The 57,671-nt window shown below is 45.4% G+C and carries 55 protein-coding genes and 8 tRNA genes (2 of these 63 cut by a window edge); 10 read left to right on the forward strand and 53 right to left on the reverse strand.

Features of this window, described 5'->3' with window-relative positions; all coding sequences use genetic code 11:
• The 6 genes from K0036_RS14580 to K0036_RS14605 all read right to left on the reverse strand — a co-directional run.
• A protein-coding gene (locus tag K0036_RS14580) for an aldehyde ferredoxin oxidoreductase family protein (RefSeq protein ID WP_220430056.1) crosses the window boundary here: on the reverse strand, positions 1-1,095 show its 5' portion. The gene continues 792 nt to the left of window position 1, outside the view; the window shows 1,095 of its 1,887 coding nt (coding positions 1-1,095); it begins with the start codon at positions 1,093-1,095; the stop codon falls past the left edge of the window.
• Positions 1,092-1,517 (reverse strand): 4Fe-4S binding protein, encoded by a 426-nt coding sequence (locus K0036_RS14585; protein ID WP_173694011.1) that lies wholly within the window; start codon positions 1,515-1,517, stop codon positions 1,092-1,094. Before K0036_RS14585 ends, K0036_RS14580 begins: the two co-directional genes overlap by 4 nt.
• A gap of 17 nt (positions 1,518-1,534) precedes the next feature.
• Positions 1,535-2,722, reverse strand: coding sequence for an iron-containing alcohol dehydrogenase (locus K0036_RS14590; RefSeq protein WP_025642555.1), 1,188 nt, complete (start codon positions 2,720-2,722; stop codon positions 1,535-1,537).
• Between the two features lie 15 nt (positions 2,723-2,737).
• A complete protein-coding gene (locus K0036_RS14595) occupies positions 2,738-3,247 on the reverse strand; it encodes a hypothetical protein (protein ID WP_220430057.1) in 510 nt (169 codons plus the stop codon).
• A gap of 147 nt (positions 3,248-3,394) precedes the next feature.
• Positions 3,395-3,468: transfer RNA gene (locus tag K0036_RS14600), tRNA-Arg, on the reverse strand.
• A 155-nt stretch (positions 3,469-3,623) separates the two neighbouring features.
• Positions 3,624-3,833, reverse strand: coding sequence for a cold-shock protein (locus K0036_RS14605; RefSeq protein WP_025642550.1), 210 nt, complete (start codon positions 3,831-3,833; stop codon positions 3,624-3,626).
• A 286-nt stretch (positions 3,834-4,119) separates the two neighbouring features.
• Between K0036_RS14605 and K0036_RS14610 the strand changes: the two genes are divergently transcribed.
• The 5 genes from K0036_RS14610 to K0036_RS14630 all read left to right on the forward strand — a co-directional run bounded on the left by K0036_RS14610 (position 4,120) and on the right by K0036_RS14630 (position 7,502).
• Entirely contained in the window at positions 4,120-5,004 is an 885-nt protein-coding gene (locus K0036_RS14610) for a pyridoxamine kinase (RefSeq protein ID WP_025642549.1), read from the forward strand.
• A 6-nt stretch (positions 5,005-5,010) separates the two neighbouring features.
• Positions 5,011-5,541, forward strand: coding sequence for a TIGR04002 family protein (locus K0036_RS14615; RefSeq protein ID WP_173694012.1), 531 nt, complete (start codon positions 5,011-5,013; stop codon positions 5,539-5,541).
• Positions 5,542-5,565: 24 nt separating this feature from the next.
• A complete protein-coding gene (locus K0036_RS14620) occupies positions 5,566-6,162 on the forward strand; it encodes a TIGR04100 family radical SAM protein (protein ID WP_220430058.1) in 597 nt (198 codons plus the stop codon).
• A 29-nt stretch (positions 6,163-6,191) separates the two neighbouring features.
• The gene (locus K0036_RS14625; RefSeq protein WP_173694014.1) at positions 6,192-7,082 is read left to right on the forward strand and encodes an RluA family pseudouridine synthase; all 891 of its coding nucleotides are present in this window, start codon (positions 6,192-6,194) and stop codon (positions 7,080-7,082) included.
• A 334-nt stretch (positions 7,083-7,416) separates the two neighbouring features.
• Positions 7,417-7,502: transfer RNA gene (locus tag K0036_RS14630), tRNA-Ser, on the forward strand.
• Between the two features lie 275 nt (positions 7,503-7,777).
• On the opposite strand, the gene larE is transcribed toward K0036_RS14630, so the two are convergent.
• From larE to K0036_RS19165, 3 genes are read right to left on the reverse strand one after another with little or no spacing between them, the layout of a single operon-like run.
• Positions 7,778-8,599, reverse strand: a complete 822-nt coding sequence (gene larE, locus K0036_RS14635) for an ATP-dependent sacrificial sulfur transferase LarE (RefSeq protein WP_220430059.1) — start codon at positions 8,597-8,599, stop codon at positions 7,778-7,780.
• A complete protein-coding gene (larB, locus tag K0036_RS14640) occupies positions 8,596-9,363 on the reverse strand; it encodes a nickel pincer cofactor biosynthesis protein LarB (RefSeq protein WP_025642541.1) in 768 nt (255 codons plus the stop codon). Before larB ends, larE begins: the two co-directional genes overlap by 4 nt.
• A 20-nt stretch (positions 9,364-9,383) precedes the next feature.
• Positions 9,384-9,593: a hypothetical protein gene (locus K0036_RS19165; RefSeq protein ID WP_259283315.1), complete on the reverse strand. Its 210-nt coding sequence runs from the start codon at positions 9,591-9,593 to the stop codon at positions 9,384-9,386.
• A gap of 223 nt (positions 9,594-9,816) precedes the next feature.
• On the opposite strand from K0036_RS19165, the gene K0036_RS14650 reads away from it, so the two are divergent.
• Positions 9,817-10,047, forward strand: coding sequence for a helix-turn-helix domain-containing protein (locus tag K0036_RS14650; RefSeq protein ID WP_044955251.1), 231 nt, complete (start codon positions 9,817-9,819; stop codon positions 10,045-10,047).
• Positions 10,048-10,138: 91 nt separating this feature from the next.
• Here K0036_RS14650 and K0036_RS14655 read toward each other — a convergent pair whose 3' ends face one another.
• The 9 genes from K0036_RS14655 to K0036_RS14695 form a co-directional block, all read right to left on the reverse strand.
• The gene (locus tag K0036_RS14655; protein WP_220430061.1) at positions 10,139-10,705 is read right to left on the reverse strand and encodes a 50S ribosomal protein L25/general stress protein Ctc; all 567 of its coding nucleotides are present in this window, start codon (positions 10,703-10,705) and stop codon (positions 10,139-10,141) included.
• 319 nt (positions 10,706-11,024) lie between these two features.
• Positions 11,025-13,238, reverse strand: coding sequence for an ABC transporter permease (locus tag K0036_RS14660; protein ID WP_220430062.1), 2,214 nt, complete (start codon positions 13,236-13,238; stop codon positions 11,025-11,027).
• Positions 13,239-13,243: 5 nt separating this feature from the next.
• Positions 13,244-13,924, reverse strand: coding sequence for an ABC transporter ATP-binding protein (locus K0036_RS14665; protein WP_025642526.1), 681 nt, complete (start codon positions 13,922-13,924; stop codon positions 13,244-13,246).
• Between the two features lie 69 nt (positions 13,925-13,993).
• Positions 13,994-15,178, reverse strand: coding sequence for a sensor histidine kinase (locus tag K0036_RS14670; RefSeq protein WP_220430063.1), 1,185 nt, complete (start codon positions 15,176-15,178; stop codon positions 13,994-13,996).
• Positions 15,175-15,846: a response regulator transcription factor gene (locus K0036_RS14675; RefSeq protein ID WP_220430064.1), complete on the reverse strand. Its 672-nt coding sequence runs from the start codon at positions 15,844-15,846 to the stop codon at positions 15,175-15,177. Before K0036_RS14675 ends, K0036_RS14670 begins: the two co-directional genes overlap by 4 nt.
• Before the next feature lie 83 nt (positions 15,847-15,929).
• Complete coding sequence (locus K0036_RS14680; RefSeq protein WP_259283316.1) at positions 15,930-18,326, reverse strand: ABC transporter permease; 2,397 nt, start codon at positions 18,324-18,326, stop codon at positions 15,930-15,932.
• Positions 18,327-18,349: 23 nt separating this feature from the next.
• Positions 18,350-19,030, reverse strand: coding sequence for an ABC transporter ATP-binding protein (locus tag K0036_RS14685; protein WP_220430066.1), 681 nt, complete (start codon positions 19,028-19,030; stop codon positions 18,350-18,352).
• 165 nt (positions 19,031-19,195) lie between these two features.
• Positions 19,196-20,488: a sensor histidine kinase gene (locus K0036_RS14690; protein WP_220430067.1), complete on the reverse strand. Its 1,293-nt coding sequence runs from the start codon at positions 20,486-20,488 to the stop codon at positions 19,196-19,198.
• Complete coding sequence (locus K0036_RS14695; RefSeq protein WP_220430068.1) at positions 20,485-21,198, reverse strand: LytR/AlgR family response regulator transcription factor; 714 nt, start codon at positions 21,196-21,198, stop codon at positions 20,485-20,487. The genes K0036_RS14690 and K0036_RS14695 overlap by 4 nt, the downstream gene beginning before the upstream one ends.
• Before the next feature lie 249 nt (positions 21,199-21,447).
• Between K0036_RS14695 and K0036_RS14700 the strand changes: the two genes are divergently transcribed.
• Positions 21,448-21,900: an urea carboxylase-associated family protein gene (locus K0036_RS14700; RefSeq protein ID WP_330627158.1), complete on the forward strand. Its 453-nt coding sequence runs from the start codon at positions 21,448-21,450 to the stop codon at positions 21,898-21,900.
• A 62-nt stretch (positions 21,901-21,962) separates the two neighbouring features.
• On the opposite strand, the gene K0036_RS14705 is transcribed toward K0036_RS14700, so the two are convergent.
• The 7 genes from K0036_RS14705 to K0036_RS14735 all read right to left on the reverse strand — a co-directional run bounded on the left by K0036_RS14705 (position 21,963) and on the right by K0036_RS14735 (position 23,356).
• Positions 21,963-22,049, reverse strand: a tRNA-Leu gene (locus K0036_RS14705).
• A gap of 3 nt (positions 22,050-22,052) precedes the next feature.
• A tRNA-Val gene (locus K0036_RS14710) sits at positions 22,053-22,125 on the reverse strand.
• A 108-nt stretch (positions 22,126-22,233) separates the two neighbouring features.
• Positions 22,234-22,307, reverse strand: a tRNA-Asp gene (locus tag K0036_RS14715).
• Between the two features lie 6 nt (positions 22,308-22,313).
• A tRNA-Ile gene (locus K0036_RS14720) sits at positions 22,314-22,387 on the reverse strand.
• Between the two features lie 28 nt (positions 22,388-22,415).
• Positions 22,416-22,488, reverse strand: a tRNA-Thr gene (locus K0036_RS14725).
• A gap of 10 nt (positions 22,489-22,498) precedes the next feature.
• Positions 22,499-22,570: transfer RNA gene (locus tag K0036_RS14730), tRNA-Glu, on the reverse strand.
• Between the two features lie 111 nt (positions 22,571-22,681).
• A complete protein-coding gene (locus tag K0036_RS14735) occupies positions 22,682-23,356 on the reverse strand; it encodes a hypothetical protein (RefSeq protein WP_220430069.1) in 675 nt (224 codons plus the stop codon).
• 148 nt (positions 23,357-23,504) lie between these two features.
• On the opposite strand from K0036_RS14735, the gene K0036_RS14740 reads away from it, so the two are divergent.
• Positions 23,505-24,368, forward strand: a complete 864-nt coding sequence (locus K0036_RS14740; RefSeq protein ID WP_025642510.1) for a MurR/RpiR family transcriptional regulator — start codon at positions 23,505-23,507, stop codon at positions 24,366-24,368.
• Between the two features lie 66 nt (positions 24,369-24,434).
• Here the strand turns inward: K0036_RS14740 and K0036_RS14745 are convergent, their stop codons facing one another.
• The 9 genes from K0036_RS14745 to K0036_RS14785 all read right to left on the reverse strand — a co-directional run bounded on the left by K0036_RS14745 (position 24,435) and on the right by K0036_RS14785 (position 34,678).
• Positions 24,435-25,655, reverse strand: coding sequence for a dicarboxylate/amino acid:cation symporter (locus K0036_RS14745; protein WP_220430070.1), 1,221 nt, complete (start codon positions 25,653-25,655; stop codon positions 24,435-24,437).
• A 12-nt stretch (positions 25,656-25,667) separates the two neighbouring features.
• On the reverse strand, positions 25,668-26,954 hold the full coding sequence (locus tag K0036_RS14750) for an aminotransferase class V-fold PLP-dependent enzyme (RefSeq protein ID WP_220430071.1): 1,287 nt from the start codon (positions 26,952-26,954) through the stop codon (positions 25,668-25,670).
• 183 nt (positions 26,955-27,137) lie between these two features.
• Positions 27,138-28,310, reverse strand: coding sequence for an iron-containing alcohol dehydrogenase (locus tag K0036_RS14755; RefSeq protein ID WP_220430072.1), 1,173 nt, complete (start codon positions 28,308-28,310; stop codon positions 27,138-27,140).
• A 40-nt stretch (positions 28,311-28,350) separates the two neighbouring features.
• Positions 28,351-30,342, reverse strand: coding sequence for an FAD-dependent oxidoreductase (locus tag K0036_RS14760; protein ID WP_025642502.1), 1,992 nt, complete (start codon positions 30,340-30,342; stop codon positions 28,351-28,353).
• Between the two features lie 15 nt (positions 30,343-30,357).
• Positions 30,358-31,506 carry an iron-containing alcohol dehydrogenase gene (locus K0036_RS14765; RefSeq protein ID WP_025642501.1) on the reverse strand — a complete coding sequence of 383 codons (1,149 nt, stop codon included), beginning with the start codon at positions 31,504-31,506 and terminating at the stop codon, positions 30,358-30,360.
• Between the two features lie 14 nt (positions 31,507-31,520).
• Positions 31,521-32,762 carry an MFS transporter gene (locus K0036_RS14770; protein ID WP_220430073.1) on the reverse strand — a complete coding sequence of 414 codons (1,242 nt, stop codon included), beginning with the start codon at positions 32,760-32,762 and terminating at the stop codon, positions 31,521-31,523.
• Positions 32,763-33,020: 258 nt separating this feature from the next.
• On the reverse strand, positions 33,021-33,923 hold the full coding sequence (locus K0036_RS14775; protein ID WP_220430074.1) for a LysR family transcriptional regulator: 903 nt from the start codon (positions 33,921-33,923) through the stop codon (positions 33,021-33,023).
• A gap of 31 nt (positions 33,924-33,954) precedes the next feature.
• On the reverse strand, positions 33,955-34,332 hold the full coding sequence (locus tag K0036_RS14780; RefSeq protein ID WP_029467197.1) for a DUF5391 family protein: 378 nt from the start codon (positions 34,330-34,332) through the stop codon (positions 33,955-33,957).
• A gap of 199 nt (positions 34,333-34,531) precedes the next feature.
• Positions 34,532-34,678 (reverse strand): hypothetical protein, encoded by a 147-nt coding sequence (locus K0036_RS14785; protein ID WP_227035844.1) that lies wholly within the window; start codon positions 34,676-34,678, stop codon positions 34,532-34,534.
• Between the two features lie 70 nt (positions 34,679-34,748).
• Between K0036_RS14785 and K0036_RS14790 the strand changes: the two genes are divergently transcribed.
• The gene (locus tag K0036_RS14790; RefSeq protein ID WP_334300876.1) at positions 34,749-34,937 is read left to right on the forward strand and encodes a LysR substrate-binding domain-containing protein; all 189 of its coding nucleotides are present in this window, start codon (positions 34,749-34,751) and stop codon (positions 34,935-34,937) included.
• A 12-nt stretch (positions 34,938-34,949) separates the two neighbouring features.
• On the opposite strand, the gene K0036_RS14795 is transcribed toward K0036_RS14790, so the two are convergent.
• The 19 genes from K0036_RS14795 to K0036_RS14890 form a co-directional block, all read right to left on the reverse strand.
• A complete protein-coding gene (locus K0036_RS14795; protein WP_025642493.1) occupies positions 34,950-35,966 on the reverse strand; it encodes a permease in 1,017 nt (338 codons plus the stop codon).
• Positions 35,967-36,061: 95 nt separating this feature from the next.
• Entirely contained in the window at positions 36,062-36,358 is a 297-nt protein-coding gene (locus K0036_RS14800; protein WP_220430075.1) for an ArsR/SmtB family transcription factor, read from the reverse strand.
• A gap of 145 nt (positions 36,359-36,503) precedes the next feature.
• The gene (locus tag K0036_RS19170) at positions 36,504-37,871 is read right to left on the reverse strand and encodes an ABC transporter permease (RefSeq protein WP_259283317.1); all 1,368 of its coding nucleotides are present in this window, start codon (positions 37,869-37,871) and stop codon (positions 36,504-36,506) included.
• A 4-nt stretch (positions 37,872-37,875) separates the two neighbouring features.
• Positions 37,876-39,372, reverse strand: coding sequence for an ABC transporter permease (locus K0036_RS14815; RefSeq protein WP_220430076.1), 1,497 nt, complete (start codon positions 39,370-39,372; stop codon positions 37,876-37,878).
• A gap of 226 nt (positions 39,373-39,598) precedes the next feature.
• Positions 39,599-39,790: a hypothetical protein gene (locus tag K0036_RS14820; RefSeq protein ID WP_025642485.1), complete on the reverse strand. Its 192-nt coding sequence runs from the start codon at positions 39,788-39,790 to the stop codon at positions 39,599-39,601.
• A 53-nt stretch (positions 39,791-39,843) separates the two neighbouring features.
• Complete coding sequence (locus tag K0036_RS14825; protein ID WP_220430077.1) at positions 39,844-40,107, reverse strand: hypothetical protein; 264 nt, start codon at positions 40,105-40,107, stop codon at positions 39,844-39,846.
• 16 nt (positions 40,108-40,123) lie between these two features.
• Complete coding sequence (locus K0036_RS14830; protein WP_220430078.1) at positions 40,124-41,191, reverse strand: hypothetical protein; 1,068 nt, start codon at positions 41,189-41,191, stop codon at positions 40,124-40,126.
• Positions 41,188-42,615 carry a Cys-rich peptide radical SAM maturase CcpM gene (gene ccpM / locus K0036_RS14835; protein ID WP_220430079.1) on the reverse strand — a complete coding sequence of 476 codons (1,428 nt, stop codon included), beginning with the start codon at positions 42,613-42,615 and terminating at the stop codon, positions 41,188-41,190. The genes K0036_RS14830 and ccpM overlap by 4 nt, the downstream gene beginning before the upstream one ends.
• A gap of 230 nt (positions 42,616-42,845) precedes the next feature.
• Positions 42,846-43,475 (reverse strand): ABC transporter ATP-binding protein, encoded by a 630-nt coding sequence (locus tag K0036_RS14840; RefSeq protein ID WP_220430080.1) that lies wholly within the window; start codon positions 43,473-43,475, stop codon positions 42,846-42,848.
• A gap of 12 nt (positions 43,476-43,487) precedes the next feature.
• Positions 43,488-44,789 carry an ABC transporter permease gene (locus K0036_RS14845; protein WP_220430081.1) on the reverse strand — a complete coding sequence of 434 codons (1,302 nt, stop codon included), beginning with the start codon at positions 44,787-44,789 and terminating at the stop codon, positions 43,488-43,490.
• A complete protein-coding gene (locus tag K0036_RS14850) occupies positions 44,740-46,398 on the reverse strand; it encodes an ABC transporter ATP-binding protein (RefSeq protein WP_220430082.1) in 1,659 nt (552 codons plus the stop codon). Before K0036_RS14850 ends, K0036_RS14845 begins: the two co-directional genes overlap by 50 nt.
• Before the next feature lie 27 nt (positions 46,399-46,425).
• The gene (locus tag K0036_RS14855) at positions 46,426-47,517 is read right to left on the reverse strand and encodes a hypothetical protein (RefSeq protein ID WP_220430083.1); all 1,092 of its coding nucleotides are present in this window, start codon (positions 47,515-47,517) and stop codon (positions 46,426-46,428) included.
• Between the two features lie 36 nt (positions 47,518-47,553).
• Complete coding sequence (locus tag K0036_RS14860; protein ID WP_220430084.1) at positions 47,554-48,906, reverse strand: ABC transporter permease; 1,353 nt, start codon at positions 48,904-48,906, stop codon at positions 47,554-47,556.
• 190 nt (positions 48,907-49,096) lie between these two features.
• Positions 49,097-50,449: an ABC transporter permease gene (locus K0036_RS14865; RefSeq protein ID WP_220430085.1), complete on the reverse strand. Its 1,353-nt coding sequence runs from the start codon at positions 50,447-50,449 to the stop codon at positions 49,097-49,099.
• Positions 50,450-50,818: 369 nt separating this feature from the next.
• Positions 50,819-51,382, reverse strand: coding sequence for an accessory gene regulator ArgB-like protein (locus K0036_RS14870; protein ID WP_220430086.1), 564 nt, complete (start codon positions 51,380-51,382; stop codon positions 50,819-50,821).
• Complete coding sequence (locus K0036_RS14875) at positions 51,375-51,527, reverse strand: cyclic lactone autoinducer peptide (protein ID WP_081702182.1); 153 nt, start codon at positions 51,525-51,527, stop codon at positions 51,375-51,377. The genes K0036_RS14870 and K0036_RS14875 overlap by 8 nt, the downstream gene beginning before the upstream one ends.
• A gap of 250 nt (positions 51,528-51,777) precedes the next feature.
• Positions 51,778-53,058 (reverse strand): sensor histidine kinase, encoded by a 1,281-nt coding sequence (locus K0036_RS14880; RefSeq protein ID WP_220430087.1) that lies wholly within the window; start codon positions 53,056-53,058, stop codon positions 51,778-51,780.
• Positions 53,059-53,067: 9 nt separating this feature from the next.
• Positions 53,068-53,787 (reverse strand): LytR/AlgR family response regulator transcription factor, encoded by a 720-nt coding sequence (locus K0036_RS14885; RefSeq protein WP_220430088.1) that lies wholly within the window; start codon positions 53,785-53,787, stop codon positions 53,068-53,070.
• A 3-nt stretch (positions 53,788-53,790) separates the two neighbouring features.
• Positions 53,791-55,620, reverse strand: a complete 1,830-nt coding sequence (locus K0036_RS14890) for a DNA/RNA helicase domain-containing protein (protein WP_220430089.1) — start codon at positions 55,618-55,620, stop codon at positions 53,791-53,793.
• A gap of 166 nt (positions 55,621-55,786) precedes the next feature.
• Here K0036_RS14890 and K0036_RS14895 point away from each other — a divergent pair, with 166 nt between their 5' ends.
• Positions 55,787-57,671: the 5' portion of a helix-turn-helix domain-containing protein gene (locus tag K0036_RS14895; protein WP_220430090.1), read on the forward strand. It continues 194 nt past the right edge of the window; only the first 1,885 of its 2,079 coding nucleotides appear in the window; the start codon lies at positions 55,787-55,789; its stop codon lies beyond the right edge, outside the window.

Here is a 57,671-nt window from a genome sequence, read left to right on the forward strand (position 1 = left end):
GCCGGTGACGTCGCCAAAACTTACGCCAAAGTCCGCGATTCCCCGTTCTTTCAGTTCCATGGCAAATGCAATCGTCCCGCCAAGCGAGATGGTGTCCATTCCCATAATATCTGCGATATAGTTGATTTCATTGATCGCATCCAGATCCGCGCTTTCTATATTTGCCCCAAACAGGCCCACCGTCTCATATTCCGGTCCTTTCACATCCTTGTCATAGACCCGGACTCTTCTTTCACACCGGATCGGGCAGCTTACGCACCCCATATTCTTGATCAGCTTCGTATCAGCCAATGTCTCTCCACTGATATCTTCGGCCTTCTCATAAAATCCCTTCTGGAAATTCCTGGTAGGCAGGGAACAGGTGGCATTGGCCTTCGTAACCAGTCCCGCGCTTCCATATTTGGGAAGGGAGGTTCCGGTCATCGGGTGGGATTGTAAGAAATGAACCCATTTTTCTATCTGTTGATCAAATTTTTCTTTATTATAGATGCAAGGAGACTTTGTGCCATACACCGTCACCGCTTTAATATTTTTAGAGCCTAAGACCGCGCCGGCTCCGCATCTCCCGGCCACTCTTTCGCCCGACAGGACTCCCGCGAAGCTTACCAGATTCTCTCCGGCAGGGCCTATGACAATGGTGCCATACTGCCGGGGGAATTCCTTCTGTACCTGTTCTGTATCCATCCCCCAGAGATGCCCGGCTTCTTTTACATGGACATTTCCATCCAGGATCTCAATATAGGAAGGAGCCTTCGACTTCCCGGTCAGAATAATTCCATCATACCCGGCCTTTTTGAGCATCATTCCAAAATTCCCGCCGCAGTTGGAGGATGCGATGCCTCCGGTCATCACATTCTTGAACGTCATATTGAACCTGCTGGAAGACGGCGCTCCCGTTCCATTCGCCGGTCCTGTATTGATAATAATCATAGCCTCTTCTGAAAGCGGATCTATGCCGGCGGGTGTCAGATCATAGAGAAGCTTCGCCGCTAATGTCTTGCCTCCGATGTAATATCGAAACATCTCAGCATCAATTTTAAAACGTCGTACTTTTTTCGTTGATAGGTTTATTTCCAGATAAATGGGCAGATTCATTCGGCCTCACCTGCTTTCATATAGATTGCGTGAAGCGGGCATGCCGACTCACAGATTCCGCAGCCCACACATCTTTCCGGAGCCGCTAGTTCGGCAAATACTCTGATGTCCCCCCGGTAGGATGGATCCGCTATTTTCAGCGCGTCCTTTGTACAGTTCCAGACACACATGGAACAGGCACTACATTTTTCTCTCAGGATGACCGGCTTTTTCCACCTGTTTTTCGGGACTTGCTCTGCCAGTTTCCCGTCCTGGTCAAGAATGGCTCCCTGGCCGCAGGCTCTACCGCAGACGCCGCATTCCACACAGCGTTTCTCATTAATGCGATGTCTCTCTTTTAACGCCCCTTCGACCGCGCCAACGGGACACAGTTTTTTGCACAATGTACATCCGATGCACTTTTCCGTTATAAAATAAGACATTCCTTCACCTCTCACTATTATTCATAGGCCTGATTCAGTATCCGGATTACATCTTCATACTCAACGGCAGCCGGATTCGCCAGCATCGCCCCATCATTCAGGGCGGTTTTTGCCACTGCGTCAAAATCTTTCTTGTCAACATGCACTGCTTTCAGCGTCATAGGCAGGCCGCACAGCTGATTCAGCCTTCGTTCCAGACGCCTCACGGACTTAATGGTTGCTTCGCACCGCTTTTGGGCCGGAGTCCGCGCATATACATCGGGTCCCTCCAGATAGAGAAGCAGTTCTCCGTATATATCGCCGACATGCTTGTAATTATACAGCATACAGTAGGGAAGCAGGATTGTCATGGCATCCCCGTGGGGGACTTTACAGACGCCTCCCAGCGCATGGCCTATGGCGTGCACCATGCCCACCATGGAATTGGAAAATGCGGCTCCGGCCATGGTGGATGCATTTGCCATGGCAAGCCTTGCCTTCCTGTTCTTTCCGTCTGTTATGACGGTCTCTATGTTCTCCACGACAAGTTTGATCGCGGCTGTGGCATAAGCATCGCTCAATGGATTTTTCTGGTTGCAGCTATATGCCTCGATCGCATGGCACAGCGCATCGAAGCCTGTGGACGCTGTCGTCTTCGGCGGAAGCGTCTCCGTCATCCGCGGGTCTAATACGGCCGCGTCCGGAAGCAGGTAATTGGAGATGAATTCCATCTTTACCGACTTCTCTATATTCTTTATTACCGCAACCAGCGTCATCTCAGAGCCCGTCCCAGATGTAGTGGGCACTGCTATGAATGGGATATGGCTTCCTCTTGTCATGGATTCACAGCCTTGAAGTTCCAGAAGATCTTTCACGTTTTGGGAGATTAGCATTTCCACGCCTTTTGCGGTGTCAATGACAGAGCCGCCTCCCACTGCAACGATACTGTCACACCCGGCTTCCTGATAGATCCTTCCTATTTTGTTCACCACCGAAACGGAAGAATCCGACGGGATATCCGTGAATATGGCAGCCGGCTCCATTCCAGTAGACTCCATAGCGTCCAGCACTTTCTGCAGGGAGCCGATCTTCTTTAGAACATTATCCGATAATACAATGGGCCTGGAAGCGCCAAGGCCCGACAATTCATAAGAAATATTCTCAAGGGCATTTTTCCCGGATAGTATTTTCGTTGAATTTTGAAATTCGTAATATGTTGGCAGCATATGCTCTTCCTCCTTCTATATTCCTAATATTGCATGAAGATAAACCGAGATACTTCCTATCTGCTTTTCCGGTACCTTCCGAAGTATCCTTTTTGTCATAATCTTCGGGAACAGATAGCCTTCCGTCAGATCAATACACCGTACGATAGACATCACCTGGGCGATCTCTCCTTTTACGAGAAAACGGTGCTGAGAATAGGCCTGGGCGATCCCGATCTGCCCGGAGAAAACCAGGAATGCCCCTTCCAGGCTTTTGAAAGTGATCAGAATATCCGGATTTGGAATACTGCTGACTCTTACAATTCCCCATGACACTCTTCTGATACAAAGATACGGCCCGGATTTGCAGGCCGCCAGGACAATGGTGCTACCGACAGGCCAGTTTGAAATCTCCTTACGGATTCTGGTATCATATTTGTATAACACCTTCATTCCGCGATAGAGGAAGAACAGGATTATCTTCTCAAATAGAATCATTCCTCTGAAAATGCATTTTTTCTTCACCTCAGTCAATTTTCTTATCATATCATCATCTCCTTAATTAATTATAATCCTTCTGCAATTTAATTGCGCTATAAATATATATTTAACGAACTTAAGCCTTTTGTATGTCCGGCGTTATTCCGACGCAAAAAGACCCTTGCAGAATGTACCTGCAAGGGTCCTACCTGACGTGGGCGAGAGGATTCGAACCCCCGACCTTTTGGTCCGTAGCCAAACGCTCTATCCAGCTGAGCTACGCCCACACGACTATGAATCATTTTCACAGCGAAATTAATTATATCCTAGTTTGTCCTTAATGTCAATATCATTTTATAAAAAAGAGGAAAAGTATGCTTTATATAAAAAACAGGGCAGATAACTCTGCCCTGAAAAAGATCGTTCTGTATATTATAAACGACTAAGCAGCACAAACGTTAACTGCTTTCAGCTTTCTGCTGTCTTTTGGATCTGCCTCTACATCAAAAGTCACTGCCTGACCTTCTTCAAGAGTCTTGAATCCATCGGACATAATAGCTGAAAAGTGTACAAATACATCTTTGCCGTCTTCTCCTGTAATAAATCCATATCCTTTTTCTGAGTTAAACCATTTTACTGTACCATTGTTCATTAAGCGGTACCTCCATATTCTAATTTTGTGCTTTTTGGATAATAAAAAAACGGCCTTTATTCGTAAATCATGTGGAAACGACTTACAAACATAGGTCCGATTCATACATTACCCGATTACAGTTATTACTATATCATGTATTCCTTTAAAAGTAAATAGAAACTTTTCAAAAAACTGGCCTGTTTGTTTTCTTCGTATCTGGACTTTTCAAGCCATCCACTTTAGTGATAGTATAGTCTACAGAAAAGCAATTGCTATTTTAATACATTAAAGGATGTGAACCGACTTGACGAAAAAAATCGCTGTAATCAATGATTTGTCCGGATTCGGCCGCTGCTCTCTCACTGCGGCCATCTCCGTCCATTCAGCCATGGGCGTCCAGGCTTGCCCGCTTCCAACCGCAATCCTGACTGCGCAGACCGGCTATCCCAGCTACTACTGTGATGACTACACAGACAAGATGGAGCATTACCGCACCGAATGGAAAAAGATGGGGCAGCATTTCGACGGAATATACACCGGCTTTGTAGCCGGAGAAGCGCAGATCCGGCAGATTTTCAACTTCATAGACACCTTCGACAGCCCGGATACCTTTCTGCTGGTAGATCCGGTTATGGGGGATAATGGACGTACCTATTCTATCTTTACTCCTCCCCTCCTGTCACAGATGAGAAGGCTTGCTATGAGGGCAGATATCATCACCCCTAATCTTACGGAATTCTGCCTTCTGGCGGAAGCAGATTATAACAAGATCGCCAGTTTCGCACAGATAGACCAGCAGCTGTCCGCCATCCGCGCATTGGGCCAGTCGTTCTGCCAGGACGGCCCCCGCGACATCGTGGTCACCGGAATCAATTTCATGGATGCCAACGGGACGCAGCAGGTAGGCAACCTATACATGAATCATAAGGATTCTTTTTTCTGCTCTCTGCCTTACGTTGGCGGAAGCTACTCAGGCACCGGGGATTTATTCGCCTCCTGCATCAGCGCGGGGATGGCCAGAGGCATTCCTCTCCCAGACATTATGCAAACTGCCGGACAGTTTCTGGAACTGGCCATCACGGATACCGTAGCAGAGGGAATCCCCCGCAATGATGGCGTAAACTACGAGAAATACCTGTCTTGCCTGATTCCGGAATGTAACCATTTTTTTAATCATAAGGAAGGATGATGAATTATGAAAACGAACAACAGGCCCGCTGCCCTCATCACCGTCACTGGCCTATTCGCAGCAATGATCGCCTTAATGACCGCATATATTTTTCACATACCATATGGCGCGAACGGAGGATATATCCACTTCGGAGATGCCTTGATCTATATCGCAGCCATTCTTTTGCCCCGCCCGTATGCCCTGGCCGCAGCGGCGATCGGAGGCGGGCTTGCGGATCTCATGACCGCGCCAATGTGGGCGCCCGCGACCATATTGATCAAGATGCTTATCACGCTTCCATTTACCAGTCATAGCACAAAGATGCTGGAGATGCGCAATATAATCGCTCCGCTCCCTGCCCTTTTCCTGTCCGCAACAGGCTACTATCTGGCGGAGGGCATCCTCTTCGGCTCTTTTGCAGCGCCGCTGGCTTCTCTTGCCGGAAGCGCCATACAGTCTGGCGGAAGCGCGGTTATCTTTCTTCTTACCGCAGCAGCGCTTGATCGGATCCATATAAAAGCCAAGACACAGCAGCTTTTATTCAGCAATCACTAAGATTATAGAAAGGAAGGATATACGATGGCTGATATTTTATACACTTACAAAGACCAGGTATATGCTAATATTACCAACAAATGCAACTGCCGCTGCCGCTTCTGCATCCGAAGCCACGAAGACGGCGTAGGCGACGCAGACACGCTCTGGCACAAGACTGATCCCACCCTCGAGCAGATCAAGGAAGCTATGGACGCCTTTGATTTTACCGGCTACAAGGAACTGGTCTTCTGCGGCTATGGAGAGCCCACTTGCGCGATCGATAACCTGGTCGCCTCGGCAAAATATGCGAAAGAAAAATATGGATTGTCCATCCGGGTAAACACCAACGGGTTAGCAAACCTATACTATGGCAAAGATGTCATTCCGTTTCTTGCACAGGCCGTGGATTCCGTATCCATCAGCCTGAATGCGCCAACCAGCGAGCAGTATAATGAAGTTTCCCGCCCACAGCTTGACAACGCGTTTGAAGGACTCCTTCAATTCGCAACAGAATGCAAGGGACAAATTCCTTCGGTGAAACTTACAATTGTAGATGTACTGCCCAAGGAGGAAATCGAGGCATGCAAGAAATTGGCTGCCTCGCTGGATATACCACTAAGAATACGCAGATATGCCTAACAGCACTCTGCGAAATACGGGGATGGAATATGGACAGAATATTAACTTATCAGATTGGCCCTTCCGAGGGAGGGCTACGGATTGAGCAGTTTCTCCGGCGCAGGGGATACTCGCTTCAGAATCTCACCCAGTTAAAGAAAATGAAAGAAAGCGTGCTTGTAAATGGCCAGTGGCTTCATCTGAACCGCCGTCTTACATCTGGCGACGAACTGGTAATCCACATACAGGAACATGAGTCCTCCAAACATATTCCTGCGGTAAACCTGCCTCTGGATATCGTGTACGAGGATGAGGACATCATCGTCATCAATAAGCCTGCCGGAATGCCCATCCATCCCTCCCAGAATAATTACAGGAATTCTCTTGCCAATGCCCTCGCCTGGTATTATCAAGAACAGGGAAAGGCTTTCGTATTCCGGTGTACCAACCGGCTGGACCGGGATACTTCCGGTCTTACCGTTGTCTCCAAGCATATGCTAAGCGGCAATGTTCTGTCATCTATGGCCGCCGGACGAATGCTTCACCGGGAATACCTGGCAATCTGCAGAGGCCATATCACGCCCTCTGCCGGAACCATCCATGCTCCTTTATCACGAAAGCCCGGCTCCATCATCGAGCGCACTGTAGACTGGGAGCAGGGAGAGACGGCCATCACCCATTATCGCGTCGTAGAGGAAAAGAACGGACACAGCCTCGTCTCACTTCGCCTGGAGACTGGCCGCACCCATCAAATACGCATTCATATGAAACATCTGGGCTATCCGCTCATTGGGGATTATCTGTATAATCCTGACATGGAATATATCGGGAGACAGGCGCTGCATTCCCATAAGCTTTCATTCCCTCATCCAATTACCGGAGAGGAGATGGAATTCATCGCGCCGCTGCCCGAGGACATGCAATCGGTGCTGGATCCCTAAACCTTAACAGGCCTTTTACCAGGGCTTATGATTTTCTTAAGAATCTTTAGAAAATTTTCTGACTGTTGACATACTTACGTCACATTTACTCCTTATAATAAACTTATCAGATAAAGAAGACGGTAGTCGTACTGAGGCGTCTGTATGATTACCGGACTTCGCCTAACAATACGTAAAATTTACATAGATTTTTTCATCCCCCTCTCGGGCCGGCGCATAAGTGCCGGCCCTCTCTCTGCGTAAAAAAATGAATAATTTTTACATAAGGTATTCCCTCAGGCGAATCTCTTATGCTATAATCAATACGTGGCTCCTATCCGGAGCCATACACTATGCAGCAGTGGTCGAGTTGGCTGAAGGCGTCTGCCTCGAAAGCAGAAGAGCCGAAAGGCTCCGGGGGTTCAAATCCCTCCTGCTGCGTTTTATCCTGCAAGTACATTTCTTTTGGTACATGCAGGATATTTTTTTCAATAATTTCTTCCGTTTTTCTTAAGATTCTTTAGAAACATTTCCACCTTCTGACATATCTGCTTCACATTTTCCGGCTATAATAATCATATCAATTAAAGAAGACGGCGGTTGTGCTTAGTTACTTTGTATGATTGCTGGACTTCGCCTAACAATACGTAAAATTTACATAGATTTCATACCTCTTTAAAGGCCGATGCATAAGCACCGGCCTTCTCTCTATCGTATCAGTATCTTAATTTCTGATCCATGCTCCCGGACCGGAATCCTTCCAGATCAAGCGTAATATAGACATAGCCCAGGCTCTTGAGATATTCCGCAATCTCATTTTTATATTCCATGACCACGTCCATAGCCTGGCAGTCTACCTCGATTCTGGCAATATCGCCATGGACTCTGACCCGTATATTATAAAGCCCGAGTTCCTTAAGATAAGACTCTGCCTCTTCCACCTTGCGCATATCCGCATAAGTCAGCCTGGTTCCATAAGGGAATCTGGTGGCCAGGCAAGGCGTCGAAGGCTTCTTCGCTACGGAGATCCCATATTCTTTCGCAAGCAGCCTGACCTCTTCCTTGGTAATGCAGGCATCCGCCAAAGGACTGATGATCCCCAATTCTCTTATCGCGCGGATGCCCGGGCGGTAGGCCTTAAGGTCATCCGCATTGGTCCCTTCTAATATCCATCCCGCCTGCAGTTTAGCGGCCTCGCCCTGGATCTGCTCAAACAAATGCCTTTTGCAGCGATAGCACCGGTCTGTCGGATTATCCGCAATCTGCGCGGATTCCAGTTCGTCAATCTGAAGTATCCTGAAATCAGCGCCAATCTCTTCGGCCACCCTCCTGGCGCTTTGCGCGTCACCGGACGGGTGCATCGCCGTATGAAGGAAGACTGCATGCACCTTCCGCTTACTTTTTAACGCCGCTTCGCAGGCAAGCTTCAGCAGCAGGCTGCTGTCTACTCCGCCGGAAAATGCTACGATCACGTCCTTCTTCGCATAGTCTTCCATCTGCCTTTTCAGGCACTGTATCTTCTCTTCATTCCTCTTCATTCCTTTTCCTCTTCCTGCCTTCCTCTTAATCCCAGCCTGTTTATCTGGGCCGCGATATAGCCCGCCCCGTAGCCATTGTCAATATTCACCACCGAGATGCCATTGGCGCAGGAATTAATCATGGTCAGAAGGGCCGACAGTCCATGCATGCTGGCGCCATACCCAACCGACGTCGGGACGGCAATGACCGGCTTATCCACCAGGCCTCCAATGACGCTGGCAAGAGCGCCTTCCATGCCAGCCACCGCGATCACGCAGTTTGCCCGCTGTATGGTCTCCAGCCTGGCAAGCAGCCTGTGCAGCCCGCTTACTCCCACATCGTAAACGCGCTCTACGCAGGCGCCAAAATATTCGGCCACCTGGGCCGCTTCCTCTGCCACCGGAATATCTGCCGTGCCTGCCGTACAGACCGCGATGCAGCCTGCTTTTGCCTTTCCTTCATGTTCTATCTTCAGTATCCTTGATGTCTCGTCATACTGCACCTGTGCGTACTTGCCTCTTATCAGTTCATATTGTTCCCTGGATGCCCTGGTGCCAAGGACTTCCCCTTCTTCCTCATACAGCCTGCCAAAGATCGCAAGGAGATGCGCATCTGCTTTCCCCGCACAGAACACGACTTCCGGGAAACCGGAGCGTATCTTCCTGTGGGTATCCAGCTTGGCATACCCCAGATCCTCAAAAGGCTGGCGTCTCAAGGCGCCTTCGGCTTCCTCAAGGGTCAGTTCGCCCTTCTTTAACTTTTCCAGTATCTCGCGTGTCTCCATAATCTCCTCCTGTATGCATGCTATTCATCCTGTTTATCGATTTCTTTCTTAATATTTTCCCAGACTCTTTCCGACATCGCCTTATACTCCGTCTCCTCTACGCTCTCTTCCAAAATGACATACTTTTCCAAATACTCCCTTTCCAGGCTGGCATACTCCGGATACTGCTCCATAAATTCTGTATATTCAACAATCCTGTCTTCTTCCAGCAGCCTCCTGGCCGTCTTCATGTATCCATTGAAAGAAAGGCCATGATTACGATTAGTCCTTGTCCTATACGCAAATACTACGCGTATATAATATTTAATTTTGCTTAAAGAAATCCATATCTTATTCATACACATATTTATACCACCATCTACTGTCTTTTAATATATGATAACTCATTTTGAGTTAAATCTCAACGTGATTGATTCAAGTATAATAATATGTTTCCAACAGGAGGGAATTTGTATGACGTATCACGAAGACTTGTATATGATTTACAGAGATCGTCTTAGGGCGCTGCGAGAAGATAGCGATCTTTCACAGAAAACGATCGCGGATTATCTCGGCATTGGTCAGACTACTTATTCCCAATACGAACTTGGCAAACGTTCCATGCCAGTAGAATATATTATCAGACTCTGCCAGTTTTATAACGTTTCCGCAGATTATATGCTTGGTTTATCTAATGAAAAATAAAGATATCAGAATGTCACACAGGGCAGGCCAAAAATGGCCTGCCCTGTGTTTCCCATGACACGATCATCTATGATGCTGTTACCGCGCTGCCTTACTCTTCTGCCTCGTCATCTGTACCAGCGGATTCTCCAATATGGAAGATCTGCATATCTTCCGGGGTGATCAGTTCTACCCCTTGTTTCTGCTCCAACTTCAGATCTCTGACATAGAAGTTTTTAATCTCAGGGGAAAGTGTTTCAAAGTCAATCACAATCTCATCAAGCAAGTTGGCCGGATCTGCCTTATAATGGATCTCGGACAGTTCCTGGCTGACGAATCCCCGGACGCAGGCCTCATTGACAAATCTGATCTGTGCTGTTATGGATATGCTCTCTCCCGCGACCAATGTCTGGAAATCCAGCGCCATAATCTGCTTTTTCATAGAATCATAGTCAACATTCTTAATGACGCAGGCAATCTTCTGGTCTTTTAATTCCAGAGTGACCTGAGTTCCTTCCCCGTGTTCTTTGATCAGCTGCAAGGCATCCTGCTGGGCATACTGGAGAGATATGGGCTTCTTTAAGTCGCTTCCAAACAGTACGCCGGTGGCGAATCCCTCACGTCTTAATCTTTTTGCTTTCATTAGCGGGCTTCTTTTTTCTGCTTTTAACGTGATCATATCTGCTACCTCCTACTTGGCGTTATCTGGTTTCCGTACACGCAAAAACAAAAAAACTCCCATTTACCTTGTAAGTGTAGCTGGGAGCTTTCTTATTGGAAGTTCTGTATGCACTATCTTAATTATAGCACGATTGTCAAGTATTATGGAATGTGACTCTATTTACGGCTAACATATTTCATGATGTCGTCTTCGCCGTGGTGCCATCTCTAAAGAACGCCTTTTTCATACTCTTCACGCATATACCGTCTGCTTGTTCCAAACAGTGATATGAAGAGATTGTGTTCTTCCTCTATAATCTCGAAAAAAAACTGATAGCCTACATCATCGTATCATCCCGTAAGGCCTCAGCCAGACTGATTTTGCGTACATTCCTGTAGCCAAGACAATAAGCCAGCGCCACCGTTCCAAGTATGGCCAGCATAAAAGCAGCAATCGGAATCAGCGGAGCCTCGGACAGAAAGACTTCTGCCTCAAGATAACTTGTTTGTAACAGATAGCCGACCACAATAACTGCCAGCGGAATGGTAAATACAATCGGGCGGCCTGCGATGACCAAGGCTTCGATACAGAACATTTTTTTAATTCCTCCCGGCGTCAGTCCGACAGACATATATCTGGCAAATTCTCTTTTTCTCTGACGGACAAATCCCAATGTATTGGAAAACACATTCCCAATGCCAATGATTGCAAGCAATACGCAGAAACCGCCGAAGATTGCCATCATTCCCTGTATCTGCCTGTCGTTGGCTTCCTTCTTGAGAATACGGTTTTCGCTTTTTGCCTCACAAGATCCGGCAAGAATCTGATCGATATCTGCCTGCAGCGTATTCAATTCCGCTAAAGTGGCGTTTTCGCTGCCCAGAACGCAGATGTAGGTATCTTCCCCACCCTCCGCAGCCTTTCCCTTGATTTCCTTCCACAGGGACGCCGGAATAAAATGTACCAATTCATAATAATCAGACGCCGCGTATTCTTCTCTTAAATCAGGAACTTTCTCCGTGTAGGACAAGACAGGGACTTCCAGCGCCGCTCCTTCTTCTCCGGGCTTTCTTAAAATGCTGGCAGCATTCCTGCCTTTTACATAGGACATATACTTGGGGTGTCTGAAATCCGGGTTCGTCACATCGCGGATTTGATTTCGTATGACAGCCCCGTCAAGTCGCGGCGTAACGCCAATCTCCTCACAGTAAGCCTCAAAACTGGCATCATCCAATATAACGATAGGAGCATTAACGCTCCAGCCTGCATCCGTCTTCACTGCACTGTCATCCGAAGCATGAGAAAAGCCGCCAATGGATTTCATCTCATCACTCATTTCCTCCTCTGCGATGATTGCTTTGGCCGTTGCCTTTTGATACACGATGGCGCTTCTTATGCCGGGAAGATCTTGTATTTCTTTTGTTTCCGCAAAAGAATCCACTTCCGTATCCTGTACGGTAACCATGATGTCCCAGACATCCTGATATTTTTCAAAATATGTCTCTGCCGTACTGATCTTTGACATTGTAAAAAAGCACTGCATAACCGTGAACGCCATGAACGAGAATATCAGGGATAAGGATGCCGTCCGCAGAGCCTTTCGCTGTGCTTTTAAAGCATTTCCCGCCAATTCTCCTTCCGTGCCAAACAAAAATGCAAGCACAGGCGAGTTCTTTTTCCGCTTAAGCTGCAGTTCGCCGGTATTTCTAATCGCTTCCAGCGGCGTAAGCCTGCTCAACTTTTTAGCCGGCAGCCAGGCGGATATCCAGATCGTGATCACTGTCACAAGCAGTGTCAAGATCAAAACAAGCGGATGATAGCCAAAAACTGCCTGATGTCTGCCTGCCACATTGCTTCCCAGCAAGGCATTCACCATCTGCAAAAGCCCCATGCTGATTGCAATTCCCAGCAGATTTCCTGCTATGACCGGTATGGCGCAAAGTGCCGCCGCTTCCTGTAGCAGACATGCCCGTATCTGTTTCGGCGTGGCTCCAATGCTGAAGAAAATACCAAACTGATGGATCCTTGCATTCATGGATACCGCGAATGAATTGTGTATGATAACAATCAGGGAAATGGATGCCATTGCCAGGATCGCAAGAAATAAGGGGAACAGCAGTCTTGGCGCTGTATCCTGCGGGCTGCGGATCAAGTACATGGCAAGAAGTTCATAGTTATAAACGGCTGTTTTCGGAGAAACCCCGGCTATCTCGGCAATCCGCGGCGTATCTTCCAAAACCGTACTTATATCATCAAAGTATATATCCAGCACGGTTCCCTGCCCCTGTGCTGCCTTCTCGTTAACCACTACGTCTTTTACATTGGCAAAGTTTTTTATGGCATCTATATCCTCCGAATCAATTGCCCCTGCGATCCGGCTCTGCCAGCCGCCTTCTTCCAGTTTGATCCTCTCCACTTCATACTTCCATGCGTTATAAAACAAACTGCAGAGCAAGGATAGCAGCAGGGCCGAGATAAACGCCGCAACCCTAACGGAAATACTTAAGGAACGGTTGTTTTTAATATATCCAGATGAGTAATCTTTCCACATAGCCCTTACCTCCGCCATTCATCACTGATGATATGTCCATCCTCGATAGTTATAATGCGTTCTGCTTCCAGGGCCACCTTCTCATCATGGGTAATCAGCAGAATGGTCTGCTCCAGATTCCGATTGGAGAGTTTCAGCATGTCAATGATCTCTTTGGAATTTTTCTGATCCAGGTTCCCAGTCGGCTCATCTGCCAATAGTAACGCGGGGCGGTAAATAAGAGAGCGTGCAATCGCAACTCTTTGCTGCTGCCCGCCTGACAGTTGATTTGGCAGGGCCTCCAGCTTGTCAGCAATACCAAGAGAACCGACCACCTTATCAAAATATTCCTTGTTTGGCTTCTTTTTATCCAGCGTAAGGGGCATAAGAATATTTTTCCGCACCGAAAGCGTAGGGATCAGGTTATAGAACTGATACACGAGCCCCACCTTTCTGCGGCGAAAGATGGCGGCCTGTGTGGGATTTAACTTAGAAAGGTCTGTCCCATCTATGGTTACCGTTCCGCTGGTCGGCTTGTCCACACTGCCCAGGATATGCAGAAGCGTGGATTTTCCGGAGCCGGATGCTCCGATGATCGCCACAAATTCTCCTTTGCTGATTGTCAGGTCAATCCCGTCCAGCGCGGTTACCTGATTGTTCCCGGAACCGTATACTTTACGGACCCTTTCGCATGTTAGAATGTTCATTTGATTCTTACCTCCTGCCATCATGTTGTATATCACTATATCTACAGTATAGCAAATGAAAATTACAACTTAGTGACTGTAAATCCGAATCTCAAAACACGCCCCTGCCCCCTGCTTGTTTGTAGCCCGTATCGTGCCATTCTGGCGCTTAAGAATCTCTTTTGCCAGTGCCAGTCCGATACCGATGCCTCCTTCATGGGCATTGCGGCCGCGATAGAATCGTTCAAAAAGATAGGGCATATCCTCTTTAAGAAATCCCGCCCCTTCATCCCAGATCCTAATTTCCGTATAGAGCGGATTCTGTTCATAAGCACAGTGGATAGTTCCGCCCGGATTGTGCTCCATGCAGTTTTTCATCAGATTCATGACCGCCTCCATCGTCCAGTCCAGATCGACGGTTATCGCCATCCCGCCCAGTTCCGGGATATCAACAGAAGTACCTGTCGCCGTCAATAGTTCCTGCAAGTTGTCCGACGCAAGAACAAGCACGGTAAAAACATCAACCTCTTCCCTTTGAAGAATCAGCGTGCCAGAATCAAGGCGGGATAACACAAGCAGGGCCTCTTCTAAATGACTAAGCCTCAGAAGCTGTTTTTGTATCTGCTCCACCTTATTATTACTATTATCTCTTTGCATGGTCTGCAAAGACAGAGAGATTGCAGTAATCGGCGTCTTGATTTGATGCGCAATATTGGACAGATTTTCCGCAAAATCATTTTTCGCCTGTACTGCGGCCTCTTTCGTCTGATAAAGGAACGTCACCGTCTTATAAATTTCATCTTCCAATTTAGAAAAATCATCCTCTCCAGTCGTAGAAAGGATGACTGCTTTTCCCATATTCGCTTGTTCCAAATACTCTGCCAGACCCTGGATACGCATGCTTTCCTTTTTGTTTCGATACAGCAGGGTAACAAGCAGAAGGCAGAAGCCCGCCAGAACTCCTGCTGCCACAGCTAAATCACCTGTCCTGTGAAGCGAATGCGAAAAATCAGCAATTCGGTATCCCCATACGGATAAGACATCCTTTCGGGCCGTTCCGTCGGCATTCCCTCCTGTATATTCCTTCAATGCGGCTGAAATAATCTTTTCTGCTTGCGGATCCTGCTCTAACACTTCTCCGCAAACAGCGTTTAACAGATTAAATTGAAGCCGGCTGTCATAATGGAACATCATCATGGCAGTAAGTGCAGAAGAGATCAAACTGATAGATAGCACAAATCCAACTGTGATCAAAATGTTTTTTCGTCCGCTCATATCGTATCCTCCATACGGTATCCTACGCTTCTGACCGTCTTTAGACAGGATGGCTGGTCTAATTTATCCCTCAGACGTTTCATTGTGACTGTCAGCGTGTTGTTATTCACATAGTTTCCATTCACATCCCATACCTGTTCTAAGATTTTTTCTCTGGTTACAGTCTTTCCCTTGTTCTGCATCAGGTACAAGAGCAGCTGGTATTCCGCCACGCTCAAATTGATCTCTTCCAAATGGAAGGTAACTGTCCTGCGGTTCTGGTCGATGATAATCCCATCGCAGGAAAGATACTGCCCAGCCGCATTGCGGGTCCGGCGAAGCAAAGCCAATATCCGCGAATACAACACTACCAGTTCAAAAGGCTTCACCACATAGTCATCCGCACCGTTTTGAAACCCTGATACGATATCACAGGAATCCCCACGGACCGTAAGAAAGATGATTGGAAGTTCCTTCCATGTACCGCGGATCCATTTACACAAATAATCCCCTCGTCCATCCGGCATATTCCAATCCAGAAGAACCATTGCAGGCACATGGATTTCCAGTGCCTGCTTAATGCTGGCAAGCGTATCATATATCGTCACCTTAAAATCTTTCTGTTCCAGATATTCTTTTACAGTATTCGCAATATTGGGGTCATCTTCAGCATAGTATAAATCGATCATCTCAATCTCCCATCCTGTCTTTTTGTATCTATTATAGCAGGATAAAGTTACAGTTGGGTGACTAAACTTCGCGCTGCCACGTGCTATTCCCCCTTACCCAGACATTTTGCCCCTCTGAGCCGCTCGACAAGCGTCTCCTTCGAAAAGTTTTTCATAGATATCAGCGTTATAAGCAGAGGAACCACGATCAGAACAACGGCATAAACGGCAAAAAGCGTCCACGGGAATGCAAAAGTCATGTAATAGGCCCCGCCGTTACGAAGCAGGCTCACAAGCACATATCCAAGCAGCGTGCCGGCAGTCATTGTCACACCCACAGCCGCAAGGACTAAGATCAGGCTTTCGCACAATAGCATTTTTCTAATCTGCCCTTTTGCCATACCGATAGACTCAAGCACTGCCAGTTCCTGCTCTCTTGTAACAATATTTGTGATCAGCGTATTCATCATGCTCAGTATGCTGAACATCATAATAAAGATGGCAAGCCCGCTGATGGCACCGAACACGGAATCTGCTGTTTTCGTATAGAAGGCCTTTCTTTCCGCAAGGCTTTCCATGCTTAATTCCGATTTTTCCTCAACCATCTGTGTTAAGATTTCTCCTACTTCCGCTTCCTTATCAGGCTCAGTCGATACAAGCAGATGCGAATTCAGGCTCTCATAGGAAATAAGCTTCCATATTGCCTGTTCAGGCATTAAAAACCAGCCCTCCACGAACTTATTATCCATTGTAAACTGACGGTTCAGAGTACCAAGAATCGTAACCTCTTTTTCCGCCATCTGCCTGCCATCATAATAGCGCAGGGTAATTTTATCCCCCACGCGAAACTGCCAGCCATAGATTTCCTTTGCATTCGCATTATCAGATACCAGGATATAATCGCCGCTCATCAGTTTGCTATAGTCCGCATCCCCATCCTCAACATACTTCCTGATTTCCTCTGTCTCCTTTTCTGTCAGAGGGTATATAGAATCATCATTATCATATTCATCCTGCTGCGCGTAATCGAAACGCACGCCGAAATTCTTAATCTGCGCCACACTTTTCACGCCGTCTAAAGCAATGATGTCCTGAATCATTTTTTCATCCAACGGCTTATTTGCCTGCAAGCCGCTCATCCCGTTTTCGTCCGACTCGACAGCCGCATCGCTATAGCGGATATCAAATTCCGCATCCTCAAATACCCCTTGCCGTGCATACCCTTCTTTATCGAACGAGGTCATAAAGGCCGCTGCCGTCATAAACAGAATACCGCCAAACGCAAGGGATAGCATTGTAACACCTGCTTTTTTCTTGTTCTTGGTAAAATTCATCGCGCCTAAGGAAAGCGGCGTCAACTTGCGGCACATTTTCTTATTTGCAGTCTGCTTCTTATCATCTTGCGGTATATAGCGCAGGGCCTCCATCGGAGACATGGCAGACGCCAGCTTAGCCGGCTTGCGGACTGAAATCATTGTGATAACATAGATGACCGCAAAGACGCTGGCCGCTATCAGCAGCGTGTTGACCATGCTAAATCCTGATGGGATGATCAAATACCCTGCAACGCCTCCCGCCAAGAGCCCGATAGGCGAAGCAAACGCAGCCAGTCTTCTGCCTTCCTTTGAAACCAGACTTTTCATCTGCTTCTTTGTCATTCCTATCGTACGCAACTGGCCATACTGATGGATCTTTCCAATCACAGACAGATAAAACACGCCGTAAATCACCAGAATGCAGGCAAACAGGATAATCGCGCCTGCCAGCGCATACAGCAATATATCCCGGGAGTCCGCAGATAATGACTCAAGATACGCTTTCGACGGACTTACATATTTTCTTTCAACTCCTGCCTCTCTTCCGATAAGGTACATTGCTTCCTTGCACTCCTCCGGGCCCATCGCTGCTGCGCCACGCAGTTTGGCATAGACCTCGTAGGGCATATCCTTTAACTGGCTTCCGCTATCGGCATAAGATTTTGAAAAAAATACAGCAAACCGCTTTGCTGTCTCTTCGCCACTTAAGATGCCTGTGACCGTAAAGGTTTCCGAATTCCCATCACAAAAGTCCAGCGTTATCTGGCTTCCAATCTGTATGGGTATTCCCATTTTTTTCAGCATGGCCGCCTGCACGGCGATCTCATTTTCCCGTTCGGGCAATTTTCCGCTTTTTGTCTCCGCGATCCTGATTTCGTCCGACAGTTCGCTGACATAATAAGGTATTACGCTAAATCCATCCATATCAGAAACCGCGCCTGTCTTTACCTGTATTTGATAGGCAATCCTCTCATCCATTTTCAGCGCTTCTGCCTGACTGGCCGACAGATTATAATAGCCCACTTGCTGCGCGTGGGAAAGCTGTCTTTTCGTATCTTCCTTCTGGCCAGCGGCATACATCAGAATCCCCATAAGCAGGGCAGATGCCAAAGCAATCGTAATCATCACGAATGTATTACGCATACGGCTATACTTCAGGCTCTGCTTTGACATCCGTGTTAACATTTCTGTCCTTATCCTTTTACTACTCATTTCGAACGCTCCTTATGTGTGATTTTTCCATCCTCAATGCGAATTCGCATATCCGCTTTTTCTGCGATTTCAGGATTATGGGTAATCATAACAATAGTCTGGTGAAACTTTTCGCTTGTCATTTTTAAGAGATCGATGACCTTTTCACTGGTACGGCTGTCAAGATTACCCGTCGGCTCATCCGCAAGAATAATCGCAGGCTTAGAGATCAAGGCTCTCGCAATCGCAACTCTTTGCTGTTGTCCGCCCGATAAATGATTCGGATAGTTAGAAAGTTTCCCGTCTAATTCCAGAAAATCTATAATTTCCTCCAAAAGCTTCTTATCCTCTGTTTTCCCGTCCAGACGCACCGGCAGTACAATATTTTCATAGGCAGTAAGGTAAGGAATGAGATTGTAATTCTGAAAAATGAAGCCGATCCGCCTTCTGCGAAATACCGCGAGATCCTCCTCGCGCATCGTCTCCAGACTGTTATTTTCCACCTGTACGCTGCCTGATGTAGGCCTGTCAAGTCCTCCGAGCATATGGAGCAGCGTGGATTTACCACTGCCCGAGGTTCCTATGATAGCAGCAAACTGTCCCTTTTCTATGGAAACATTGATATCGTCCAATGCCCTGACAAGGCTTTCATCCTTTCCATAGTACTTCTTTAAATGCGATGTACATAATATTGACATGGCTAATATCCTCCTTAAGTTTCTACATTTTAGTGATAACCTCATCATACTCAGCCGCAAAAAAATGACAATAGCAGCCGCAAAATCTAATATCCACGCCGCAATATCTATGAAAAGCATAAAAAAAGAGCCTGTTTTCCTTTCGAAAACAAGCTCGTATTCGCTTTAATCTTCCTTAACGGGCAGTAATATTTTCAAAGCAAATTTCCCGCCCTTTCGTACTGTGATACAAGTTCCGCCATACTTTTCAGCGCTTTTCTGCATATTGGGAATGCCGAAGCCGTGCAGGAAATCATCTGGCTTTGATGTTCTGTCATGCTCGGCTTTCTCCTCTATACAGTTATTTTCAATTAGAATGGATACAAAATCCCGCACCCGTCCCGCCTTAACCAGAATAATCCGCTCTTCTTGCGGCAGTTTTTCACTCGCCTCGATCGCGTTATCTATTCCGTTGCCGAACAAAGTACTGATGTCTAAAGGCTTGATAAAGTCAATTCCGCCAAAATCTATCATAACTGAAAAGTCAATCTTTTTTTCACGCATCTTTTCTGCCTTATCTTTGATAATGACATCCAGAAACCGATTGCCTGTGTGGATATAATCCTCATAAGCCGCTATCTGCGACCGGAGCTGCTCTGCCATTTGATGCATGGCATCCGTCCCTTGGCCACCCTCAAGCAACAGCAGATGGTTCTTCATATCGTGGTAGAGCGAGCATACGCGCTCTTCATCTTTTTGCTTGTCCTGGTAATATTTGTATTGCCGTTCTAGTAACGCTAGCTGTATTTTCGACTGCTGTTCCTGCTCTTTTAGATAATAGTTATTCTTTATATACAGGAAAACAACAGCAAAGGAAACGCTTATGACAATTAAAAGCATATCAAATCTTTGATCAAATCCGGCATTTAAATTATTTTTTATCTTTTGAATGACACTTATGTGATATAGTAAAAAAGCGACTATTTCAAAAAGCAATACAATGATAAAATCCTTGTTGTTAAGCCGATATCGGAAATTTCTAAACATCAGGTACAATACAGCGGAAACAGACACCGTCAAAGACAGGCAGACCAAGTAGATAGGAATCGGAGCCATTGCTATATCATCCACGAGAACTGCTTGCGGAAATTGAAATATTTCTGCTATTCCGGTTGAAATTATTTCTATTGTACCTACAAAGACAATGGACATGAACGCAGCAATCATAGAATTACGGATAGATACTTTGTAGCACAGCATATATAAGATGATCAGCAAAAGCAGGACGCAGGGGAGTTTATACGTCGCATCCACAATAAACCAGGTCCATAAAAAGGTCGTTGCCGTAATTATTACAGGCGGCATCCATCTTGAAAACTTCGCACGCGGCTTTCTGCACAGAGTTTCGCCCATTACAAAAATAATGAGGGATTGAGAGAAAGTCGTTATTATATCCAGTGCCTGATAGATCCACATCATAGCATATCCCCCCAGAAGTCTGCCAATCTTGCCATAAACGCTTTGCGTTTCGGCTGGCTGATTGGGATCCGCTCCCCGGTAGCGAGTACCGCCTCGAGATTCTCCACGCTTTTTACATACGCCATATTCACGATAAAACTTGCATGGCACTTGGCAAACAGTCTCTGTGTTTCCAAAAGAGCCGAGATTTCTTTCATACTTTTATATATGACCTGTTCCTGTCCCTCAAAATGAAGCAGTACATTGCGTTTGCAGGTTTCTGCATAACGCAGATTTTTATAAAGAACTTTGTATTTCCCCATATCGTTTGAAAACGAGAGGTATGGCTCGTCTTTTCCGTGATAATGGCTGAAGAAACGGTCAAGTTCTATTTTTAGCCGGGCATATTTTATTGGTTTGAGCAAATAATTGACCGCGCCGTATTCATAGCCTCTCCATACATACTGAGGTAGGGAAGTCAGGAAGAACAGGCCGACGGCATCATCCATCTTACGGATTTCCTCTGCCGTATTCAGGCCGTCTAGTTTTTCCATTTGAATATCCATAAAAATCAAATCAGTATCCGTCTGGTAGCCTTTGAGCAAGTCACTTCCGTCACAAAACTCCGTGATTCGAAACTTTTTTCCGCTCTCTTTTTCATATCTGCGCAGCAAGTTCGTAATCTCACGAATAAATTCTTTTTCGTCATCGCAAATTGCTATATGGTACACAAAAAACACCTCGTTTTATGCTTACTTTCAATCCATTATTATACAGTAAATATAACAAATCCACAATTCTTTAACCCAAAAACGCTGTCCAATGTCTATACGAATTCTCCTTACAATGATAAAAATTTAGATCATTTCTTCTGTGGCGGTGATCTTTTATTCAGTTGATAGTATTAAGAATTGGATAAAGTTTATGTACAGTGATACAATGATCGCATAAACAACTTGGAATTTATGGAGGCGAATACAATGAGTAAAGAGTATATTATTCCAGCCTGTTCTGGAATGAAAATCGATGTTAAGCAGGGTCAAAGCATTACAGTGATCGATATTGAAGGCGGCCAAGTGGTAGATTTTTTTGCCGAAGCGACTGGAAATGTAAATGAATTTCTTTCAACCGGTGTGACGATAGACTGTAACGAGTCTCTAAAGTTAAATGTTGGTAGCATAATTTATACCAATTTATATCAACCCATGATGAAGGTACTTTCTGACGATGTGGGAGAACACGATTTGCTTCATCCATGTTGCAGACCGGAAATGTATGACTTCTTTTATCAAAACGGCGGAGGACACCCCAGCTGCTTTGATAATATCAATAAGGCGCTTGCAGTGTTTCCGAAAGCAAATGCAATAGCGGAAAGTGTTCCCCTATTAAAATTGTTGTCGATTAGAACAGTTTCCAGAAACATCAGAAATTAAAAGAATAAGCAAAAAGTGCTTCAAATCCTCTGTTTACAAGGATTTGAAGCACCTCACACCAATGCCGCAGACCGGAATCGAACCGGTACGGGAGTATAAGTCCCGCAGGATTTTAAGTCCTGTGCGTCTGCCAGTTCCGCCACTGCGGCATATGGGACCTATAGGGCTCGAACCTATGACCCTCTGCTTGTAAGGCAGATGCTCTCCCAGCTGAGCTAAGATCCCATAAAAACAAACATAATAGCCTCGCCTCAAAGTTAATCTAACTTTGTCAAGTCGGCAGGCTGCGACTCTCTCATCAGGCTTTTTACTCTTGCCAAATGATCGTGCCGACGACCCAGAAGAGACTCGAACTCTCGACCTCCGCCGTGACAGGGCGGCGCTCTAACCAACTGAGCCACTGGGCCAGATAATGGACCTTCGGGGACTCGAACCCAGGACCGATCGGTTATGAGCCGATTGCTCTAACCAACTGAGCTAAAGGTCCAAAATCATAAAAGTCCCTTATAGGACTAAGCCGATGATCGGACTCGAACCGATAACCTGCTGATTACAAATCAGCTGCTCTGCCAATTGAGCCACATCGGCGAATTTCAAATGACTCCGACGGGAATCGAACCCGTGTTACCGCCGTGAAAGGGCGATGTCTTAACCGCTTGACCACGGAGCCATTACAGCCTGTCCCCGGAAATATCGACAAATAATTCCTTGAGCGACCGAGTTATATATTATCACATGGGCACACTTTTTTCAAGCCTTTTTCTAAAAAAACAAAAAAATATTACAGTAAATAGCCAAGCGCTATCAGCAGATAACTATAGCCTATATTTTTTCTTACCTTTAAATACATAATTCCCGCCAGAATAGAAAATATCATGCAGGAGATGCCATTCCACACTTCGATCCCCACGCCTCTTGATACAAAGTGGAATCCACCCCAAGTCAGCGCCAGCAGCATGCCCCCAAAGGGAAAATTACTCTCTCTTCCCAGCAGCATCTCCGACGCCTTCTGTCCATATACAATAATCAGCAGGACAAGCCCCACTTCCAGCAAATAATAAAGATACTGGGAACAGAACTGGAACACATCCTTTCCCTTGGCTTCTCCGATCACCTTCCATGTATGCCAATCCAGGAACGTCAATATCTTGCATCCCGCAAAGCAGGCCAGGGCAGCTGCCCAGTCCCTGGCAGCGATCTTCTCAGTCCGGCCTCCTATTCTTACAGGAAATCCATATTGCGTTCTTGTATATGCCAGCATTCCTATTATCACCGCCAGCCATACTGCTGCCGTTATGATACAGTGAACGCCTCTCTGGTGCGGCGTATAATTAAAGATATCAACGTTGAGCAGCCATCCATCTATCACAAATATAGTGAAATATTCCAGAAGAAATGCCAGGAATCCAATCAGGCCGATCCAAAGATAATTTTTCCAGCTCGCTTCTTTTTTCATGATGATTTTCCTGCCCCTTTACCCTTGGATAACTTGCTACCCATATACTAGCACTCCTGGTTCTGCCACACAACATAATATATCCTTCAATTGATAAATAATTTATATTTTGTTATAATAAACAAAAATGTTCACGGAGGTCTTGACTATGACATCAGCCTTTCAGGATTTAATTAAAAATACCACCTTAACGAAAAAGGAAAGCCAGATTGCTGATTATGTTCTCAACAATTTCAGGGAAGTATGCTTTATGACCTCGACTGAATTGGCTGAAAAACTGCAGATAAGCCATTCCTCCGTCATCCGTTTCACAAAGGATCTCGGCTATTCCGGCTATACGGAATTCCAGCGTGCAATCAGGGCACAGTACAACGACTATATTGACAATCATTCTGATGCGCCAACGATACCTACCGTCAAACTGACGCAGAGCCTGGAGAAACTGACCGGCGCAAGCATCCGGGAAGCCGTATATGAGACTACTTGCAACAATTTACAGTCTGTCATTATGCATAGTCCATCGGATCTATTTGAAAATGCAAGCGACGCCATCATAGCCGCCCAGTCAAAATATATCGTCGGCTCCAGGGGATGTGCCGCATCCTCCGCGTTCCTTTCCATCATATTAAAGGATACCTTGCCGATGGTATTTGCAGAGCCCGCAGGCATTATGAATACGTTCGATTTTCTGTCCGACATCAGCCGAAAAGACTGTCTGATCGCAATCAGTTACCCACGCTATTCCAAACTTACTTATCTTGCAGTAGAGATGGCTGCCAAGGCAAAGGCCACCATCATCGTATTAACGGATACGCCCACGGCTCCTCTTGCCCGCTATGCAGACTATCTCCTTACAAATTCCGTGGATTCCCTCGCGTTTTTCAATTCGCAGATTCCTGCCCTGTTCACAGCGGAATTATTGTGCACATACATCTGCAAAAAAATAGGAAATAAAAACGAGGAGAAGCTGAGGCTGATTGACAGATTTACCTCCGCACTGGAACTGTACTAGATTCTTTACAATAACGACAGGAAAGAGCAGGCGCGCAGTGATCAGCGCGTCTGCTCTTCTTTGCTTCTATTTATCATAGATGGCTATATCCGTCTTATTTAACTGGCAGGATACTACCGTAGTGCCAACCAGATCGCTGGTGTTATTCAGCACCGTATGAGCCGGATCGATCGCCGGCCAGATTGCCGCCAGGATAGGAATCAAGGAAAGCGGCATGCCCATCGTTTCAAGAAGCACCGTAGACATGACGATTCCCGCTCCCTTTACTCCTGCTGCGCCTACAGACAGGATGATTCCAAGGAAGATGAACTGGACGACTCTGCCAGGCGTAATCGCGAATCCATAAAGATTGGACGCAAAGATACAGCAAAGTCCGATAAATAATGAAAATCCATTCATACCGCAAGTATTGCCAAGCGGCAGGGTAAATCCATAGATATTCTCTGGGATTCCCAGCTTCTCCTGTGCCGTCTTGATCGAGACCGGAAGCGTTGCGGCAGAAGATGTGGTGGAGGCTGCCACGATTATTGGCTCGACAATCTTCTTCATAAACCGAAGCGGCTGTAGTTTCGCAAGGAATTTGATGATTACTGGATATAATACAATCAGGACTATAATCGCGCATACATAATCCGTCACGATGAACACCAGCACTTCTTTCATAGTAGAGCCGCTAATCGTCGCTACCATCGTCGCCATAAGGGAGGCAATTCCAATCGGCGAGAATGCCATCACAAATTCCGTGATCTTCAGCATTGCTTCGCTCCCCTGGTCAATCACCTTGATCAGCAGTTCCGCTTTCTGCCCCAGCGCAAGAAGGGCGACTCCTAAGAAAATCGCAAATATAATAATCTGAAGCATGTTTGCTTCCTGCATGGACTGCACGATATTCTCCGGCACCCACGAAATGATATTATCAATGAAGCTATAGGATACGCTCTCAACTTCTGCCGACGCATCCAAGAATTCCGTCGTCCCTCTTCCCGGCTGCACGATGAACCCGGCCAGGACTCCGATACATGCCGTAATTCCAGAAGTAACAATGATATATAATATAAATCTTAATCCGACCGTATATAACTGCTTGATGTCGCCCATCTTGCAGACGCCACTGGTAATGCTAAAAAATACCAGCGGAACCATCAGCATTTTCAAAAGCCTTAGGAATATATCCCCCAACGGTTTCAAAGTATCGGCTGCCTTTGGCGAGATGAACCCGATAGCCAGGCCGATCACGATACCGATCAATATCTTTTTCCCCAATGATAATTTTCTTAATTTCCCCATGTCTCTTCCTCCTTAACCTGCATATTCTCTGGCTATCTCGCCGGTTATTTTCAGGAACTTATCAATGTCTTCCGTTCCGTGGCAATGCAATGGAGATACCCGGATCGCCCCTGTAAGTCCCAATGCTTCTACAATTCGTTTGGAATATATGCTTGTATTGATCCGTTCGTAGACCGTAACGCCCCGCTTCTGGTATTCGGCTACGCACTGTGTATAATCTATATTGTCGATTCCAATTGCCGCAATCAGATCTCTGCAAGTGAGGTCTTGCGTATCCGTATATATATGTACGCCTTCTATATGCCGAAGCCCGGGAATCTCCTCGGTTCCTTCCAGCATATGGTATAAAAGCGCTCTTTCCTGGAGATGGATTCTCCTCATTCCTTCCTTATATAATGCCTTTCGGTCATCGCTATCTATAAAATGCTTCCCAATACTGCATACATAATTGATAATTTCCATCGCCGCCGCAAAATTTCCCGGAGAACAGGTGCCAAGCTCGAACGTCTTCTGTTCTTTTGCCAGCAGCCGGTGATGCGGCATATTGGCCACGCGATCTGAGACATAGGCAAATCCGCATCCCCGTACTCCAAAGAATTTATAAGGCGCAAAATTCATTCCGTCTATCTGCAGCTTATCTACATCCATCGTGCAGTGCGGCGCGTGCTGAACCGCATCGCTGATGATATAGATATCCGGGTTGATCTGTCTGGCTCTTCTGGCGATCTCTTCCAGATCCATAATCGTACCCGATATATTTGACGCTGCCATAATGCTCAGAAGGCAGGTATCCTGATCGATATACTTTACCACTTCGTCCGGGTCTATTCCTCCCGTCTCATGATTTGCAGGAACGACCCGCATTTCTTTTCCCGTCTTCCGGCAGTAGTATTCCATCGCATCGTAGGATGACGGATGTTCGATAGCGGATGTAACGGCATTTTTGCCTCCCGTGTTCTCCATGATAATGCCAACCATCTGGAACATGGTCTGCGAGGCGGTAAGTTCCGTCATTAACGCGCCGCTTTTCGCTCCGAAGATGATTTCCAGAATCTCTCTGGCGCCCTCCTTTGCCAGTTCCTTCAAGCCCATGCCCCTCGCATGAATCCTCTCCGGACAGTCAGGGAACATTTCCAGTTCCGCCTTTGCCTCTACGCAGCTTCTCAGCCGCAATGACCCGCCGGAGTTGTCAAAAAATAACCGCTCTCCATACTTAGGATCACCATCTGGATAGCAGAACCTGCCTTTTAGTTCTTTCTGGAATGATTCATCAAATAAAATTCCTTTTGTTTCGTCCATAATATCTCCCTTCTTTTAAACATATTTGTTTTTTTCTTAAATATCCCGGATATATTTGTTTATAATATTTATAGCATATTGTTGGCTTTTTTTCAATATAAAAAAATAATATTGTCTATTTTGACATAAAAAAAGATGCTATACGCTCTATCCGGTCAATGGAGCATATAGCATTCTTTTATTCTAATAGGCCAGACGTATAAATTCCAGCAGTTCTTCCTCGTTTTCCAAGGGTTTAAACCATGCTTTCGTGTCAACAGCCCCAAACAATGCGTGCGCTGCTTCAGGAAGGACTTCCGCCTCCACCTTGTTCTTAAGGCCTGACAGCCTGGTCGGAAGGCCCAGTTCCTCCACAAACTCTTCGTATTTGGCAATCGCCTGCCTTGCGATCGTGAATTCATCCTGGTTTCCGTCGATTCCCCATACGTTTCTTCCCCACCTTGCATATCTCGGGGCCGTCGCATCATTCAGGGAATACTTAAACCATGCCAGAGAGACAATCGCGATTCCCGCACCATGAGGAAGGCTGAAATATCCACTCAGCATCTTCTCTGTGGAATGGAGATTCCCGACAAAATCGCGTCCCTGATCCGCAAGGTGCGTGATTGCCAGTTCCGCCGCCCACAGAAGCTGCGCCCTCGACTCGTAATCCTTCGGACACATCATGACTTTCCGGCCATGCTCGATGCAAGTCTTCTGGAGAATCTCGGAGAATCCATCCTGGATGCTTCCCAGGCTGTTGCTGAAATATCCCTCGTAAGAATGGCTCATAATATCCACAATCCCGCAGGCCGTCTGGAATGGCGGCACGGAAAAGGTATAGGACGGATTGGCAAACACTGCCGCAGGCCTTACTAGATTCGTCCGATAGTCCATTTTCTTATGCTCCTCGTAATTGGCCATTACGGTTACATTGGACACTTCCGAACCACTGGCAGCTATGGTGGGAACCGTAATAATGGGGAGCGCTTTTGTTACTTCCGCCTTCCCTTCATAGAAGTCCCAGCAGCTGCCGTCATGGAACACAGAAAAGCTCATTGCCTTTGCGGAATCTATGGTGCTGCCCCCGCCCAAGGCTACGATGCAGTCGGCCTCTGCCTCCTTGCACAGTAACACTGCCTTATCTACCGTAGAATGTCTGGGATTTGGCTCAATGCCCGTAAACTCCGTCACCTCAATCCCGTTATCTTTGCACAGCGCATACAGATAGTCATATGCGCCCGTAGCCTTTGCCGGAATCTCATCATACAGGAAGAAGAGCCTCTTCCCATATTTTAAGACTGTTTCCGGCAGATCTTTTAATACGCCTTTTCCAAAATGAATCTCTGTCGCCAGATGAAACTTAAACTCTACCATTTTTCCTCCTTTTACTGCTTCCTTATTATATAAATACTGCTTATAACTTCCTTGTTATTTCGTATGCCGCGCCAATCTGCGTAGTAATGCTTCCAATGCCGTTGCCCGCTACAATATCAAAGGTCTCGATTCCACAGCCGTTCAATTCCTTGCAGATGGACGGTCTCGCACGAAAGCCGATGGCTATGATCACGTCATCAGCCTCGATCTCCTTTTGATTGCCATCCTTATCCAGCACCACGGCCCCCTTATCCGTGATACGGTCAAGCCTGTGGCCCATCAATTTCTCAACATGGTTTCTGGAAAGCAGTTCATTGAGCATATCCCTTACCCAGAACGGAACTCCGTTGGGATCGTTGGCGCAGATATCGTCAAGCGCTTCTACCAGGTATACTTCTTTGCCTTCTGCCCCCATATCATATGCCATCTCCGCGCCTACCAGTCCGCCGCCTACGATGACTACCTTCTGCCCCGCTTCCTTCTTGCCCAAAAGGATATCCGTGCATGCCACTGCCTTCTTCGAATCGATCCCTTCAATAGCGCGGGGCATCAGCGGCTCGGAGCCAATGGCAAAGATGACGGTGTCCGCGCCGCTTGCCTTCAGCAGTTCCGGCGTTGCCTCCGTATTCATCCTTACTCTCACCCCAAGATCCTTCAGTTCGCCAATATACCATTCATTCAGCGCCCGAATGCTGCCCTTGAAGGAATGCACCCCTGCATCAAAGAGACGGCCGCCCAGCTTATCCGCTCTCTCCAGCAGTTCTACCTCATGTCCGCGGGCTGCGGCATTTCGCGCCGCTTCCATGCCGCAGACGCCTCCGCCAACCACCACCACATGCTTCGGCTGAACCGCTTTCGTCATTCCATACAGGCCTTCCTTCATTCCCTGCGGATTCACGGTGCAGGTGGCAGAGCCTTTGTTGAACGCAGAGGCCATACAGTTGCCGCAGGCAATGCAGGGACGGATTTTTTCCGGTCTTCCCATCTGCAGCTTCTTGACATAATATGGATCTGCTAGGGACGCTCTTCCAAGAGCCACGCCATCCGTCTCGTTGTTTCTGACTGCCTCCTCGCACAGATTGGGATCGTCCATCCGTCCCGCCGTAAATACCGGGATAGACACAGCCTCCTTCAGCCTTTTTGAAAGATACAGGTTATATCCTTTCGGAATATAGGCCGGAGCTACGCAGTAATAGAAGGAATCGTAGATTCCAGAGTTCACATCCAGCATATCATATCCAAAACGCTCCAGCAGTTTCGCAATTTCCACCGCCTCTTCGATGGTTCTTCCTGCCTCCTCGGTTCCGTCGATAGATGCCTGGTTAAATCCTTTGATGTAGGATTTCATTCCCATCCTCATAGCAACCGGGAAGTCCTGCCCGCATTCAGCCTTGATCCCTTCCACAATCTTACGGGCGCATGTCAGACGCTTTTCCAGGGTCCCCCCATACTCATCGTCCCGCTGGTTGGATATCTCCATGGCCATCTGGTCCAGCAGGTATCCCCAATGCATGGCGTGAACCTCCACGCCATCGAACCCGGCTTCCTTTGCCATTTTGGCAGTCTTGATCATATATCCTATCTTCGTCTCAATCTCTTCTGCCGTCAGCACGCCGGTAATCTCGGAAGGATCCGCATATCTAGGAATTGGGGATGGCGCTTTCTGGCCAGGCCTCATGCGCCCATGCCCGAATCCAATCTGCATGAAGGTCTTCGCCCCGTAATAGTGAATGCGTTCCACCAGCCTGCATGCGCTCTCCCGCCATTTGCCAGGAGCGTAAGACGGCGGAACAACGCCGTCAATCAGATTCGGCTTATCGGTCTCCATATCCACAATGACGCTTCCCAGCACGATCAGCCCAAATCCTCCCCGAGCCCGCTCCAGATAATACTCGATAGTGTTATCCCTATATTCGCCGCGGGTACCGCCCATATCTCCGGTACCCATGGCTGCCACAGAAAAGCGATTCTTTAGCGTAAGCCTGTTTCCTATCTTAATCGGTGAAAATAAATGTTCATATGTATTTCCCATAATTGCCACTCCTTCTTAATCCTTGATGTATGCTGCCAGAGAGGTCCTGAACAGTTGGTAAATATCTTCTCTTGTCAATTCTTCCGGATTCGCTTCCAGACGCCAAGTCTGCTGTTTCATAAACATATCCGTCCATTTCTGGATCTCTTCTTCTGTCACCTCAATCTGTACATCCCGGTTGGTAAGCTTCCTCACATAGTCTGCAAAGTCAGAGGTATCCTTGAATCCGCAAGCCTCCACGATTGGCTGTACCAACGACTGGTCTTTGAAGGATTTGAGATATTCCCCGAGGAAGATTCCGCAGGCAAGCCCATGGCATACATGCTTATACTGGGACAGCGGATATCCAAGACCATGGGGCACCGTGGTGCAGGATTGCATGAACGACACGCCCTGCATCAATGAATGAGCGCTCATCTTATCATACTGCTCTTCTGACAGCGTGTTATTTAGCAGGTCATCTTTGAACTCGGCAAACAGCGCGAATGCCGCATTGGAGATTGCCCGGTTCATCACATTGGCGTCCTTGTGCAGGCATCCTTCCACGCCATGTGCCAGCGCATCGATCGCTCCGGTATCCAGAAGGAATAATGGGGCGTCTTCCAGATATCTTGGGTCCACAAAGGATATCTCCGGATAGAGCCACATATTCATAGACTCTTTTGTATCCTTATCTGCCCTGGTAAGCACGGCGCCGCCGGTTACCTCGGAGCCTGTTCCTGCTGTGGTAGGGATGGTAAACACCGGAATATCGCACATATTCTTATAGTTGTTCAGCAATTTTCCTGGCCAGAAAAAGATCTCATATGCATCGCCCGGCCCGTCATTGATATACTGGGTCAAAGCCTTTGCGGCATCCATTGCCGAGCCTCCGCCTACTCCGAATACGAAGTCCGGAACAAATCCATCCAGTTTCTCATGCATAGATACGATATTCTCTACCGGAGGGTTTTCCATCACGTCGTCAAGGACGACATACTCTACCCCCAGGCCTTCAAAGACCTCTTTCAGATCTTCCAGGGCAATATTCCTGCAGCCTTCTACAAATCTGCTGGTGACGATGACTGCCTTCTTTCCGAACTCTTCCAGCTTATCTGCATTTTCCTTTAAGCAGTTTCTCCCATAATAGATACACGTCTGCGTGTCATAACGAAATGATTTCATAATCATAACCTCCTTTACTTTTCTTTTGGCTTATTAACAACAAATACCAGAATCGCTACGATCGTTGTGAATATAAGGATTCCGATGCCTGCCTTGATCTGCGTTGCCATTCCTCCGCCAAGCGTGGCAGAGATTGCTGCCAGGATATAGGTTGCGAAGAATGGCCCTACATTGGCAATCCCCCACATCAGGGACGAGGATATGGCCGCAATACTGTCCGGCACATAGTTCAGTGCCTTTGAATAGATGGTACTGTGGGCAATGCTGGTGGCAAATGCGATGAAAAACGCGCAGATGTAGATTCCCCAGATGGTGGTATCCATGGTCAGCATGAATACCAGGCCGATGGCTGCAAGCGCGTATCCGCATGGAATCATCCAATCCTTCAGAATCTTGTTCCAGAATGGATATAAGAATGTCATCACGATCAGCGTAAATCTTACCAGCGAGGTAGCATTGCCTGCCTGGACGGACGAGCCCAGCTGATGCTCTGTAATAATGTAGTTGGATACATTGGTGTAGTAGGCGTTAATCCCAATATAGAAAATGCAGTGCAGCAGCCCGATGCCGATGATGAACATCAAAGATTTTTTAGGCACCTCGCTAAACTTGGGCGCCGGCACATTATTCTCTACCGCGATTGCTCTTCTCTCCGCTCTTGCGGCCTTATTATCGCTGTATCCGGCTTTTTTAATCATCACCAGGAAGATTGCCGTGGTCACGAAGCAGTACAGGCCGAGCAGATACGCAAACGGCCAGTTCCCGCCATCGTTTCCGGCGCCGATCCTACCGCTTAAGAATAAGATCACGAATGCCCCGCAGTTGTTGGCAACGTTATAGACCGCGATTCTTCCGGCCCTGGCATCTGACTCAAAGTTTTCTCCGATAATCGTATTCATCAGCGGCGCAAACCCTCCCTGGGCGAATCCCGCCAAAGCACATGCGACTGTATACAGGAAGAATGGCCCGTGCATCAGCCCGTTGAAGAAGAAGATCAATGAATAAGCTCCCATGCAGCACATGACGATAGTCATAAGCGCTACCTTGTTAAACCGCATGGCCAATGGCCCGATTATGAATGAAAATACTAAGGCAAACATGGTAGGAATCGTGATCAGCGAAGTTACCGTCACATCAGAGACCTCCGGATAGCTTAGGCCTATGTATGCTTTTACATTCTGCGTGATGTAGTACATCAGGATGGATGAAACGTATATGTTCATCGCCCATGTAATTTGTTTTTGTTGTTTTGTCATCTTGTTTTCCTCTCTTTTCCCTTTCTTGGACATTTTTTCACTAGTCTGAAATGATAAGCATTCGCGAAGCTTACGTGTATTTGATAAAACCTTAACACTTTGTACCCTCATTATAATTTTGGCCCGGCGGAAAAGTCCAATATAGAAACTAGCGGCCCGCCATCGAAAATTTCTATCCTCAAAAAATGCACAAAAAAACAGGCTGGAAAACGATTTTTCCAACCTGCTTTTGTCTATCATTACCATATTCAGTACTTGTCAGAAGATAATATCCTTCAGCAGCGTATCGGACAATTCTCTAAAGTAATCCCTTACGAATGCGGTGATCTGAGACAGTTTCCGGTTGCACGGCCAGGTAAGGTATAAAGGCAGAACAGACTTAGGGCTGTCCAGCTTCACCTTCGTAAGATACCTTTCGTCCACCGGAACATCTGCTGAAAGCGCCAGCCCGTTTCCCGCGGATACGGACAACTGCTGGGAGGTCCAGTCGGATACGTAAGTCAGGCGAGGGGTCAGTCCTTCTTCCTTGAACATCTCCTTAATTGCAAGATCCATATTGCTGTTCGCATCGATAGCAATCAGTTTCTCATTCTCAATCTCTGACAAGGAAACAGACTCCTTTTGTGCCAGAGGGTGGCTCTTCGGGACGATCAGCACGATCCTGTGTCTGCCAATCAGCGCAGACTCGCACCCCGATCCAATGTTTCCCGCGGATATGACAAGATCGCATTCTCCCCGCAGGAGCAGTTCCCTTAGATCCGCCCAGTTATGGTACACTTCCGTCTCAAATTCAATCTGGCTGTCTGGATGATCTTCCTTAAATTGCTGTACAAGATACGGAATCACCGTGAATACAATGCTGAAGAAGAACCCTATCTTGACATTTCCACGCATAGGGCTTCTCATGCTGGCCACCTCGTTCTTGCCATCTTCCAGCATCTTGATTCCCGCTTCCGCATACGGAAGCAGCGCATGCCCAAACTCGGTCAGGTCAATCCTCTTATTGGGACGCCGGATAAAAAGCGGCGCTTCCAATTCGGCTTCCAACTCGCGGATTGCATAACTCAAACTTGACTGCGCGACGTACAGGTTGTTTGCGGCAGCAGTGAAATGCCTGGTCTTGGCAACCTCGCAGAAATATCTCAATTGTGTCAACGTCATATCTTGATCCCCCTCTGTTGTCGAGCATTTGTCAATTCCGGAAAGAAAGTATATACCAGCCGATACTGAGCAGAAGATAGCATACGCTCAATATAGCAATCAATATCAGCGAAATGCTGACTCCTTTAAGCAAAAATAAACCAACTAATCCGAAAATTACCATAACTCCCAAAATAAATGTTCCAATTATAACAGCTAAAACTATTTTTGCCCCTTTGCTCCCCTTATCATAAAAATATTGCGGCAAAAGGAAAAGGACTAAAATCAATCCGATATCAGCCCACATCCCCATGTCTCCAAATTGGTTTGAAGTACCGCCGGTTTGCGCAAGGGGAGATAAGGTTGCCAGCACGATTATCATACACCAGATCAATGCCAGGATGATCGTTAATACCGTTGTCTTTTTCATATAGTTACCCTCCATAATGTCTCATCGTTGCTATCTTTGATTCTCCTTTATTCTAGGAAAATGAAAGTCTCTATACAATAAGGAGGGCACTAACATACGGTATCCTGGCAAAAAAGGAAGGTAAACTCCTCTTCCACGCTATATTTATTCTCATAATAAATTATGGCAGGATCCATTGTCAATTCATTATTATGTGCTTTTAAATACCTATCACTTTATATTTATGCCTGGAATGCGGCAGAATCTTAGTTAATATATCTTCCGTCTTCACCTTCATATATCCTGTTGTCGTCCCGTCGCTGCAGCCATAATATTCGGAATCTGCAACTTCCTGGTCAAAAATCACCTGAATCGTCTTCTCCCAGTATTCCTTAAAGCCTCAGACGCGTATTACTACCTGGGATGACTATGCCATTATGTCCATGGTGGAAAATGGCCTCGGCATAAGTATGCTGCATCAGCTGATTCTAAAAAGAACTCCATATCATATTGTCACAAAGGAACTGGATGTACCTGCCAGCCGCAATATCTGTTTTGCGGTGAGGAATAGAAAAACTGCTTCTCTGGCCGTGCGTCGGTTCCTGGAATACCTGGAATACCGTTAATTCCCGTTATAATTAGAGAATCATCATCGCATGAAACACATTGAACAAATATCCTACAACAATAATCCCGACCGTGCAGATTGCGATAAACACCGCCAACAGCCTGGGCTTGACGGCTTTTCTAAGCATGATCATGGATGGCAGGCTTAATGTAGTGACTGCCATCATGAACGCAAGCACTGTCCCCAGCTGCGCCCCTTTAGAAAGCAGCGCTTCCGCAACCGGAATGGTGCCAAAAATATCGGCATACATGGGGATTCCAACCAAAGTGGCAAGGATTACTCCGAATGGATTATCGCTCCCCAGCACTGCTTCTATCAGATCCTGGGGAATCCAGTTGTGTATGAATGCTCCTATGGCTACGCCAATAAGGATGTAAGGAAATACCTTTTTAAAGGTGCCTGCTACTTGCTCCCTGGCAAACTGGATTCTGTCTTTCTTCGTGAGCGTTGGCGAATCGATATCCACATTTCCCGCCTGTGCAATGAAATCCTCCACATAACGTTCCATATGCATTCTTTCAATCAGCATTCCTCCAATAACTGCGATAGCCAAGCCAATTACCACATAAGAAACTGCGACTTTCGCTCCAAATATGCTCATCAGCAGTACAAGGCTTCCCAGATCCACCATCGGGGAGGAAATCAGGAAGGAAAACGTAACGCCCAGGGGCAGCCCAGCGCTGGTAAATCCAATGAACAGCGGTATGGATGAGCACGAGCAGAAAGGCGTCACCGTCCCCAGCAGCGCTGATACCACATTTGCACCAATGCCGTGGAAACGTCCCAATATTTTCTTGCTTCTCTCCGGCGGAAAATAACTCTGGATATAAGAAATGACAAAAATCAAAAAGCATAGCAATACCGTAATCTTGATCACATCATAGAGAAAGAACTGAATGCTCCCTCCAAGTCTTGCGTTAATGTCCATGCCTGCGCCAGCCAGCAGGCTGCCTATCATTTCCCCCAGCCATTCCATGCCAAGAATCTGATCCTGTATAAATAGCAGAACTGTTTTTAATATCTCCATGATTGTACCTCCAATTGTACCTCCAATTTTCATATCAACTTTTTTTGATGTATAGGGCTTTAGAAAAGCCATCTTCAGATGGCCTTTTCATAACCTTATGCCTCGCTATTCAAGTCGGGCGTCGTAAGCTTTGCCAGACGTTTTAAGGCGCGGTCTCTTCCTGAGGCGCTTAGCCTGTAATGCGTCCACTTTCCTTCCTGCCTGCTGTCCACAATGCCTGACTCGCATAATATCTTCATGTGATACGACAATGCGGACTGGCCTATGCCCATATCATCGATCAGAACGCAGGCACATTTCTCTCCGCTTCTTAACAGGCTTATAATCTTAAGCCGCTTTTCATCACATAGGGCCTTAAATATTTTTGCGTCTTCTGTATATTCCTTTTCCATAATCCGCCCTCACATCAATTTTTTTTGATGTATATATCCTACACCTTCTTACGAAACCTGTCAATAGTTATATCAACTTTTTTTGATATGAACTTAATGCCCAGCATTTTCATCATCCTTATCTTCTTTTAAGCAAATTGCTTCCTTACTCCATCACGGTCAGCAGTTCCTTGGGCCTGCATCTTACAATCACCAGAAAGGATAAGCCCGCTGACAATGCCACGATAAGCAGTCCCATCCCACCTGCCGCTAGAACGGCTGGTGGATTTAATTCCATATTCAACTGCACATCCACGTCTACCGCATCCATATCAATCGGGCGATCAAAAGAAAAACTCGTCTCTTCTTCTAAACGCTGCTCTGTCTTGACGACAGAATCATTGTACAGCCTTTTCCCAATCTGCCCGGCCAAAGGATAAGATACTCCTATGGAAAGACAGAACGCAAGCAGGAACACTGCCGCACATTCCAGAAAATGCTGCCAGAATATATTTTTCTTGGAGATCCCGAATGACATCAGTACTCCTGCCTCATGAATCCGATCCCGCTCCCAAAGAGCCAGAAGCAGGGACAACAGTACTATGCTGATTGCCATAATCAGCCATGACGCAAGGGAAGTTATGCCGCTTAGGCGCTCCAGAGGCTCCACGCTCTTTTGGTAAGCAGTATTATTCACAGTGAGTTTTAATGATTCCCAATTTATGCCTTTTAACTTCTCTGCCTGTTTTGTTATATTATCCAGATTCTTTGGATCTTTTGCAAAGAATGCTGCGCCTCCGTTGAAATCAATCTCCTTCTTCTCCTGAAGCGCGCTTCCTATAGCCTGGCTTGTTGCAGAATCAATAAAGATAAAGTTCGCCTGTAGGTCGCATTCCGGCGTATCCGCGCTGCTTCCTTCCGCCTGCATCTCCTCAAAGATACCCGCCACTTCCAATTGGAAAGTGGTTCCGGACGCACTGCTGCCCGGATTGTCATCTTCTGTTATAGCCACAGAAAATGAATCTCCTACCTCCAGAGAATTTATCTGGGCCAGTTCGCCGGAAACCAGCGCTTTCCCGACATCCGAAGGTGCTATGTGCCGTCCTTCCTGCAGATGAAATAGATCCAGCATAAAATACTCATTCAGCGCGCTGTCCGAATTCCCCAACAAACGGGCCATCTGGGCCTTGCTGTCCGCTTCCATTGAAAACTTTCCCGCCTTAAGCACGAGTTCCGGAACCGTCAAGTAGTAGGTCGCCATCGCATTATAAGCCTTAATGCCATCAATCTGCATCACCTGATCGATCAGAGACTGATCCACCGTCTGAAGGATGTCCATCTTCTGATAGTCGGTCGCAACCTTAAAGTATCCGCCAATCTCTTCCCTGAGTCTGGCTGCGGTTCCCTCTGACGCCTGGCTGATAGCCGTGTCCACAAGAACCAGCGTCATGATCGTCAAAAACAGCACCAACAGCAACACCATCTTCCCTGTTTTCCGTGTTACATAAAGAAATGCCCTGCGCCAAGCCTTCATATCTTTATTCCCCCTTCAATATGTCCCGCGGCCTTTGCCCGCTGATACGCAGATACGAGATGCTCACAGAAATCATCGTCACCAGAAGCATAACAAAAAATACCAGAACTATCGTCCCCGGCATCAGATCATATTTTAACGCCACTTGCTCCGTAGGGACTTTATTTACCTGTATTTCTGTCAGGTTATCATTTTTCACCTCATAGGGCTGATCGCCAATCGTTGCGTTCACTGATTTTGCCAAACCATTCCCCATCACGCCTGTCACCGGCTTTGCGAGCACTCCTGCCAGCAGAAATGCAGCCACGGCCACCAGGCAGCTTTCTAAGATGAACTGTGCCAATATTGCCTGCTTTTTTATCCCCAGCGACGATAGTATTCCAATCTCCCGCTTTCTGCCCCTTATCCACATGGTCAGAATCAAAGACAGGACGATCAGAAGGCCAATAGCCATGGCTGCTATCAGAATGGTGGACAGCGTTACCATCATATTCAACGGGCCTGCTGCCACCTTATAGTCATGGTCGTATTCCTTGAAGTCATAGTAGCTCCAGTCTACTCCGTCGATAGCCAATATCTTCTCTTTGACGGAATCCAGCATCAGCGGATCCTCCACAAAGACCGTCAGATTATCCAGCGTCTCATAACTTTCTTTGGCAAGCACCTGCCGGTTAATGTGCTTATTGAATTCAGATTGTGCCCAGTACCGCATTTCCCGATCCACAAATATGGCATTCGCCAATATGGCATCCTCCGAAGTCCATTCCGAAAGATCTTGCTGAAAGTTAATCTTAAAAATCCCTATAATTTCTGACCTAAAAGAATTTCCAAAACATTCTCCTGTCACAAAATCAAAATTGCGGGATTCTATCGCATCCCCGATGCCAAGTCCGTTTCTGCGCGCAAGTTCTTCTGATATGACGGCTTTTCCACTATCTTCCGCCTCAATATTGCGTCCCTCCACTAACTCCAGCGCTCCATTAATAAAGAAGGGATGCCACTTCCCCTCGTCCACCAGATAAAAGCCATTGACATGAGAATATACATCAAAGTTGTAAGCGTCCTCCTCTGACTGGCCCTCTGCATCTGTGCCATCCTCCGCCAAAGTGTCCGGACTATTCGAATAGCCTCCCGGATGGACATCCAGCCCGGTATAGAGCGTTTCATGTCCCATTTGCGTATAATAGCCCTGCACTCCATCTATCTGAAGAATTTCTTTAAGTTTTGAGCGCGTAAGCAATGGCACCTTTAAGGTTCGTACCATCTCCCCCTCCTCATTGGGAACCAGCTGATATATAGAATCTCCTGAAATGTCGGTTAACTGGAATACAACGCCCGTGGTTATGGACTTTCTCACGTCTTCCGCGGCTTTTGCCGCACTGGAACGGATCAGAACGCCCACCAGCATAAAAAGTCCCATAAGCAGCATAATCAGAAACAAGAGAAAACTTCTCGCCTTTTTTCTGGAGATATAAAGACATGCCCTTTTGAAAACGCCCATATCATTCCCTCCAATTGTAAAATTAGTCTAATAATCATTGCACGTCTGCCTTGCCTCTATTTTAGCATACTATCTGAATATAAGAAATAACTGCCGCAAGATGTTAATCGTCTCAAAATCAATATCCTTTTAATAAAGGGGGAATTAATCAGCAAAAGGGCATTAGTTTGCCCTTTTGCCCCATCACCACGTGCTTTTCTTTCTAATTCATGAATTAAATATTATTCTACCATGCAGCATTTTTAAACGTATTTCTGCGAGAGTTATTCTCACTGGTAAAAACCTTGGTATACTGAGTAGAACTGCTGCCGCAGGCTATGCAGGACATCGTGTTGCACGAGCAGCTTCCTATACAGGAGTCTGTCATGGCTTCAACCGTGGATTTCTTGTCTAAAAAGTTCTTTTTAAGTTTTTTCATATTCTCTGCCTCCTCCTTTTTATTATGAGATTTTATGCACATGGTGTCGGTAACTATTTTTTACATTCCAGCATCTCCATAAAAGCATCGCTTAACTTATCAACTCTGAAAATAGAATAATCATACCCTTTCAAAACTTCTGTGACCGGTATTTCTAATCTCCGCTCTAACTCATCAAATATATACAGAAAGTCAGCAGGATGAATATCCAGCTGTAAATTAAGCAGATTCACATTATCGGAATCCACATTGACCTTCGTTACTTCTCTGACAGTATTCTGAATTATACTTATTATCTCTTTTTTTGTATATTGCATATTGGCTCTCTCCTGACTATAGTGCATCTATATTTGACTGTAATTTTTCAATTATACGTTTTACGGAAGCATTTGCAGCATCCTTCTTCCATAAACAATAGATTGAATCATCGACACTGTCCTTTGTTGTATAATGCCGTTCCAGATACCCCTCATCCAGAAAGGAAAAGGTGAGTTCATTTTTAACCTCATCCTCTTCGAACGTATTCCTTCCAATATAGAAAACATCAACAGGAATTGAGAATCTTGTATTGGCGAAATCACAGATCTCTTTAACTGCGCTTCGATTGTTGATATTCATGTAATACATACATAAAGCCGCGCTGTCTATGCTTACCGCATTTCCAATAACCAAAGGATATTCGCTAAAATGATTTGTCTCTTTTACCTCAAATGCCGCTATCCCTTCCGGAATACCAATTAATAATACGTCTGGCTCTTCTAAAGTTATAAGATTATGAATAAAGTGATTATATTGGATAATCTTCTTTTCAAAGGAATAGTCATCTCTATACAAGAAGTCAGGCGTACTATAACTGTTAAATATGCAGCCAAGGTCATTCGAAGATACCCAGGTTGATTTATACCCTTCCTTTTCCAAATATGTGTTTATCAGTAATTGGGCTTCAAATTTGCCGCTGTTTTTTCCTGCCCCCGCTACCGCTATGACCGGAACGTCAATGGGGTACTTTCTATCAAAATACATTACCGGCTGCTCGATATCTAATCTAGGCTTTTTCTGCAATATTTGATATTTACCCTTGTAGCAGTCTAAAGATAATTCTTTTGCAATCTGTGGCATTATCCATACTTCTTTCCCAAGTTCAACAGCCTTGCCAATCACTTCATAATACTTGTCGTTCCTTAGGTCTCTATAATTATCTAATATCAGCAGCACATCGCCTTGATCCATTATCTCTTCCATCTGTCTGGAATTATGTAAAACAGCATTGATTCTATCTGTCATTATTGAATCCTCTTTAAAAGAGCAGACTCCATATAAACTGACGTCTTTTAATTCTCCCAGCCATTGAAGCAAGGTCTCTATATCCGGATGGTAAGGAAATATTACTATTTTTTTCATAATCGCAATCCCTCCTTGCTATCTGTATATCCAAACTCAGCCAGCACGCATTGCTCGTACAAGTCGAATTCCGTATCTTTTCTTCCTTTTTCACATTCAGCCATTTTATTCTTTTTGCTTGGATGATCGGCTCCATGAAATTCAATTTGATTAGAACATATAATGCATTGTCTTAAATTCCAGCATTCTTTACATTCTTCTTCCGTTATCTTCCCTATATTCAATAAATCTTTTACTCTTTTTAAATTAAATCCATCATTCACTGTGCCAATCTGATAATACTCCAGTTGCTCGTTCACCCTTTCACAGGGGAAAAGCGCACCGTCGCACCTTACAAATAGTCGCAATACCCCCGGCATGCAAGGCCCTCCATGGTGAATTACTGGTGGCAGCTCGAATCTGCCATGTAATGCTTTTCTCATTTTCATCACCTTATCTACCGAACTGGATGTCAGCTTGCTGACATATTCTTTGTCCAATTTTCCTGCCAGGTAGAATAATGTCTTGACATATTCAAATCTACGTATCTCAAAATAGGATTCTCCATATGGAATATCCTCTTTTAAATTCGTTGGAACCATCGTATTAAACATAATTGCTTTATCCCCGAGGATGTCGCTTGTCTTAAAATAGTCAAGCACGCATCCCAAATCCATGTAGGGGTTCACTGTAGTAAGTATGCTAATACGCCTTTTTTCAAATTCCGGGTACTTCTCCATCATTGTTTTTAAATTCTGGATCACAACATCAAAAGACCCCTCGCCATTTTTGAACTTCCGGCTGGCATTATGTTCTTCTTTCGAGCCATCCAGGCTAATACTTACATCAAAATCATGTTCTACTAAGAACTTCGCCACCTCACCCTTTAACAAGGTCGCATTTGTTGTGATATTGTATTGAATCCGTTTCCCCTCGCATCTTTCATTGGCATATTCCACGCATCTTCTGATAAGTTCGAATTCAAGCAAGGGCTCCCCTCCATAAAAGCCAATTACTACATCCGAAGTCTCTATGCTATGCTCAAGGAAAAAATCTATCGCCTTTCTCGCCACTTCAAAGTTCATCCTTTTATTGGCATGCGTACGGTTCCCATCATAGATTCCGGAATAAATGCAGTATTCGCATCGCAGGTTGCATTGCTGCGTTACCTGAAGGGTCAGTTGCTGCAACTTCTTTTCTGTGTGATGCTCTACAATATCCGTCTGCGGATGCCATATTTTCTCAACGACATTGGGCTTGAAAAGCCCCTCTTTTTGGTACTTGGCTATCACAGCGCTCTTTTCCGCCGCAAGTTCTGCCTTTTCTACTTTCCGCAGTTCATTGAACTCATCTTCATCAACAGCAATCACTGCATTCATATGCCTGTCATAAACGTAATTTTTTCTGTAGGTTCTAAATGTCCTAAAAATAATAGACTTCTCCATCAATTTCCTCCCACGTATTCTCTGATAAGTTTATCATTCTTCTCTGAATGCTCCCTAATTTTCTTACATTTATATATGTTTTAACACAATTATCCAACTATTCACAAGCCTTAATAGACAACTGCCGCTTTTTATGTATAACTAACGCTTACGATTGAAACTTGCATAAAAATAACGTCCGCATCTGCTTTTCCCTCGCAGATGCGGACGTTTATATCATCTTTTCTAAATTATTCTTTTATTACCTTCCCGTGACTCAGCCTGAACACTTCGTCTGCCTCCTTCGCCACTGCCTCTGAATGAGTAACGACTACCACGCAGCGGTTCAGCCTGTGGGCGTTATCCTTCAGGATCTCCGTAATCTCCGCTGCCGTGTCCTCATCCAGGTTCCCGGTGGGCTCATCAGCCAGGATGATCGGCGCCTGGCTTGCCAGCGCTCTTGCAATTGCCACTCTTTGCTGCTGCCCGCCAGACAGTTTCAGAACATTCCTTTTGGCCTCTTCCTCGCTGATTCCCAGACTGTCAAGCACCGGCATCGGTGCTTCCTTTGCCGTTAGCAGCACATTCTCCTTCGGTGTCATATACTCGATCAAATTATAATTCTGGAATACAAAGGCTACATGATGCTTCCGGTGATAGGCCAGCCCTTTCTTCTGAATATCCTCCCCTTCATAGAGTATCTGCCCGGCCTTTGGTTCATCCAGCCCGCCAATCAGGGATAGAAGCGTCGTCTTGCCGCAGCCGGATGGGCCGGATATGGCGTAGAACTTTCCCGGTTCCAGTTCCAGCTGGATCCCATCCAGCACCTTCTTATTCTCATAATAATAGTAACCTACGTCTCTTACCTCTAAAACTGCCATATCCATTCCTCCCTATTGATTAGTTGACAAGATTTCTTTGGGGCTCATCCTCGCTACCGTCAGAAATGATACAAGAACCGCGCACAACTGTATCACACATCCGCATGCTGCCGCGGCCAGAACATCCGCGCCTTTAATCCCCATCGTAACAGAATTTTCCATGTCCATAAGGTCCCCCGCAAACAGCAGGTTTCCTACGCCTCCCATTACCACATTCGCGCACAGCATGGCAGCCGCGAATGCTGCCAGATACAAAAGTATGCTTTCTATAAGAAGCTGTACCAGGATATCCTTTTTCCCAAGGCCCGCCGCAAGATAGATTCCCACCTCATGCTTCCGGTCTTTCATCCACATGAATAGGATCAGACATAGGATAGCCGCGCCTAATATAAGGATGGTTATGATGAATATCCCCGTCATCCGTATGACCTTCTCAAGCGGTTCGGACGACTTCAGGTACTTCCCATTATTCTCCTCGATGCGATAAGCTTCATCAAGACCCAGACTTTCTTTAAGGTTTTCTACCATCTCCTTAAAATTGCCGGAATCCCGGATATAGAAATTCACTCCATAGCGATACCAGTCTGTTTCATCGTCCCGCAGAATAGATACGATGCTATGACTCGTCTTTGCATCTATAAAAATATAGTTTTCCGGGATGTCGCATTCAGCCATCGAACTGCTATCCTTCGTCGCATTCTTTATGTGATAGATTCCCTTTACTTTGTATGTAAACGTTTGCCCTAAGGCTTCGTCGTTTCTGCCTTGGTAGCCTTGTGTGACAAGGCTATCAAACTCATCTCCCACACACAGGCTGTTATCTTTAGCAAAATTTTCAGAAATCAGGGCCATTCCTTCATCATCCGCCCGTATGTGCTCTCCTTCCTTCAGTTCTAACTCTCCCAGATAGAACTGCTCATTATACCGGGTATCCGTACTTCCCACAAATCTCGCCACATGGGCCAGATCTTCCTTCCCTTGCGCGCCAAACCGGCCCGGCGTAAGCAGAAGTTCGGGAGTGCACATATAATAGATTTCAATTCCATTATAAGCCATGATATTCGTATCCTTCAACACATCTTTGCAAAAATCATCCGTAAGCATCTCCGCCGCGCCCTCAACATCCAGATCGGGGATGATGGTAAAATATCCGCTTAGCTTCTCCTTTAACTGTGACGTGACTTCATTAGTCCTATTTCTGACCGCGCCTGCCACCAGCACGCTTAAAAGGCATACCCACATAATGGCAAATAGCATCAGACTCTTACCCTTTTTTCTTTTGATGTACAAAAGCGCTCTTTTCCAATTCTGCATAGTCGCACTCCTTTATGGCATGATTCTGAATCTCATATATTCTATCCATCCCGGCAAGGTTCTCTGTCTTATGTGTAATCACAATCAGCGTCTTGTCCGGGAAATCCTTTAATATATTATAATGCAGCAATTCATTGTATTTTTTGTCAATGTTGGCTGTTGCCTCGTCAAGCACAAGAATCGGAGATTTCTTGATGATCGCGCGCAGCAGTGCAATCTTCTGGCGTTCCCCGCCGGATAAGTTTTCGCCATTTTTCTCAAGCCGTGTCTCATATCCCTGTGGCAGTTTTCCGATAAATTCCTGCATATTCATCATCTTGCAAGTCCTGTCCATTTCTTCATCATCTATCTTGCGACCCATGGCAATGTTGGCTTTCACCGTATCCTTAAATAAATAGATATCCTGGCTTACAACTCCGAATAGATCTCTGTATTCCCCCAAGTCATACTCCTCTATCTCTTTCCCATCCAAGTAGATGCTCCCCTTTCCTGGTTTCAAAAAGCGCAGAAGCAGACTGATAAGCGTCGACTTTCCGCTCCCGTTATCCCCGATTATGGCAATCTTTTCTCCTTTGCGTATCTTGAGGCTAATATCTTTTAGCACCGGCTGATCTTCATATGCAAAATCCACATTCTCAAATCGTATCTCTTCTTTCAGTTCCTTGATATCCTGTCCAGGCTTAGAAGGCTTTTCGGTCTCCAGTTTAAAAAATTCACGCAGCCTTTTGGCTGATGGCTTCACTTGCGCAAAAAGGAATTTAAGATTGAATACAAGCGCGATTGGCCCGATGACATAATTACTGTAAGATATAAATGCCGTTAGCCCGCCGATGGTAAGGCTGCCGCCACAGATCAGATAACCGCCGATTCCATACAGGGCCGAGGTGACGGTCCATTGCAGGATAGAATCCCCAGACAGATTATACGTTTCCAGCAGATTGCTTCGTTTCCCCAGTTCCAGGACCTTTTTTTGCCTTCGCCTTAATTCCCTGCGCTCTTTTTTATAAAGATTCCATAATTTGACCTCCCGCATCCCGTTGATAGTATCTCCAAACCATGCGGAAAAATCGGTGGACTCCTGAATCCATTCTGCCACAGCCTCTTCCTTCCTTTTTGAGAAGAAACGGATTAGAAGATATTTAACCGGCACAATTGCAAGCACCAGCACTGCGAGTTTCCAATCAATTACGAACAGCCCGATTACCCCGCTTATAATCTGAAGGACATAACTGATTATACTCATTACGCTGCTGTCTACCAGTGTACCCACACCGCCTATATCCGTTGAAATCCGATTCATGATCTCTACGGAATTATTATGAGAAAAGTACTCCATCTTGGCAAAAAGAAGTCTTTGGAATACCTTGGTGTACAAGTTTAATATGACGCTATTCTGCAAATCCGTAAATAGTTTTGCCTGCAAAATATTGAGCGCCTCTTCAAGAACCGCCAATGCGAAAAGCACGCCTGAAAATATGAGAATCACTTGGAAGTCCTTGGCCATCATCCCCTGATCCATAATACGCTTCATCACCAGCGGTCTGTAAAACGACGTTCCAATCAATACTATGTAGCAAAAAAATATAAGAAATATCTGTCTTTTTCGCATATTCATCCCCTGCCCGCTATCCGGCATCTATGTCAAGATTCGATAAATCGTATCCGCTATGTCTTCTACATCCGCCGTTATACATCGTTCCTCATATATCGCCTCAAGGCTGTGTCCTTCCAGTTCTATCTCTATATCAAATGCAGCCTTATACCTGGCTGCATCTATCTCCTCTTTCTTTACAAGCACAAATATTAAATCCGTCTTATAATGGCAGTTCATGAACAACAGTTCATCCTCTAAATCATCCAGTTTCCCTATTTTTCGAAATCGGATATCATAGTCCATCGTCACGCTAGATATGCCTGTCGCCTGGACTTTATAGCATTCGAAAAATTGATCTGCCGCCTTACATGCTCCTTTGACGATCTCACATTCTTTCTCTCCGTATACAAGAATAATAGGAACTTCTGCGCTTCTGTAGAGCAATAACTCATCTTTCCTATACTGCTCCCTTTCATATGATTTCAATTGCCCTATCACCTGCTCCAAATTCATTCCACAGCCCAACTGTCTACATATGAAAGCTGCTGTCACTGGCGCGGCCAGACTGTTGGACGGCATATAATGCGCCTGTTGCACGAAGTCAAACATGCAGTTCGCATACACTTGCGCGCCAAGCCTCTCCCCTTCCTGATATGCCAATTCTCCGGGATGCAGATACTGTTCCCGATCAGACTGCACGCCTACTACAAATGGATAACTGGCTGGAACCGTAACATATCTGTCATTATCCAGCGCTGATACAATCACTGCCTTTTGCGAAAGCCTCTTTGCGGCATCATATAAGTATTTGGAATCTGATAAAAGAGAAGATACTGCGCTTAAGTTGACTACATCGACTTCCAACTGCGTGCATAACTTAAGCGCCGCCTCCAAATCTCTAATATCTCCGGCTATCTTTCCCTTTCTTCCACTGTCGTCCGGCAAAACTTGTATACTTACCAATTCGTAATTTTCTAAACAATGATCAAGCACCAACGCCACCATGGTTCCGTGTGATATTCCGGTTCCCGTCAATGCCTCGCCGCCTCTCCTGCATACATTATACGATTCAAACCGTTGACAATGCAGCTTTCTGGAGTCAATAGCTGTATCTATAACTGCAACTCTATGCATACGACAACTCCTCATTTCTATACCATCACCTCACTTTTATAGCAAGGACAGTATCTCTTTTGGCTTTAGCTTTAATATCTCTCGTGCCGAAAAAATCGTGACCATTGCCAACACTAAGGCTAATATTCCGGATGTACCCAGTATTATAGGAATCGTAACTTGGCAATCAACCGTCTCAGGCGCTTCTACTTCCGATTCCACCTGGAATTGCTTACTGAATTCCTGTATATCTTCTGCCGCTGCTGGCGGCTCTTGGTAATTCTCCTCCAAATTCTCCGCCTCTTTCTTTCCCTGTTCATTCATACCTGACAGCATCCAATTTCCAACCCTATTGCTGACTCCGGCAGCAAGCATGCCTGAGAGCGCCACAGATATGGCCAGAATCAGCAGCCCTTCAATCAAGAACTGACTTGCTATGCTTCTTCCTCCATTCCCAATGGCCAAAAGAATCCCTGTCTCTTTACGCCTGGTTCCGACCCACATTCGGAGAATCAAAACTAATAATATAATACAAATCACCAAAACAAATACTATCATGAAGATAGATATCTTGCTCATATTTCGTAGTGGCTTGAGCGATGATTGATATGTTGTATCATCTGGCTTAATTTTAAATGAATCCCAGTTAACGCCCTCAATCTCCTGAACCTTCTCTATAATATCATCCATCTTTCTTGGGTCATATACGAAGAATGAGGCCTTGTCATACAATAGTCCATTATTTATTCCCTGTAGTTGTGCATCCTTCTGGCGCAATTCTTGTATCGTACTGCAAGCGGCAAACATATAATTCTCTGCTATCTCTTCTTCCAGCGTATATTCGCTTATAACCTGGGATACGTTTACATGAAAGATTCCGACAATCTCAAAGTTCTTCTTATATATAATTACGCTCGGATCTCCTAATTCCGTCAAATATTTATTCTGCTCGCCGCAAATAGTATCGCCCAGAGCCAGGTGATTCTTCTTAGCCAATACATCCGATATTAGAATCTTGTCCTTATCCTGTTCTGTTAGATGTCGGCCTTCTACTAATTCATAAGAATTCGTTCGAAAGTAATCACTTAATTCACTCCTGCTATATCCTAATAGCCGGCCTCCCTTTGCGGTTACATCTGGGTTATAAACCTCACCTTCAAATGATTCCGGGTCTGTTTTTTTCAATTCTGCTAGGCTTGTATGGAGTCCAGGAATAAAATCCAGGTCGCCAAAATATAAGGTCGTCTCCACTTCTTTGCATACAGTTTTAATTCCTTGGACAGACATTACTTTTTCTATGACATCGTCATTTAGCCGTGATCCTTTATAATTATAAGCCTCCGCCCCAGTTATCGGATCTGTATAAGATTCCCATAAAGAACTATCCTCGAAATTATTATTTATCTCCATATTGAAATTACTTCCATAGGTTTTCCTCAATTCCTCAATTCCATCCTGGCTGCTCTTCCATACCGCAAAGCATATCATAAGCGTGCTGGAAATTATCGTCAAGATAAGTAGAAGCAGTAGGCATCTCCGCTTATTTCGCTTTATATATAAAGTTGCTCTTGCCAAAACGCCCATATCTCCATATGCCCCCTTATAACAATGACAATATCTCCTTCGGCTTCAGTTTCAAAACCTCCTTCGCCGAAAAAATCGTGACCACGGTCAGCACTAGGGAAAGTATCCCGGCAGAGCCAAGCACTATAGGAAGCGTCACCTGGCAATCGACCGTCTCCGGAGCCTCTGCCTCTGCTTTCACCTCAAACTGCTGGATGAATGCCTGCATGTCTTCTGCGGCCGCTGGCAACTCCTGGGTGCTGATTTCCTCATTTCTCGCATTCTCCACCCTCTGCGCCTGGGCATTCATGCCTGACAGCATCCAATTCCCAATTCCATTGCTGCCCCCGGCAGCCATCCCGCCCGCGAGCATCACAGACACTGCCAGAATCATCACTCCCTCAAGAATAAACTGGCCTGCAATGCTTCTTTTACTATTCCCGATACACAGAAGAATTCCCATCTCTTTGCGCCTCGATCCGATCCACATCCGGAGTATCAGGACTAGCAAGATAATGCAGATCACGATTACAAATGCCATCATAAAAAGAGAGATTCTGGTCATATTTTGCAATGGCTTAAGCGCTGACTGATAGGCAGTGTCGTCGGGCCTTAGGACAAAATAGTACCAGTCGATGCCTTCTATGTTCTGAACCTTTTCAAGGACTTGATCCAAGTCTTTCGGGTCTTTCACGAAAAATGTCACCTTCTGATACGGAGGCTCCTTATGTAAGTCCACCGCCTCAAAATAGGCTCTTCTAGCCTCCTGAGTCACATTCACATCTGCAAACATAAAATTCTCGGCAATATCTGGCTCAACTGTATATTCACTGACTATCTGAGTCGTATTTACATGAAAAATTCCAATAATCTCTAAATCAACCTCATAAAAAATAGTATTTGGATCGCCTCCATCAATTGAGCGCTTATTTAAAACTGCATGAGTATTATCTCCTATTTTCAAATGGTTTTTCTTTGCTAGGGCATCCGAAATCATCACCTTTTTTTGATCCTGTTCCTGGATATGCCTTCCTTCCCTAAGTTCAAATGCATTCGTCCGAAAATAACTGCTAAATTCACTCTTACTATATCCCTCCAGCGAGTTATCCTTCGCTACTATAAGTGTATTGGATAACTCCGGATCGTTATCCTTTCTTTCCCTTTTTATGCATTCCGCAAACAGGCCTGGGATAAATGTTATATCCACAAAATTGAGTGTAATTTCCTGCTCTATGCAGAAATCCTCGATCCCCTCTACAGAAGCCACCTTATCAACTATTTCATCACTTAGATAAGGCCCCTTATACCGATACTGCACTACGCCGTTATCCGTCACCTCTTTTTCCCATAACGTCGTATCCTCTTTGCTGCTGTCCGTTATATTCGGCATAAGAATAAAGGAATTGCCATAACTTTTCCGAAGACTATCTATCGCATCCTGGCTGCTCCTCCATACCGCAAAGCATATGATGAGGGAACAGGAGATTACAGTCAAAGTTAACAGAAGCAGTATACATCTATGCCTGTTTCTCTTCAAATATATAATGGACCTTATCCACGCACTCATTTTCTATCCCCCCTTCGCCTGATTAACTGCTGTTGAATTATCCCTATAATAAGATTTCCTTCCGTCGCCCCCTTAAAATCTCTATTATTTTCTTTGAAAATAGCAGCACCCTTATGGATACTGCTAACTCTCATACAGATTATGTATGTCCTTTAATATTTACAATTATGGTTACAATCTACAACAGAATAATTAAGCAGTCTGTCTCTTTCTTATATTCATAACCAGCATCACCGCCTGTATTATTAACGCCGTACCAATCCCTTCTCTGTAATTACATCCGGCATAATACATCACTCCGAATATAACTCCAAGAAGAATCAGAATTCCCCTCGCCTTTTTCCTGTATAACTGGATCTCATATTGTTCCAAATGATTATTGGGATTCTCGCTGGGCGAAAGGAACCATATAACAAATGCTGCTATTATCAGCATTGTGTTCACGACCGGTTCATATACTATGTAATTCTTAAACATGCCAATTGCAAGCAATACTACCAAAATAGTACATGCATAGCATTTTAAAGAAGATTTACAATGAAATCCTCCCGAGTATTCCCGGATACATTTATATGCGCCTACAAAAATCAGGGTATTGACCAGTTCGCCCGCCAGATATCCCAGCACAAGAATCGTCAGTATATGACCTGCCTTTATTAATAACAGCCTTAGGCCATAAGTATAAATCTCTATGTCGTCGGCAGGATGGAACTGGTCAATTGCTCTTTCTATTCCTTGTTGGAATTTTCTAATCATGTCTCTTTTTTAATGCTTTGACGCTATCTGGCATCTCAGGCTGGCCATGAATAAAAGGACACGTTGAATTTGCACTTTTTTCAGCCTGTTTATAAAGAGTCTTCAACACCACATTTCCCATTGCTTTTTTCATTTTCTTGTCCATAAAATTTTCTCCTTTTCCTCTAATAGTTTTTTTACTTTTATATATGTTTTACCATAATTGTCCAACTATTTACAGCTCAAAACAGACAACTGCCGCTTTTTTTGTATAACTAACGTTTATATTCTTTTTTTCTATCTTTACTTGCATTACAATCTTATCCAATTTCACTTCTTTATATATATAAAACTGACCTTGATAAGTCATCTCCAACTTATCAAGGTCAATTCTCTTCCACCGCTGGAATCCTTCATCACGAATCCCGACAGTCTCTAATATTTATCTTGGTTATAAAGAATTCTTCTGTATAATCAAAATTCAGGTCTCCATCATACTTCTTTACGATCTCCTCTAGGATCAGCATCCCCAGCCCTTTGTGCCCGGGCTTCGTTGATACAGGCTTTCTGTTTTTTATAACAGGCCTTTGGCCGATTGAATTCATTAGATTAATGACAATAAACTTCTTATACTTATGAATACGCAGGTCGATATCCTTTTTTACCGCAACACTGTCTTCGCAGGCCTCAATAGAATTGTCCAGCAGATTGGCAAATAAGGAGGTAAGTTCCATATCGCTCATAAAATCCCAGTCTATATCCTGCATTGAAATATTAAAATTGATATTCAGCCGCTCGCACTGCTGCATCTTTTCCCAGATGATCACATTGATAATCTTATTGCTGCACTGGAACTTCTGTTCAAGGCTTTTGATAGTCTCCTCCAGGTTCTCGATATATGCCTGGTTATTGCTGTAAGACTCATTGGCCAGGCTTTCTACGACTTGCAGATGCTTCTTAAAGTCATGCAGCAGTTTTTGGGCGGCTTCATATCGTTTCTCACTTTCATGATAGAACTTATTGGTGGCAGCCTTCTGCTGACTCAATAATTCGGTCTGCTTTTCCAAATATGTAATTCTGGAAATCATCTTATACAAGTACAGGATGCCAATATCCACAATGACAAATCCGATGCTTATGCCTAAGAATGGGACTGTATGAAACTGAATCTTTACAAAATATGATATGACCGCTGTTTCAAACCCTAGCAAAAAAATCATGTAAATACTTAACGCAATGGATGACTTGGAAATAGGATTATTTTTTAAAAACTGAATGATCTTCTTATGCGTGCATATAAGCAAAAGGGCGTTCACAATCCCGGAGGTTAAATAGATAACATCATCATACGATGTCATATACCCGCTTCTTGATATGCAGAAGGAAAATAAAACGCTGATAATCGTATCTACCGCAATAATATAGATAAAAAACAGGATAAAGTTAATGACGGGATTCCTGCCCTTCACATGATAGAGCGTTCCATTGATCATTCCCATGCTAAGTACCGTGCAGATTACATTCACATAAGGAAGTTTTAATATGCCGATTCCAAAACTGATCATGATATATGCAAGATAAGCCAGCCAATACATTCTTCTATTATCGTATTTCCTGGGATACAGCGTCTCCATGAACACGTTAAAAATGTAGGCAGAAATACAGCTCATTCCAAAAAGTCCTATATAATTAATCATAGCCATCACCTAAAATAATTTGAAAGTCGTCTGCAGGAAATCATTGAAACTATTTTTAAATGCAACCGATCTCTTCTGGGCCAGCGGAACGGTGTCCCCATTGTCCATTCGTATATCAGCCCCTTTTATATCCTTGATATGCAGCATATTTACGATAAAACTTTTATGCGGCATTTCAAAATGATATCGGCATAACTTTTCGTACAGCTGCTTCAAGCTATAAGATGCCGACGTATAACGCCTTCTTTCACATACGATCGATAGTTCTCTTGCACAATATTTAAAGTAATAGATCTCATTGATTCTAAGATTGATGCCGCCCTGGCTTGTCTTAAAAAATATTTCCGGCGATACCTCTGCCTCTTCCAGATACCTGACGGCTTCATTAAGGACAGCATATATCTCTTCTTCCTTTATAGGCTTGCACAGATAGTCAAATGCGTGGACCTTATAAGCATGGCTTTTAAAATTACTGTAGTTGGTCAGATAAATGATCTTGCTTCTTACATCCCATTTCCGCAATGCTTCTGCGGTCTCGATCCCATTTATTTCTGGCATCTCGATATCTAAAAATATGATATCATACGCTTCTTTATCTTCAATCATCTTACTGCCTGATTCATATAGCGTCAGCTCTGCATTTCTCTTTCTCTCGTCGAAATATGTCTTTATGATATCAGAAGCCTGTTCTCTGACCGTAAGCTCATCATCACAAACTGCAATTTTCATCCCTTAAGTCACCCTCCTGTTGTCAAAATAAATCAGCAGGCCTTTGCGTCCCCTCGTCGCCATAATATAGTAGATATTCGTCACATACTTGTCGCATTCCCTCTGGAAGGCTTCCACCAGCGCGGCATTATTACATCTTTGCAGATAATCCTTGATGCGCTCCATAACCTCGTAAGTCTTGCCAGCATAGGATATCGGAATGCCCAGGCAACTCGCTACGTCAATCATCAGTTTATAATGCTTGGACTGCCCGATATTAAGATGCAGCCCCTGCGGCGTCCAGGTGACATCGCCTCCGGCGATGACCGCCACGTAGTCTGCGTCCAGTCCAGGCATCCACCAGGTTCCCACCCAAATATTGGAAGGATCATACTCTTTCCGAAGTACATAACTAAACCAGTCCTTCTCTCCTTTCTCCGTCCACTTCGTGTATAAAATGCTTCCGTTCCTGCCGCATATATCTTTGGCATCCTCGGACAGAAGGCCAATGACCGCCGTCTCTTCCTGGGGATGACTGGCCATCAATCTCTGTAAGCGGTACTGGAAATCGGTAAAGGATTCCGCGATCTGGAAATCATATCTGTCATCCCGGGTGTCCACCTTATTTCCTTCCACATAATCCCTCGCCTTTTTCTCGAAGGTTTCCGAGCCATTATAACGCACGCTGCCTTTCAGCCGGATCTCTACAAAGTCCTCCCTGTCTTCGAATTCTTTCAGTTCCTTAAGAGAATTTTCCGGGGTGATAGTCTGCTGCTCGTCATAGCATAATACCAGCTGGCAGCCCTTTTTTAACAGGCCGCTAAGCAAGCCTTCTTTATTATGCTGTGCCTCATCAATGAGGAGCACGTCTCCTTCTCCCAGGCTCCTATCCTTTGACAGGCTATAGGAAAACTGGAATATCTGGGAAGCATTCTGGTTCATATTCCGATACAGATGCGTATTCTGGGCGCCAAGAGAAAGTCTTGCCGTCTTCCCCCAGGCCTGCCGGTGAGACTCGATCTCTACAAACAAGGTTAAAAGAATCGCCGTTTTCCCCGAGCCTGCTGCTCCTGAAATACGAATCACTTTATTTCCGTCTTTTATTACCTCGATAATCTTTTTAATCTTCTTGTCCTGCTCTTCTGTCAGATGATATGCAGGCTGACAGTTCACCGACCGTTTCACAGCGTTGATAATGCTATGAGAAGGCTGATAGGCTGCATCCATCAATTCTCTGATCATTTCCTTGTCACCGCCGGCCATATGATTCAGGGTATTTCCCTGAACCTCGCTTAGAATCTGATCAAGATTACATTGGCATGGTATCCTTGCGTCCGCTTTATTGGGATTTTTTCCAACAAGTTCCCAAATCCCATTTTCCGTAGCATTTGGCAGGTAGACATAGGCCTTGCTTAAGTACTTCCCTCCCACATCCAGGTATCCTTTAAAGGAACATTCATGCCTGGATACCTGCACTTGCGGATGGAGTTCTCTGCCTTCTTCCCCGCGGTATTCGCTGAACCTGTGATTCCCGATATAGTCATCGCCCCACTGCTTGACCTCGATCAATTGCGCCAGTTTCTTTCCTCCCTGATTATAGCCGCATATCATGAGATCAATTGCCATATCGGATGTAGGAAGCTCGTATTCCAGCACGATGACGCAGCTGCCGGGCAGGTACCGAAGCCTGTCGCAATTTCTCAGTCTCTGTACAAGATCCCGCCATGCGCGGATCTGGCTGTCGCTGCTGCCAGGATATTGCCATGCCAGCCCCTCCACGATCTGTTCATCCAAAATTCTGCCATACAGGAACTCCTGTACCGTCATAAAATACCCTCTCATTCTCTTTTGCATCCTCCTTACTCTATCTTTATTTTACCATATCCTTCCTTTCCATAGTAAAAAAACCGCAAAAGACCTGCCATTTAGGTTTAGGAAATAAAAATCAGTTGAGAGAACGAATGGCAATGTATTATAATAATAAATGCAGTTATCGTGAATTCATCGAAAGGAAAAAACAATGTCCGGACACTTTTATTTATCAAATCTAAAAAAATACTGGGTATTTCCTCTGATTGCCGGAATTATATTTATATGCTGCTCTCTTTTGGCCGTAAATGTAAAAGTAATTAATCTGATAAAGACGGATAAGATCCGGGAATCTGAAAAGACTATTGGCACCGTCAGTCGAAGCATTGACCATTATCTGCTCGTCCTGCAGCAATCTGCTTCGGAACTTATGCTGAACAATCAGAACATGGTGCTGCGGTCCACAGATGATAAACGTGATTTTACATCTTCCGCTACGTATAGATATTCTGAGATGATTCATAATATTAAGGTCGCCAACTCTCTCGTTGACGATATCTACCTGTACTACCCCAAACTAGATTATGTAGTGGGCACGGAAGGCAGTTATCGGTCGAAAAATTATTTTCTCATCAGCAATCAATTATCCCAAAGCGGATATGAGGATTGGATGCAAGATGTACTGGATACCGAACAGTCCAGTTTCTTTTTAAACAATCAGGATGGGGAGAAGAAACTATATTTTCGCCAGCATATGCCTGGAAGCAATGACGAGGAATTCTCGGCAGTCCTCATTATGTGCGTAGACAGCACGGAATTCACACGCTTGCTTGACATGGCGCTTCTGCATGACGGCAGTACCTCCATTGCCGTGGTTGATGAGAATAATGAATTGTATCAGACAGGCGGCAAAAAGCTGAAAGCGATCCCCAAGGACTTTTCTGCGAAGAAGATTGAGAATGCGGATTACATCGGGTGGCGCATGCCTTCTGAATACAGTTCTTTATCCTATGTGGTTGTCAGCAATAAGGAAATCCTGTTTTCGCCTATCATATTTATCCAGCGCCTGCTAATAATAGGCGTCGTGCTCTGCACAGTGGCGGGATTGCTCGTCTCCTTATTCCTCGGCTACCGTCAGCACGCATCCATTCAGCAGACCATCAGCAGCCTGAACGAGAAGGTGTTATGGTCGCTAAAGGAAAATACGCTGTCCGACATCCTGAACCAGCGGCTGACAGATCTGGAAGTAATCCGGAATCTTTTCCAGACCAGTGGTATTACTCTGGATTATATGTATTACTGCTTCGTGCTGGCAGACGTATCCTTTGAAAAGGATAAAAAGAAGATCCGGGAATGGATGAAAGAGACCGGCAGAATCTTGGAAGCCGAAGAGGATTCCGTAGACGTCATGCCTGTACTGTCCGGCAATACGGCGGTGTTTCTTCTAAACTATGAGCCCTCCGAGACAGAGATCACCTTACGGCTGGCGCAGATATTTGAAAGCCAGTCTAAAAGACAGGAAAAGATACAGGCAAGCAACGTATTCATGTCTCCTGAGCAGCTGGTTCCCACCTTCGAGCAGACACTATCCCTGCTTCAGAGCCAGTCAGACCCGTCAGAAGTCAGGGATCTGTCCACGGAAAAAGAAGGCAGGCTCTTGCTGGAACGCTGGGAAAAGGCGTTGCTTTTCCAGGATTATACCAATGCAAGAACCATCGTGCGGGAACTTTTCCATACTTATGTCCTGACTCCGTCTGACTCCTATGTAAGGCTCAGCCGACAATACGTGGTCGTCCATCAGGTATTGCAGTGCCTGGAGGCTGAGGATGCCCGCTACCATACAAATTTCCTGTCCGCCTATCTGGAACAGTTCAAGCGCTGCACCGACACGAAGAAAATCCCGGAGATTCTATCCGATATCCTGAATCAGCTGGAGCAGGTAAATAATCAGTATTCCTTGAATCACAAGGACAAGCTGTCCTATAGGATCAAGAAGATCATAGAAGACAATTACAACAAGAATTACCTGGGCCTGTGCTATATCTCAGAACAGGTAAATGTCAGCACCTCCTACGTATCGAAGGTGTTTAAAGAAG

This window comes from [Clostridium] scindens (assembly GCF_019597925.1).
Lineage (GTDB): Bacteria > Bacillota > Clostridia > Lachnospirales > Lachnospiraceae > Clostridium_AP.

Bases quoted from the DNA above. Each gene is read 5' to 3' on its own strand.
- K0036_RS14825 (WP_220430077.1), bottom strand. From the start codon at position 40,107: ATGCAATATACAAAAAAAGAGATAATAAGTATAATTCAGAATACTGTC.
- K0036_RS14780 (WP_029467197.1), bottom strand. From the start codon at position 34,332: ATGAAAAAGACAACGGTATTAACGATCATCCTGGCATTGATCTGGTGT.
- K0036_RS14830 (WP_220430078.1), bottom strand. From the start codon at position 41,191: ATGAAAAAAATAGTAATATTTCCTTACCATCCGGATATAGAGACCTTG.
- K0036_RS14770 (WP_220430073.1), bottom strand. From the start codon at position 32,762: ATGACAAAACAACAAAAACAAATTACATGGGCGATGAACATATACGTT.
- K0036_RS14655 (WP_220430061.1), bottom strand. From the start codon at position 10,705: ATGATCACGTTAAAAGCAGAAAAAAGAAGCCCGCTAATGAAAGCAAAA.
- K0036_RS14700 (WP_330627158.1), top strand. From the start codon at position 21,448: ATGAGTAAAGAGTATATTATTCCAGCCTGTTCTGGAATGAAAATCGAT.
- K0036_RS14595 (WP_220430057.1), bottom strand. From the start codon at position 3,247: ATGATAAGAAAATTGACTGAGGTGAAGAAAAAATGCATTTTCAGAGGA.
- K0036_RS14865 (WP_220430085.1), bottom strand. From the start codon at position 50,449: ATGCCGAATATAACGGACAGCAGCAAAGAGGATACGACGTTATGGGAA.
- ccpM (WP_220430079.1), bottom strand. From the start codon at position 42,615: ATGGAGAAGTCTATTATTTTTAGGACATTTAGAACCTACAGAAAAAAT.
- K0036_RS14740 (WP_025642510.1), top strand. From the start codon at position 23,505: ATGACATCAGCCTTTCAGGATTTAATTAAAAATACCACCTTAACGAAA.
- K0036_RS14890 (WP_220430089.1), bottom strand. From the start codon at position 55,620: ATGCAAAAGAGAATGAGAGGGTATTTTATGACGGTACAGGAGTTCCTG.
- K0036_RS14760 (WP_025642502.1), bottom strand. From the start codon at position 30,342: ATGGGAAATACATATGAACATTTATTTTCACCGATTAAGATAGGAAAC.
- K0036_RS14775 (WP_220430074.1), bottom strand. From the start codon at position 33,923: ATGACGTTGACACAATTGAGATATTTCTGCGAGGTTGCCAAGACCAGG.
- K0036_RS19165 (WP_259283315.1), bottom strand. From the start codon at position 9,593: ATGAAGACGGCCAGGAGGCTGCTGGAAGAAGACAGGATTGTTGAATAT.
- larE (WP_220430059.1), bottom strand. From the start codon at position 8,599: ATGAAGAGGAATGAAGAGAAGATACAGTGCCTGAAAAGGCAGATGGAA.
- K0036_RS14840 (WP_220430080.1), bottom strand. From the start codon at position 43,475: ATGGCAGTTTTAGAGGTAAGAGACGTAGGTTACTATTATTATGAGAAT.
- larB (WP_025642541.1), bottom strand. From the start codon at position 9,363: ATGGAGACACGCGAGATACTGGAAAAGTTAAAGAAGGGCGAACTGACC.
- K0036_RS14625 (WP_173694014.1), top strand. From the start codon at position 6,192: ATGGACAGAATATTAACTTATCAGATTGGCCCTTCCGAGGGAGGGCTA.
- K0036_RS14670 (WP_220430063.1), bottom strand. From the start codon at position 15,178: ATGAGCGGACGAAAAAACATTTTGATCACAGTTGGATTTGTGCTATCT.
- K0036_RS14790 (WP_334300876.1), top strand. From the start codon at position 34,749: ATGTCCATGGTGGAAAATGGCCTCGGCATAAGTATGCTGCATCAGCTG.
- K0036_RS14885 (WP_220430088.1), bottom strand. From the start codon at position 53,787: ATGAAAATTGCAGTTTGTGATGATGAGCTTACGGTCAGAGAACAGGCT.
- K0036_RS14615 (WP_173694012.1), top strand. From the start codon at position 5,011: ATGAAAACGAACAACAGGCCCGCTGCCCTCATCACCGTCACTGGCCTA.
- K0036_RS14815 (WP_220430076.1), bottom strand. From the start codon at position 39,372: ATGGGCGTTTTCAAAAGGGCATGTCTTTATATCTCCAGAAAAAAGGCG.
- K0036_RS14795 (WP_025642493.1), bottom strand. From the start codon at position 35,966: ATGGAGATATTAAAAACAGTTCTGCTATTTATACAGGATCAGATTCTT.
- K0036_RS14800 (WP_220430075.1), bottom strand. From the start codon at position 36,358: ATGGAAAAGGAATATACAGAAGACGCAAAAATATTTAAGGCCCTATGT.
- K0036_RS14870 (WP_220430086.1), bottom strand. From the start codon at position 51,382: ATGATTAGAAAATTCCAACAAGGAATAGAAAGAGCAATTGACCAGTTC.
- K0036_RS19170 (WP_259283317.1), bottom strand. From the start codon at position 37,871: ATGAAGGCTTGGCGCAGGGCATTTCTTTATGTAACACGGAAAACAGGG.
- K0036_RS14820 (WP_025642485.1), bottom strand. From the start codon at position 39,790: ATGAAAAAACTTAAAAAGAACTTTTTAGACAAGAAATCCACGGTTGAA.
- K0036_RS14880 (WP_220430087.1), bottom strand. From the start codon at position 53,058: ATGATTAATTATATAGGACTTTTTGGAATGAGCTGTATTTCTGCCTAC.
- K0036_RS14690 (WP_220430067.1), bottom strand. From the start codon at position 20,488: ATGATGTGGATCTATCAGGCACTGGATATAATAACGACTTTCTCTCAA.
- K0036_RS14590 (WP_025642555.1), bottom strand. From the start codon at position 2,722: ATGCTGCCAACATATTACGAATTTCAAAATTCAACGAAAATACTATCC.
- K0036_RS14735 (WP_220430069.1), bottom strand. From the start codon at position 23,356: ATGAAAAAAGAAGCGAGCTGGAAAAATTATCTTTGGATCGGCCTGATT.
- K0036_RS14620 (WP_220430058.1), top strand. From the start codon at position 5,566: ATGGCTGATATTTTATACACTTACAAAGACCAGGTATATGCTAATATT.
- K0036_RS14745 (WP_220430070.1), bottom strand. From the start codon at position 25,655: ATGGGGAAATTAAGAAAATTATCATTGGGGAAAAAGATATTGATCGGT.
- K0036_RS14680 (WP_259283316.1), bottom strand. From the start codon at position 18,326: ATGTTAACACGGATGTCAAAGCAGAGCCTGAAGTATAGCCGTATGCGT.
- K0036_RS14755 (WP_220430072.1), bottom strand. From the start codon at position 28,310: ATGGTAGAGTTTAAGTTTCATCTGGCGACAGAGATTCATTTTGGAAAA.
- K0036_RS14585 (WP_173694011.1), bottom strand. From the start codon at position 1,517: ATGTCTTATTTTATAACGGAAAAGTGCATCGGATGTACATTGTGCAAA.
- K0036_RS14675 (WP_220430064.1), bottom strand. From the start codon at position 15,846: ATGATCGATTTATACTATGCTGAAGATGACCCCAATATTGCGAATACT.
- K0036_RS14665 (WP_025642526.1), bottom strand. From the start codon at position 13,924: ATGAACATTCTAACATGCGAAAGGGTCCGTAAAGTATACGGTTCCGGG.
- K0036_RS14855 (WP_220430083.1), bottom strand. From the start codon at position 47,517: ATGCATAGAGTTGCAGTTATAGATACAGCTATTGACTCCAGAAAGCTG.
- K0036_RS14860 (WP_220430084.1), bottom strand. From the start codon at position 48,906: ATGGAGATAAATAATAATTTCGAGGATAGTTCTTTATGGGAATCTTAT.
- K0036_RS14685 (WP_220430066.1), bottom strand. From the start codon at position 19,030: ATGTCAATATTATGTACATCGCATTTAAAGAAGTACTATGGAAAGGAT.
- K0036_RS14850 (WP_220430082.1), bottom strand. From the start codon at position 46,398: ATGCGAAAAAGACAGATATTTCTTATATTTTTTTGCTACATAGTATTG.
- K0036_RS14875 (WP_081702182.1), bottom strand. From the start codon at position 51,527: ATGGACAAGAAAATGAAAAAAGCAATGGGAAATGTGGTGTTGAAGACT.
- K0036_RS14660 (WP_220430062.1), bottom strand. From the start codon at position 13,238: ATGTGGAAAGATTACTCATCTGGATATATTAAAAACAACCGTTCCTTA.
- K0036_RS14605 (WP_025642550.1), bottom strand. From the start codon at position 3,833: ATGAACAATGGTACAGTAAAATGGTTTAACTCAGAAAAAGGATATGGA.
- K0036_RS14750 (WP_220430071.1), bottom strand. From the start codon at position 26,954: ATGGACGAAACAAAAGGAATTTTATTTGATGAATCATTCCAGAAAGAA.
- K0036_RS14765 (WP_025642501.1), bottom strand. From the start codon at position 31,506: ATGAAATCATTTCGTTATGACACGCAGACGTGTATCTATTATGGGAGA.
- K0036_RS14650 (WP_044955251.1), top strand. From the start codon at position 9,817: ATGACGTATCACGAAGACTTGTATATGATTTACAGAGATCGTCTTAGG.
- K0036_RS14845 (WP_220430081.1), bottom strand. From the start codon at position 44,789: ATGCAGAATTGGAAAAGAGCGCTTTTGTACATCAAAAGAAAAAAGGGT.